The organism is Psychrobacillus sp. NPDC096426 (assembly GCF_044762745.1).
In the GTDB taxonomy this organism is placed as follows: domain Bacteria; phylum Bacillota; class Bacilli; order Bacillales_A; family Planococcaceae; genus Psychrobacillus.
In genome coordinates this window covers 57,672-115,342 of sequence record NZ_JBIWEX010000005.1, presented here as the reverse complement: position 1 = coordinate 115,342, position 57,671 = coordinate 57,672, and the positions used below count along the sequence as shown (strand labels likewise).

The window sequence follows — 57,671 nt, the reverse complement described above, 5'->3', positions numbered from 1 at the left end:
AGTGGACGATGCATTTAGAGAGGGGAGACACACTTTCTTTACTGAGGGATATTATGGAGATCCAATATTAACGGATGCCGCTTTTTTGTCCATGAAGAAGGGTTTTGAACAACTAGCTGAATTATCCATGGAACCTGATCGATTTTTCAATTGTACAGAAGGCGGAGTTAAGATAAACGGATATACTCAACAAACATTTCAGAAGTTTTGCGAAGCAATTGAATCCTCAGAGGAGAAGACTTCAACAAATAATTACCCGTCTTCGACACTGAAAGTATCAGAATGGAAGTCTTTATATGATAAGGTTCAATTAGAAATAAAAGTTTATAATGAAATTCAAAATTACTTAAATAGAGGGTTGCGCTTCTTAAAGAAAAATCCTTCTAGTATAATGTTCACTGAAAATGTGATTAAAGAGTTAGATAAAGTTGATAAAAAATTAAAGAAAATGTTTGAAAGAGTGTCTATGAATTGCATTGTAGAACCGATTTCTATGGATGTAATGACCAAGTTTTTGTCAAAAGATGGTGAAAATAAACAAGAAGAATACAAACGAGTATATGAACAAAACTATCAATTATATGATAGACTTTTGAAAGCAACAAAGCTTTCGAAGCAATACACAGAAGATTTATTAAGCCAAATCAAAATGAAAAAGCTAAAGGGTGAGTAAAATGACAGAGATACTTAATGAAGTTATTGCATCTTATAATGATTATATAAAAAAAATACCAACAGGATGTCAAAAAATTGCGGATGATTTGCGTGATAATCAAGTTAACGATTCGCTTAATAGTATTATAGACTTTACTGATGGAGTAAGGTGGCTTTCAGAAGCAAGTGGTTTGCTTCGAAAAAATGGGCTTACTGTAGACTTGAACATAGATAAAATTAATGGATTTTTAAAAGAAATTAATCATGGTTTAGAGATTCAGGATTATGTGTTAGTTTCAGATATGTTTGAATATGAAATACAACCATTCTTTGAGGAATGTCAGGCTGTTAAAATCTCAGAATTGCAATGATTTTCAAAACCTAATGTTTTAACTAGCTAAGATAGATCTTATCTAGAGATTAGGTTTTGAATTATTGGTTAAATTATTGTAAATACTAAGAATTACAAGTTACCCGAATATACATAATAGATTCCCATGTCGAATTGTTGATATTCAAAATATTTGCTTTGTGGAAATTTTATCTCCTGTAGGTAATTTTTGAAGAAAAAAAAAGAAAGCCAATATTTGCTCATTTAAATATATGTAAAGTAAAGTAAATTCTACTAAAAAGAAAAAAGGTGTTAAAATTGACCAATAAAAAAGTATTAGTCACAGGAGCCGACGGTTTCATCGGCTCTCATTTAACAGAAGAACTTGTTAGGCGGGGGCACGATGTTAGAGCATTTGTCTATTATAATTCATTTAACTCATGGGGATGGTTAGATCAATCTTCCGTGGAAGTGAAAGAATCATTGGATATTTTCTCAGGAGATATTAGAGATCCATTTGGAGTAAAAGAAGCGATGAAAGGGTGTACTCATGTACTTCATCTAGCATCTCTTATTGCAATTCCCTACTCATATCATTCTCCTGCTACTTATATTGATACCAATGTAAATGGAACGCTTAATATAGTGCAAGCTGCTCGTGAATTAGGTGTAGAAAAGGTTGTTCATACGTCTACGAGTGAAGTGTACGGTACAGCGCAATATGTACCAATTGATGAGGGGCATCCATTGCAAGGTCAATCTCCGTATTCGGCTTCTAAAATTGGAGCAGATCAAATGGCGTTATCGTTTTATCGGTCATTTGACACACCTGTAGCGGTCATTCGACCATTCAATACATACGGTCCACGCCAATCAGCCCGTGCAGTAATACCAACTATTATTAGCCAATTAGCAAATGGACAAACTACTATTAAGCTAGGGGCTATTAGTCCCACACGTGATTTCAACTATGTAAAAGACACGGTAGGTGCTTTCATCTCAGTAATGGACTCACCAATGTCGGTTGGTGAAGTGGTCAATGTTGGTTCCAATTATGAAGTATCTATTGGAGAAACAGCAGAAATGATTGCAGATATCATGGGTGTGAATTTAACAATTGAAACGGATGAACAACGTCTTCGTCCCGAGAAAAGTGAAGTTAATCGTTTATGGGCTGAAAATAAAAAAGCAAAAGAATTAATTGGGTGGCAGCCTCAATATGGCGGTAAAGATGGCTTCCGTCGTGGTTTAGAGGAAACAATCGAATGGTTTACTAATCCAAATAACTTATCCCAATATAAGGCAGATGTATATAATATATGAATTCACAATGGTTAGAGTTTACCAGACAAATTAAAGAACATTACAAGAAGGATTTTGTGCCACTGCATGAACCGACTTTTAATAGTAAAGAACTCGAATATGTAACTGATTGCATCGAAACAGGTTGGGTATCTTCGGTTGGCGCATATGTAACACGCTTTGAGGAGGATTTAGCACGTTTTACAGGAGTTAAGCGTGCTGTTGCTGTTATGAATGGTACTGCTGCATTACATATTGCATTAAAGGTAGCAGGAGTTCAGGCAAATGAAGAAGTTTTCATGCCTGCATTGACGTTTATTGCAACAGCGAATGCTACTTCTTACATAGGCGCAGTTCCACATTTTGTGGATGTATCCAAAAAAACATTAGGTCTTGATCCCCAAAAGCTAGAAGCGCATATTTTGGCAATTGGTGATGTGAAAGGCAATCAATTAATCAATAAAGAAACAGGTCGTGTTATTCGCGCAGTTGTGCCTATGCATACCTTTGGACACCCAGTTAAATTAGAAGAACTACAAATTATTTGCAAAAAATATCATTTAGTATTAGTAGAAGATGCTGCTGAATCATTAGGTTCTTATTATAAAGGGAAGCACACAGGAAGCTTTGGTAAAGTAAGTGCTCTAAGCTTTAATGGCAATAAAATCATTACTACGGGTGGTGGTGGTGCCATTTTAACTGATGATGAAGAACTTGCAAATTATGCGAAGCATATTACGACTACAGCAAAAGTGCCACATCGTTGGAAATATGACCATGATGAAATCGGATATAACTATCGTTTACCGAATATAAACGCAGCATTAGGGTGCGCCCAACTTGAAAAAATGTCAGAGTTTATCGAGCAAAAACGTTTGTTAACAGCTTTTTATGAAGAATTAGTAGCACCATTGGAAGGTGTAACGCTTTTTAAAGAGCAAGAGCATACGACTAGCAACTATTGGCTACAAACATTGATTTTAGAAGATGCTTTAGACAGAGATGAAGTACTAGCATTTTTAAATGAAAATGGAGTTATGAGTCGTCCGATTTGGACACCAATACATGAATTGAAGCTGTATGCGCAAATGCCAAAAGCCGATTTATCGGCTACTGAAAGACTTAACCAAAAAATTATTAATATTCCTAGTACGCCTGTAAGAGAGGTGTAAGCATTGAAACGAAAAATCTGTGTTGTAACTGGAACAAGAGCAGAATATGGGTTATTATCCAACTTAATAAGAGCTATCCATCAATCAACTGATTTTGAACTTCAACTTACTGTAACTGGTATGCATTTGTCGGCAGAATTCGGTTTAACATATAAACAAATTGAAGCAGACGGATTTGTTATTAATGAAAAGGTTGAAATGTTACTTTCTTCAGACACATCTACGGGTGTTGCCAAATCGATTGGACTAGCAACCATTGGATTTTCAGATGCATTTCAGCGATTAAATCCTGATTTGCTAATCCTCTTAGGTGACCGTTTTGAGATACTTGCAGCAGCTCAAACTGCACTTGTCATGCAAATTCCAATAGCACATGTTCATGGGGGAGAGTGTACTTTTGGTGCTTACGACGATGCGATTCGTCATTCTATTACGAAAATGGCTACATGGCATTTTACAAGTAATGAGTCTCACCGAAATCGAGTTATTCAGCTAGGTGAAAATCCAGAAAGAGTTTGGAACGTAGGGGCAATTGGTATAGAAAATATATTAAATCTTCCATTGATGACAAAGGAAGAGCTGTATGCGAACTTACAGTTAAATGAAGATAAACCTATGTTCTTAATTACTTATCATCCTGAGACAAATCTTCAAACAGACGGTATTTATCCCCTGTTGAAAGCATTGGACTCGTATCAACATGTGAATTTGGTGTTTACGAAGGCAAATGCGGATAATGGAGGACGTCAAATTAATGAAATCCTAGAAAACTATACATCAAAACACGACAATACATATTTATTTGATTCTTTAGGGCAATTGAGGTATTTAAGTGCAGTGAAAGAAGCAACCGTAGTTATAGGTAACTCTTCAAGTGGTTTGATCGAAGTCCCTTATTTAGAAACACCGACGGTTAATTGTGGAGAACGACAAGCGGGACGTGAGAAACCGAGTTCAGTATTTGATTGTACATTAGAAGTTCAATCTATTGAGAATGCTATAAAAAGTGCTTTAATGTATAAAGGTCCTTATGATCAAATTTTTGGTGATGGACATGTGGTAGAAAAAATCATGACCGAATTAAAGCAAATTCTATCATTTGCGATACAAAAGGAGTTTTATGATATATGAGCCAATCAACGTATATAATTGCTGAAGCAGGAGTCAATCATAATGGCTCCTTTGAAATGGCAAAAAAACTAGTAGATGTTGCAAAAGAGGCTGGAGCAGACGCAGTCAAATTTCAAACGTTTCGTGCGGAAAATTTAGTAACAAAAGAAGCCCAACAAGCAAATTATCAAATAGAAAATTTGGGTGAAGTGACTTCTCAATACGAAATGTTGAAGAAGCTAGAATTATCATTTAAAGAATTTAAATCTCTAAAAAACTATTGTGATGAAATAGGAATTGAGTTTTTATCTACGCCATTTGACTACGATAGCGTGGATTTTTTAGTTGATGACCTACAAATGCAGACTGTTAAAATCCCATCAGGTGAGTTAACAAATTCACCATTTATTCACTACATTGCGACAAAGCAAAAGAAAATGATTATTTCAACAGGTATGGCTACTATGGAGGAAATACACGAAGCATTGTCCTTTATTGCATATGGCTTAGCAAGGCCGCTGGCTGATGTTTCAGTTGATACCGTGTACACTTTTTATAAAACAAATGAAGCGAAAGAAATTTTACGAAAATATGTAACAGTTCTTCATTGTACAACGGAATATCCAGCACCCTTTAAAACAATTAATTTAAAAGCAATAAATCAGTTAGAAAAAGAACTTGAGCTACCTATTGGTTTTTCAGATCATTCACAAGGAATCGTAGCTTCAATCGCAGCGACTGGTATGGGGGCTACTGTCATTGAAAAGCATTTCACATTAGACAGAGAGTTACCAGGACCAGATCATGTAGCGTCATTGGAACCATCAGAGCTAAAGATGATGATCAAATGTATCCGCCAAATTGAGAGCGCTCTAGGAACTGGTGTAAAAGAACCAACAACAACGGAGATGAAAAATCGAGTCGCAGCAAGAAAAAGTATAGTAGCAAGTGTGGAGATCAAACAAGGAGAAACATTAGATATATCCAATATGGGTATAAAAAGACCTGGTAATGGGATATCACCTTCGCGGTATTGGTCTCTTCTAGGGAAAGAGGCTACTAAGTTTTATCAAGAGGATGAACTAATTGATGAATAAGCCGATAATTATAATAGGAAATGGCGGCCATGCATCAGTTTTAACAGAGATATTGTTACTTCAACATAGAGATATTCTTGGTTTTACTGCACTCAAAGAAGAAATAAATTCATATGGTTTAAAGTATCTGGGACCGGATGATATAGTTGGGAAATACAGTCCAGAGGAAGTGGAGCTTGTTTTAGGATTAGGTACTGTACGTATTTCTAATGTCCGTCATAACATTTTTGAAGAAATGAAAAGCCAAGGATATACATTTTCGACATGTATCCATCCAAAGTCAATCATCTCTCTAACTGCTATACTAGCTGAGGGAACACAAATAATGGCTGGTGCTATTATACAACCGCATGCACAAATCGGAGAAAATACGATTATTAATACAGGGGTAATTATTGAACACGATTGTTTAATAGGTGCCCATGTTCATATAGCACCAGGTACGACCCTTTCAGGGGGCGTTATTATAGGTAGCGATTCACATGTAGGTACGGGTAGCTCTATTATTCAAGGCATTGAAATTGGAAAGAACACGCTTATTGGTGCAGGTTCTGTTGTTGTTTCAAATATAGGTACGAGCAAAAAAGCTTTTGGAGTACCTGCAAAGGAAGTGTAGTCGATGAAAAACTGGAGAAGTATCTTAGTCAATGAAAATAACACCCTTTTAGAAACGATGAAAATCATCGATGTCTCCTCCATGCAATTTGCAGCAGTTGTAGATGGAGATTTGAATTTACTTGGTACTGTCACTGATGGAGATATTCGTAGAAGTATATTAAGAGGAGAAGGATTAGATGTTCCGATTAAACAAGTCATGAATCCTTCCCCTATTTGTGCTACCATCGAAAATACATATAGCGATTGCTTAAATCTACTAAAAAGACATAAATTAAAGCAGATACCGATTATTAGTGAAGGTAATAAAATTATTGATATTATTTTTGCAGATGAAGATCCAATTACTAAAAATAATGAAAATACGGTAATTTTAATGGCAGGTGGTCTTGGCACACGCTTGCGTCCATTAACAGAAAATATTCCAAAGCCAATGCTAAATGTAGGTAATAAGCCGATATTAGAAACAATTATTGAAGGTTTTAAGCAATATGGCTTTACTAATTTTATAATATCCGTCAATTACAAAAAGGAGGTTATTCAAGATTATTTTCAAGATGGAACAGCTTTTGGTGTGTCAATATCGTATATAGAAGAAAATAAAAGAATGGGAACGGCAGGAGCTTTGTCATTGTTAAAAGAAAAACCTACTAGCCCTATTTTTGTTATGAATGGTGATTTACTAACACAGGTTAATTTCGAGCAACTTTTACACTTTCATGAAGATACAGATGCGGTAGCAACCATGTGTGTGCGAGAATATGAATATCAAATTCCATATGGCGTTATTGAAACAGATGGACAGCAATTAGTTTCCATAAAAGAGAAACCTATGCAACGTAGTTTTGTAAATGCGGGGATATATGTACTTAGTCCGGAGGTATTTGACTATATCCCTCAAGGGGAATTTTACGATATGCCAGATTTGTATAAACAATTAATTGAAAAACAAAATAATGTTTCTGCATTTCCCGTACGAGAATATTGGTTAGATATAGGTCATATGTCAGACTTTGAGCGAGCTAATTCTGATTATGAGGAGGAATTAAAATGAAACCTACCTTTTTAGCCATTATTCCTGCGAGAGGTGGATCAAAAGGTGTTCCTCGTAAAAACATTAAAGAATTAGCAGGGAAACCACTTATTGCTTGGACAATTGAAGAAGCAAAAAAATCTAAATTTATTGATCGAGTAATATTGTCATCAGAAGATCATGAAATTATTGAAATAGCAAAACAATATGGGTGTGAAGTACCCTTTACTAGACCAGTTGATCTAGCACAAGATGAAACACCAGGAATTGCTCCAGTATTACATGCAATGAAAGAATGTCCTGGCTATGATTTCGTTGTGTTGTTACAGCCAACCTCTCCACTCCGGACAGTTGAAGATATAGATGGAGCAATTGAGACACTCTTTGAAAAAGAAGCTGATTTTTGTGTTAGTGTAACAGAGCCTAACCAATCACCTTATTGGATGTACAGTCTAAATGTTAACGGGACGATGAAACCTTTAATAAAACAAGAAAATTTTGCTCTTCGTAGACAAGACTTGCCAAAAGCATATTCACTTAATGGAGCCTTCTATATGGCAAAAACGGAACAATTGAAAGTGACAAAGTCATTTTTAACTGATGACACTGTAGGATACGTGATGCCGAGAAAGAGATCATTTGATATAGATACAGAAGAAGATTTTTTTCTCTGCCAGCAAGTGCTTAGAGATATGTAACCCCCAAAAAATAGATTGCTATTTACATATAAGTTTGGTCATAGCAATCTACAGTATTTAATTATTAAGGAGCTAAACAATGTTTAAAATAGGTGATATCTTTAAGTTAGACAATGAAGTACAAGTAATTGTAGAATGTAACCAAAAAACCATTGTAACAATGGGATATAACGAACATACTATTATTTCAAATCAAATAGAAGAATTCACATTTGTAGAATTAGCAGATAAATCAATTAACGTTATAGATTCTATTACACATGAACTACTTGAAGAAGCTAAACGTAAAATGATTTTTAATAAGGTAGAAGAATTTTATGACTTATTTCATAAAAAGAAAGAATTTGTTTCTGGTGAAAGTCAATTAAGTTATGCAGGGAAGATTTATGATAAAAATGAAATGATAGCTTTAACTGATGCATCTTTAGATTTTTGGTTAACTTCAGGACGTTTTTGTAACCAATTTGAAAAAGACTTTGCAAAATATTTAGGTGTAAAATATTCACTCCTAACGAATTCAGGATCTTCAGCTAACTTATTAGCAGTCTCAGCACTAACTTCACCTAAATTAGGTGAAAAACGTTTATTGCCCGGTGATGAAGTAATTACAGTTGCAGCAGGGTTTCCTACTACAGTAGCACCAATTATACAAAATAAATTAATCCCCGTTTTTGTTGATGTAGACTTAGGTACATATAATATTTCAAAAGATCAAATAGAACAAGCGATATCGGAGAAAACTAAAGCTATAGTTATTGCCCATACAATGGGGAACCCATTTAATTTAGATGCTGTCATAGAAGTCGCTAATAAGTATGATCTATGGGTAGTTGAGGACAATTGCGATGCACTTGGTGCAAAATATAACGGTAAATTAACAGGTACTCATGGTCATATTGGTACGTCTAGTTTCTATCCTCCACATCATATGACAATGGGGGAAGGTGGAGCGGTTTATACAAATAATCCAAAACTAAAATTAGCAATCGAGTCATTTAGAGACTGGGGACGTGATTGTTGGTGTCCATCTGGATGTGATAACACATGCAACAAGCGCTTTGATTGGCAACTAGGACAATTACCTCAGGGTTACGATCATAAATACACATATTCACATATAGGTTATAACTTAAAGGTTACGGACATGCAAGCTGCAATAGGTTTAGAGCAATTAAAGAAACTTCCTGGTTTTATTGAAAAAAGAATTCATAATTTTAATCGCCTTAAGTCAAACCTAATGGCTATCCAAGATGATTTAATATTACCAGAAGCTACACCCAATAGTGAGCCAAGTTGGTTTGGATTTATTTTGACAGTAAAAGACGGTAGTAAAATTTCACGCAATAAAATGACACAATATCTTGAAAAAAATAAAGTTCAAACAAGGATGCTTTTTGCGGGTAATATAACAAAGCAACCAGCATTTGTTGGTGTTGAGTATCGACTTGCAAGTGATTTGAAAAATACAGATAAAATTATGAATGATACATTTTTGGTTGGCGTATATCCTGGCTTAACAGATGAAATGATCGATTATATGAGTGATAAAATCATAGAAGCTGTTGAATTCGCAAAACAAAAATGAATTAAGTTTTGTTCATAAGTTCAGGAATATAGAAATTGGAGTGATTAAATGAAAGTTGTAATTTTAGCAGGTGGATTTGGTACACGCATTAGTGAAGAATCTCATCTAAAACCAAAGCCAATGATTGAAATTGGAGGAAAGCCAATTCTTTGGCATATTATGAAAATGTATTCACATTATGGTTTTAATGATTTTGTCATCTGCTTAGGATATAAATCTTTTTATATAAAAGAATATTTCGCACATTACTTTTTACATGAATCAGATGTGACCTTTGATTTTCAAAATGGAAACAAACAAATTATACATAATGTTTCGGCTGAACCTTGGAAAGTCACACTTGTAGATACTGGATTAGAAACCATGACAGGTGGGCGCTTAAAGAGAGTGAAAGAGTATCTTGAAAATGAAACATTTATGCTCACATATGGTGATGGAGTTTCTAATGTAGATATTAAAGAACTGGTTAGTTTCCACCAAACACATGGAAAACTGGCTACTGTAACAACTACTCAACCAGGCGGTCGTTTTGGCGCTTTGGATCTTGGAGAAAACAATGAAGTATTCGGTTTTAAAGAAAAGCCACAAGGAGACGGTGGTTGGATAAATGCGGGCTTTTTTGTTATGGAGCCGGAAGTAATTGATTATATTGATGGAGATCAAACAATTCTTGAAAAAGCACCTCTTGAAAATTTAGCACTTGTTGGACAACTCAACGCTTTTAAACATTATGGTTTTTGGCAACCAATGGATACGTTAAGAGATAAAAATTATCTGGAATCTCTTTGGTCAAAAGACGAAGCAGAATGGAAGTTGTGGGGAAATACAATGGGTGTGGTGAATAAGTCTTGATTGATCGATCATTTTGGAAAAATAAAAAAGTCTTTTTAACTGGACATACAGGTTTTAAAGGATCGTGGATGTCCATTTGGCTACATTCGATGGGGGCAAAAGTAACGGGTTATGCGCTAATGCCGCCTACTAGCCCTTCTTTATTTGAAGCAGCGGGCGTAGAACAATTGGTCCATTCGATAATCGGGGATATACGAGATGTGGCTACACTCGAAAAAGCGATACTAGAAACAGACCCTGAAATCGTGATTCATATGGCAGCCCAGCCTTTAGTTAGAGAATCGTATAAGAATCCAGTGGAGACTTATTCTACAAACGTTATGGGAACGGTTCATTTATTCGAAAGTGTTAGAAAATGCGCTTCAGTTAAAGCAGTTATTAATGTTACAACGGATAAATGTTATGAAAACAAAGAATGGGTATGGGGCTACCGTGAGAATGAACCAATGGGAGGATATGATCCATATTCCAATAGTAAAGCGTGTTCGGAGCTGGTAACATCATCCTACCGGAGCTCGTTTTTTAATCCAGCTGATTATAGCATTCATGGTGTAGCCATTGCTTCTGCAAGGGCTGGTAATGTAATTGGTGGTGGTGATTGGGCGGAAGACCGCCTTATCCCTGATTGTATCAATTCGCTAGTAAGCGATGAACCAATCATCATACGTAATCCAAACGCTATTCGTCCCTGGCAGCATGTACTTGAACCATTAAGCGGTTACCTGCTTCTTGCAGAGAAATTATTCAACCACGGTCCAGAGTATGCAGAAGCATGGAATTTTGGTCCGAATGATGAAGATGCAAAGCCGGTTGAATGGATAGTACAAAAGATGATTGAAAAGTGGAATGGTGAGGCATCTTATAAATTAGATGGTGGAAAACATCCACATGAAGCAGGATATTTGAAATTGGATTGTTCCAAAGCGAAGATTAAGCTTGGATGGCAGCCACAATGGAATTTAGAAACTACGATTGAAAAGATAGTGGAATGGAATACTCAATATCAATTGAATGAGGATATCCAAGATGTATGTAGAAAACAACTGAATTCATATAGTAAAAATACTAAAATGAATTGAAGGGAAATCCATGAAAAAAGTATTAATAACAGGAGCTACTGGATTTATAGGAGCAGCTCTTACGCGGAAACTGGTTGAATTAGAGATAGAAGTTCATGTATTGATTCGTCAACAATCTGATATATGGAGAATAAAAGATCTAGATAAGGTTATTAATTTACACAGTGTAGATTTACGCGATTTAACCACGTTAAAAAAAGTAGTGAAATATATAAATCCAGATGTCATCTATCACTGTGCTACTCATGGTGGATACCATTTCCAACAGAAAACGATAGAAATTATTGAATCGAATTTTATGGGAACAGTAAATTTATTAATAGCATGTCAAGAAATCGAATTTGATTATTTTGTAAATACAGGAAGTTCATCAGAGTATGGATCAAAAAATCATGCGTTAAGAGAAACAGATTTACCCGTACCGATGGGAGACTATGCTGTTTCTAAAGTTGCAGCTACTCTATTCTGCCAATCTGTGCGTTTGCAGAAACAATTACCAATTATTACATTGCGCTTATTTTCTCCTTATGGTCCATGGGATGCTCCATCAAGATTCATTCCTTATGTGGTTAAATCATTCTTAAAAGGTGAATCCCCTCAAATTTCCACTCCTCAATCTGTGAGAGACTATATTTATATTGAGGATGTAGTGAATGCTTATTTGAAATTTTTAAATCTAAATTATTTAAACTGTGACATTATCAATATTGGTTCGGGTAATCAAACAAAATTACAGGAAGTAGTCGAAATTGTTCAGCGTAAAACAAATAGTAGCATAAATGCATCATGGGGAAGTATTGAACGAGTAAGAAATGAACCAGAAATATGGAAAGCTGATGTTATACAAGCTGAAAAACTGTTAAATTGGTCACCCAAAGTAACAATGGAAGATGGGCTTCAAAATACAATCGATTGGCTAAATGAACATTTAGCTGACTATTGAAAAAAGGTGTGTAAATCATGAAATTATCTGATTATGTCATAGATTTTTTAGTGCAACAGAACATAAAGCATATATTTGAAATGACAGGTGGAGGGATTACACACCTGTTAGATTCCACGTATAGCAGAGATGATATTGATTGTGTTTCTATTCATCATGAACAGGCAGGAGCTTTTGCAGCCGAAGCCTATGCTCGAATAAATGGAAAACTAGGGGTTGCGATGGCTACTAGTGGTCCAGGAGCACTGAATCTACTTACCGGAATTGGAAGTTGTTATTTTGATTCTGTACCATGCTTGTTTATTACGGGTCAAGTAAACACTTATGAATATAAATATGATAAGAAAGTACGACAAATTGGTTTTCAAGAAACGGATATTGTTAGTGTAGTTAAACCGTTGACTAAGTTTGCTAAACTAGTAATTGGACCTGAGAAGATTCGCTACTATTTAGAAAAAGCTGTGTATATTGCTCAAACTGGAAGACCAGGACCTGTGTTATTGGACTTACCAATGGATCTTCAACGTGCGGAAATAGATCCTATTCAACAAGAAAGCTTTTTTGAAAGTGAAGAGTATCAACAATTAGTGCAAGAAGAGACTTATGATGAATTTCAATTAGATGAAATCATAGATTTAATGAAACACTCGAAGCGTCCCTTGATTTTGGTTGGCGGTGGAGTAAGAACTGCTAATGCTACAAAAGAATTGCTAGAATTAGTTCGAATGACGAATTTTCCTGTGGTGTCATCATTAATGGGGATTGATTCGTTTAATCATGAGTTCCAAGAGTACATAGGAATGATTGGCTCATACGGTAATCGATATAGTAACTTGGCTCTTGCCAATAGTGATTTGATACTGATTTTAGGCTCAAGGCTAGACACAAGACAAACTGGTACGAGACCCGATACGTTTGGTAGAGCTGCGAAAAAGATTCATATTGATATTGATGCGCTAGAATTAAATGAAAAAGTAAAAGTTGATATCGCTATTCGAGCCTCTTTAAAATCATTTCTTCAAAAATTGAATGAAGAACTAACAGAAAATTGGTCTATAACAAACATCTCCGGATGGTATTCTACTTTAAATTTGTATAAAACAACCTATCCCACAGCGATTTATCAAGAAGAGTCGATTAATCCGAATTGGTTTATGGAACGTTTATCAGAGTATATGGAGTCGGAAGATATCATAAGTTTAGATGTTGGGCAACATCAGATGTGGGCGAGCCAATCGCTTAAGTTAAAAGATGGGCAGAGACTCTTAAACTCTGGTGGTATGGGGGCAATGGGATTTGCCCTACCTGCAGCGATTGGTGCTTATATGGCGAAAAAGCAAGGTCATGCCATTGTCATTGCTGGTGACGGAGGAATACAAGTGAATATTCAAGAGTTAGATACAATTGTTTATAACGAACTTCCTATCAAGGTTATTATCATGAATAATCAAAGTTTAGGAATGGTAAGACAATTTCAAGACTTATATTTTGAAAAACGACGACAATCAACCGTTATCAGTAAACCGAACTTCCCGGAAATTGCTAAAGCTTACGGTTTGAAGACATTTGTCATTAATAATGTTGAATCAGTAGATAAGGTTTTGGAAAAGGTGTTTTTAGAAGAAGGTCCTGTATTAGTAGATGTCTCAATTGATTCAGATGTCATTGTAAATCCTAAGCTAGTAGTGAATAAACCAATTGAAGATATGTCTCCTCACTTAGATCGGGATGAATTGAAGAACCTAATGTTAATTGACATGGTTGAGGAGATGGATATCCCTAAATGATATTCTGTGTTAGGTACATCAAGAATACTCTAAGTTTAATAAAGAACTATAAGTGAACGGTAAGAACCTTCTCTAAGGTATAAAAAAATTCAATACATATTAGCGGTATGAGACATTATATGTACAAAAGGTGATGAAAAACACATGGAAAATGAAGCAACTCAAGAATTTAATCGTTTCTTACAGGAAATAGATGAGCTGTTAGATAACAATTTAATTCTTGAAGCAAATCAAAAATATATTGAATACATTAAGAAAATGGAAAGCCAAAATGAAAGCAATAGTAATAATAAATTGAAGGCTGATATTTACGCAGGGTATGCATTTTTTCTTTTTTCACAACAAAACTATGAATCTTTTTTAAAAGTACTTAATAAAGCACAAAATAATGGGTACTCAAAAGATTTAATAGAAAAGATTTTAATGGAGGCTTTTATTGAGCCTAATATAGATGAATTTAAATTCATCTATATTAAAAACAAAGAATACTTACTATCAAATGGGTATCTCCATGCAAAGTCAGTTTTAGATTTCGAGGATTTACCATATTGGTTGTTACCTATTGAAACAGAAAATGAATACTATTTGTTTGATAAAGAAAAGAGACTGTTAGTTGAAAAAGTTTCTTTAAATATCAATCATAAAGTAGAGACATTACCTACAGAAGAAATATTTTCGGATTATTTATTAATGGAAAATGGTAATTGGGAAAATACTTTAGCATATACAGCTAAAATTAAAAACAGTAATAAAAAAGCTTATATTGTAATAGACAATATTGGAAAGTTCTTTTCTTGTTTACAAGGTGTTTTACTAAATGAAGATACTATTTCAAACGTATTGATATTCGATAATCTATTTAATATGGAGAATTATTTTAAGAGCTCCAGTGACTATCTCCCAAGAAACATAATAAACTTACTTGATAATAGTAATTACACTCAAAATTATATTAATGTAATTCATAACTATAGAATTAATAAAAAAGAAAGAGCACGAAATAATATACTTCTTAGTATCTGTATTCCAAGTTTTAATAGAGGGAAAAGGGCGTATGAAAATATTATTCATCTTTTACAATCTAGGTACGACGAAGAAATCGAGTTTATTGTATCTAACAATGGCACGCAGAATGATACACAAAAGTATTATGAAAAAATTAGAGATATTGACGATGCTAGAGTTAAATATTTTTCATTTGAAGAAAATAAAGGATTTGCATTAAACTGCTGTAAAGCTTGTGAATTAGCAAAAGGTGAGTATATTTTATTATTAAGTGATGAAGATATAGTGGACTTTAATGTTCTAGATAAAATTATGAATGAGTTAATGCAATACAAAGATACATTAGCTATTATGAGAACATCTACTACCACTCAAAGTAAACTTACTGTTAAAAATGCAGTACCAGGAAAAGATGCTATATTAACTTTTATGTTAACCTCAAATTATATGTCAGGTATTATTTTGAATAATAGCCTGCTAAAAAAACACAAAGGAATAGAGTATATTAAAGAAAATTTAGATAATAAAGTTTGTTACAATTATCCTCACATGTTTTGGGAGTTATTATTAAGTCAATATGGAAATGTACAAAGTACAGATCTTGTATTAATACATGAAGGCAAAGCAGAAAAAACAGAGGTAGAATATATTAAATTAAGTAGTGATAAAATTGAAATACCCTCTTATGCTACTATCGAAGGTAGGCTAGATCAACATAAAGGTTTTTTTACTATTTTTAAGTATCTAGAGGTTTGTAAAAAAGACTCAGATCTTTTTAGAGAAATGTATATTAGACTGTGTGCTAAAACATTATTCTTAGTTGATGTGAGCATATTAGTTTATTATAAAAAAAACGATGTAAATACTTCAGCAATGCTTGATGAAGTTTATGAATTTTGCATTAGTGAAGAATTTCTAGATAATAAGAGCAAGTTCTACAAAGAAGATATAAGAACTATTAAAAGCTTATTATGACCAGTATAAAAAGTATATAGAGTAAAATACTAAGATGCTAATTACTTATACTGCGTATAGCCTACCAGTGAAAAGCTAAATTTTTGTTAAGTTGGAAGGAATGTAAGCGTCAAATAATGCCCACCTAGTTTTTCAGGTGGGCATTAGTGTATTCTTTATTTAACTTTAGCGGGGATGCGGCATTCTTTTGAAATGGTCTTTGACCACGGAAGGAACTGATCGAGTCTTCCTGATCATCTAAGTAAATTTTTGGTAAGTGTTCAAAGAGATAGGTTAAATAGTTCAATGGATTTAATTGATTCTCTTTGGCGGTTTCGACAATGCTATAGATGATGGCACTGGTAGTTGCACCCTTCATTGATTGGGCAAATAGCCATGCTTTTCTACCCATCACGGATGGTTTAATGGAGCGCTCTGCTCTGTTATTATCGAGTTCAAGTCGCCCGTCTTCCATAAAGGCAATGAGCTTTGTCCATTGGTTTAAACTATAATTGATGGCGTCACCTAATTTGCTTTTAGGTGGAACTTGAGGACGTTTGGATTTTAGCTATGCTAAATAAGCATCCAACACGGGCTGACTGCGTTTTTGACGTTGTTCTTTCCTTTGTTCTGGGCTACAATTTTCATATTCCTCTTCTATCTGTTTTTTAATTTTAAATAATTGCGTACAGAATTGAAGACCTTCAGCCGCGAGAGTCGTAGATTTTTCTATATTGGTAGGTAACGATTTAAGCATTTCGTCATTTTTTCTTCTAGCATGTGCCCAACAACCAACCAACTCTACGTCCTTCAAATCATGGTATCCCGCATAGCTTCGGGTGCTTACTGTGGCGCAAAGTTTGATAATCATAAAAGCAATCGGCGCTACATCTCGACTAGAACGGTACAACCACATATAGGATTTGAAATTTACTGCTTTTCCGGGTTCTGCTAAAACTTGAACAGTTGTTTACTCTGCGTGCAGACGATCAAGTTGAAGTAGTAACTCGTTCAAGCGATTGTAAAGCGGTGAGAGCCACTTCGTTGCACCATATATTACAGTTGGCAATTGTTTGGCGTGATAGAAAGACACCAAGCCGTTCAAATTGTTTTTCAATTCGGTACAATGGCATCCCTTCTACGTATTTTTGATTCATTATATATGCCATTGAAGAAGGCGAAGCGAGACTTTTTGGAAAAACTGCCGCAGGCATTTTAGCTGTAATAATTGGCGTTTCTATACCTTCCTTTTCACATTGACGGCAACTGTAAATATGTTGAACATGTTCAATGACTGTCACTTGAGCGGAAACGATTTATAATTCGCGTCTTGTTTCTGTCTCATTTGATGAACGGTTTCACCGCAACACAAACAAACCTGTGCTTCATTGGATAAACGATAATGGATCGTTTCCGTAGGCAAGTTTTCAAGTTTAGCATTTCGTTGTCCGACATACTTTTTTCGTTGGTAAGTAATCGATTCAAGTGTGGGTTCTTCGACCTTTTCATTCACTGATAGTTCAGCTTCATTAAAAAAGGAGAAGTTCGAGTTGATTTGGATTTGATTTTTCACTGGGAGCCCCAGATTTCTTGTTGGCTAAGTCGGAACTGTTCTTCCAACCATTTAATTTTTGCCTCTAGGACTTCTTTTTGTTTTTCTAATCCGCATTTTTCGCTGCGAGTTCTTCAATTGTTTCTTGTAGTTGAGTCGTATTTTTTTCCATGAGATTAAAGTACCATAAAAAGAGAAGACATGGGATGTCAACTCTCTCTATATGAGAACGCATTTGATGGTTGGGATCAAACAAATCCAGATTATCGAGTAAAAGCGTAAAAAATATTAGTATTTATTATAGATATTTGGAGTCATTTATTTCAGTTTCAAAGTTCGTAATAATAAAAAACCGTTTTGACTTTACAATTAGGCAGGACTATTTTTAGAAAAATAAAAACACCAGTCCACTAATGAACTGACCTAGCGATATGAGACACATATAAAACACCTATTTAGGCTGCCGCAATGCCAAATTCTTTTGGCGTTAGGTAGCCTAATTTTTCTTGGATACGCTCTTCATTGTAATGATGAATATACTCATGAATTCTTTGCACAACACTGACGTTGCTTAATGAATTAAACTTGGTTAAATCAAATTCTTCTGCTTTTAAACTAGAATGAAAGGATTCAATAACCGCATTATCCCAACAGTTTCCACGTCTGGACATACTACGAACTAAATGATTTCCCTTTAAGGCATCTTGATACGCATACGATGTATAGACACTTCCTTGATCAGAATGGACAATTACTCCTTGGGGATTCCCGCGAGCTATTAACGCATCACGCAACGTATCCATGACTAAGGGAGTCTGTTGATGGTTATAAAGCTTATAAGTGACAATTTCATTGTTATACAAATCCATGATCGTCGAAAGATATAAAGTGACACTACCATATTGAATATATGTAATATCTGTTACCCACTTTTCGTTCGGTTTACTAGCTGTAAAGTTACGATCAATACATTAGGGGCAATTACTACTGACTCACCTTGAGATTTCCATTTTCTTTTTTGTTTTACTTTGCATTGTAACCGTCAAGTAGAATTAAACAGTTTTTCACAAATAAGTTTCAACAGTTTTCACCAATTAAGATTCAACAGTTAGATTTTGAAACAAAGCCTTTCTATATTTCATTCGAATACTATCAGCCTCCTTATCAAAGGTGATAATTTCACTACGATGGAGTAATCGATCTAATATTGCGGTTGTGAGAGTGGGGTCTCCTAAAAACTTTTCCCACTCTCCTGGTCCTTTATTTGAAGTTAAAATAAATGCTGCTTTATCGTATAAATCATAGATAAACTGAAAGAATAAGTTAGCTTCCTGAGCTTCATACGCCATGTACATCACATCATCTATAATAATTAAATCAGATGTGGCGATACGCTTATAACGTGTCTTTGACTTACTGGTATATTCTTTTGTTTTTAAGATATACATGAGCTGGCTCATGGAGATGAAGGATACTTGATATCCTTTTTCTACCGCATGTATTCCTAAGGCTATTGACAGATGCGTTTTACCCGCGCCCGTCGGGCCCATCATTATTAAAGTGAAATACTCCTCAATCCAATTCAACTCTTTCAATACATTGAGTTGCTTTTCTCCAATTGCCGATTGTTCTTTCAAATCATATTCTTCAAATGTCAGCTTCTCAGGAAACTCAGCCCATTTCATCAATCTTTCGTTGTTCTTTTGCTCCCTACAACTCATTTCGTAGCTTAAAATTTCATGAATGAATTCATGGTAAGTCCAGTTTTTGGCTTCGGCTTCTCGCATTAAGTTTGGTAATTCTTTGGCCGTCTCAGCGAGACGTAAGGCTCGACATTTGTCTTGTAGGATTTCAAATGGATGTGTCATAATTAACTTCTCCCTCCAGATAAGATTTTTAAATAAATATCTTGGGATCGTTCTGGCGCAATCAAATCTCTGTATTTTGGATTCGGTTGGATCGCTGCTGGGGAGTCTTTTTGACTTCGTATTGACAGTGAATGTGCAATATCGCGAAAATCATTTGCACTTGTCATTTTAAGCTTTCTTATTTCTTTTAGTGCCTGTTCACAATGATTCGGATAAGTCTTTATCGTTTGTAGAAGTACTTTTAATTGGTCATTTAAATGGCGAGGGTATCGCTCCTTTAATGCTTCTATTAACCACTGAATATTTTCCCTTTCCAGAAATACATCCTCGAGCTGTTGGATTAATAATTCTCGTTTTGATGTACTTGTCTCTCGATGAACAGGGTCGGAAATAACCAGACCTCTTTCACTCGAAATTCTATGTTTTGCTAATATGGAGCCAGTTTGCTTCAATCGAATGATTAACCATCCCTCATCCTCTTGAACGTATGCTATATTTGGTGCGTCTGATCTGAATGTACCTTTTGGTACACTATAACGATTTCCGTTGTAACGTATGACGTTGTCCTTTTGAATACTTCTTGTTATACTAGATACGAGGATCAGATCACCTGCATTCTCACTTACCGCCAGTAAAGCATCTTGGTCATAAACGATTTCTTCGGGCATTCCCTCAAAATAATGAAATGCGTTCTCATGCATTCGTATAACATCTGCTGTCCGAAATGGGCGTTCTAACCACTCTACATATTTAAACCTTGAATGTGAAAGTATAACAGCAATGAAGTATAGCCGCTTATTTTGACCATCTATATTCTTCACAATGGTTTGACCAAAGTCGACTTGAGCTTGTTTCCCCATTGGAAGCTCTGGCACAGTAGCATATGTACGTTGAGTTATTACTTTTGGAATTTGATAGCGATCCCTCATTTCATTCAGGTAATTACGAACTGTATTTTCTGCAACCTCTTTAAAGTTGAATTTTTCCTCCAACCAATCATAAATTTGTGCCGCTGATAAATCAGGATGTTCACGTAACCATTCAAGTATTTGATCTTGAAATCGATCTAATTTCTTCTCTCTAGTTCGTAAAGAACTAAGAAGCTCTTCAAATTCTTCCGTTGTCATATTCAAATAATCAATAACCATATTCCGTGATACTTTTAATTTTTTAGCAATTGCACTTTTTGAGAATCCCTCATTATATAATCGATGGATTTCGACATAATTCATGAATCTGTTCACTCCTAATTCCTCACCTGCAATAGACTACTATTAGTATATTGAAAGTGAATAGATTATTGGGGAACTGTTTAATCTTATTTGTGGAATTCTGTTGATTTCTAGTTGTGGAAAACTGTTAACTCTAGTTTAGCGTTTACAGCATTGAAGATGAAACTTTTGCATGGTTTTCTGAACGGTATTCCGGTCTAATTTAATTCCATAATCTCTTTTCAATAACGCCTTTATTTTACGATGACCATTGCGGTATTTCGTTTTCTTACATAGGTCGATGATTGCTTCTTCTGCTAAAGTTAGAACCTTCTCAACACCTTCAGCTAACCAACGATAAAAGTTAGAACGGGGTACTTCCAAAGCTGATAAAATGGCACTTACTGTATACTTTTTCCGAAATTTATCCACGATTTGGAGAACTACTTGTTTTTCAACTCCTTTACCATTTCCAAATACTTTTTTAGAATCTCATTCTCCATTTGTAAATGGTTCATCTGCATATCTTTCTTCTCTTCTTCACTCTTAAAATCAGGTCCATGCCCAAACGTATATTGTTTCCCAATCGGTTGGTCAAAACGATGAATTTCATTCGCTCTATACCATCTCATCCATGTTTCAATTTGAGATTTATTCTTAATTCCGTATTTCTCCATAATTTCTTTCGTCGTTAACTGACCAATCATTTTTTCTTTCACGACTGCCCATTTAATCTCACTTGTATACACGTTTTTGCCCATGCAAAAACACCTCCGATTTAAGTACTTGTTTTAAGTGTACCATTACCGAAGGTGTTTTATATTGTCTCACTATTTTAGGTTAGTCCACTAAGGCCTTTTAGTAAACTGGTGTTTTATATATTACTGAAACAACTTCAGTACATCACTAACATTCTGATTCGTCTGCTTTATCAGCAACTCATCACCTTTCTGACGAATACCTTGCTTCACAAACTCCATCATTTCAACCGCCATATCAGGATCACGAATAAGGGATTCTGATTTTTGAAGGCTAATTTCAATATTAGAAACATTATCTTTATGGTGTGATAATGCTTCATAATCGGAACCGGTATTTGCTAAATGTTTGGAGATAATTAATTGGGCATTATCTACCTTTGTAATAAGGTCTTCGGCTTCTTCTCTAGTGGATAGTTTAGCAATCTCAATTCCTAGAGAGGCAGTGCTCACATTAACAGTATCGATTCGAAGCGTTTGTCCAGCGTTTGCTCCTACATGTATGTATAGTGGTCGCACGTCACCTAGAACATTTTGCGTGTTAAATTCCATTTTATCCGCTGTGTCATCGATGGATTGTAATAACTGATCTAATTCTTTTTGTGCTGCTTCGCGATCTTCATTTGTAACTGTGTCTGTTGAAGTTTGAACCGCTAGTTCACGAACTCGTTGTAGAACGCCGCTCACATGTTGGAGACCCGCATCTGTAGTTTCTAAAACGGATAGTCCATCCTGCATGTTTTGCTGTGCCCGAGCGAGTCCACGAATTTGTCCGCGCATTGTTTCTGAAATAGATAATCCGGCTGCATTATCTGCTGCACGAGTTAACTTGTCTCCACCAGAAAGTTTTTCAAGTGTTTTTGTAATTGCTGACTCATTTTTTTGATATCGATTCGTAGAAAAGGCTATCCATGCCTGGTTTTGTATTTTCAATTCATTCACCTCCATGTGAATATTTTCGCTTACATTTTTATTATCGACCGATTAGATGAAAATTTTGCTAGAAACTGAAAACTTCTAAAAAAATGCCGATAGTGTTAGTAAGGACATTGTGAGAATAGGGGGATGCCTAAGATGCGTATTTCGACTCAGGCACAATCAAATGATATTGCAGTTGCTTCTCAGCCAAGAAAAGAAGCAGTTGAAGAAGTAGCAAACGCAAGTATGACAGAGAATTCTCTAAATCAAATAATGCAAGCTGAACAACAAGCAAATATAACTGAAGCTATTCCTAAAGAAAAAGTACAAAAAGCAGTAGACGCTTTAAATGAATTTATGACGGTTCAAAATAGAAATTCTAAATTTATCATGCACGATGGTTTGGAGCGTTATTATGTGGAAGTTGTAGATGCAGAAACAGAAGAGGTTATTCGTGAGGTACCGCCACGTAAATTATTAGATGCTTTTTACACTATGCAAAAGTTTTTAGGAATGATTATAGACGAAAAAATCTAGGAGGTAATATAGATGGCAGGATTAAGAGTAGGTGGATTGGCATCTGGTATGGATATCGATTCCATCGTTGCAGATTTGATGAAAGCTGAGCGAATTCCGCTTGATAAATTAACAGCAAAGAAAACAACATACGAATGGCAGCGCGATGCATTTCGTTCGGTGAATACGAAGTTAAAAACTTTTGATGATTACTTATTTAATAATTTTTCTTTGTCTAGTAATTTTAATAAAAAGACAGTATCAAATACCAATTCAGATTTACTGAGTGCTACTGCAAACTCAAGCGCGACAGGTACTTTATCTATTGAAAAAGTTACACAATTGGCTACTGCTGCAAGAGCTGTTGGTAGTGAAGTTAAAACAACAGCTAATACTACTGCCACGGGTAGTTCGAAAATGAGTGAACTTGGAATAGCTGCTGATACTTCTATTTCACTGAAATCTATTAAAGCTGACGGTACTATGTCGGATGCTGTAAAAATTGATATCAAATCGACTGATACGATTGACCAAGTAGTATCTCGAATTAATAGTAGTAATGCAGGTGTTACAGCTTTATTTGAAGGCGGTAAGATTTCTATCACTGCTAAAAACACAGGTGATAACAAAGATGGTGCAGAAATTCAAGTTACAGAGGATACAAATGGTGTGTTTGCAAAACTGGGGGTTAATTTCAATAACTTAACTGCTGGTCAAAATGCAAAATTTAGTGTAAATGGGCTTGAAACAGAACGTCCTTCCAATACTTTCGCAATTTCAGGATACAGTGTTACACTTAAATCAACATTTAATATAGATAGCAATAGCAATACCGTTGCACCTGTTCAATTAAAAGCAGATACAGACATCGATTCGATGGTGGACAAAGTAAAAGAATTCGTTGAAAAATATAACGAACTAATCTCTGGTATGAATGATTCGTTAAAAGAAAAGAAATACCGAGATTTTCCCCCTTTAACAGATGAACAGCGTAAAGATATGTCTGAAAAAGAGCAAGAACTTTGGGATGAAAAAGCGAAAAGTGGTCTGCTGAAAAATGATGCGATTATTAGTAGTGGCCTTGGGCATATGCGGAATGCTATTTATGGCAAAGTCGGTAACGGAGCTAACATCATTGACACATTAGCTGAAATGGGGATTACTACATCCAGCATTTATTCAGATGGTGGTAAATTAGTAATTGATGAAGATAAATTGAAAAAAGCTTTAACTGAAAATCCAGATCAAGTCGTAAAAACGTTAACTAATTCGGGAACTAAAACCACTGGGGAAGACACTCGTGGTATAGTACAAAGACTTCGTGATTCTATCAAAGATTTTACTGGAAAAATTGAAAAGAAAGCCGGAAAAGCGACTTTTACTGATCAACAATATACAATTGGTAAAAGTTTAATAGATATGAATAATCGTATAACCAATTTCCAACGACGTCTAGAGGATATAGAATCTCGCTATTGGAGACAATTTACTGCCATGGAAAAAGCAATCTCTCAAGCTAACCAGCAGTCCTCATTCTTAATGGGACAATTTAATGGCGGTTAATGATTAGTTTATTTGGATTTAATAAAGAAGGAGTTGTATCAGATTGTCAGCACAATCGGTCCACCAAGCATATAAAAATAATAGTGTGAGTACAGCATCGCCTGGGGAATTAACGTTAATGCTTTATAATGGATGTTTGAAATTTTTAGGAAAAGCAAAAATCGCGATCACCGATAAAAACATTCAAGAAAAGAACGTTAATCTACAAAAGGCCCAGAAAATTATTCAAGAACTTATGGTCACACTTAACATGAATATTGAAATTTCTAAATCTATGATGCAAATGTATGAGTATATGAATCATCGTCTAATAGAAGCTAATATACAAAACGATGTAAAAATCATTGAAGAAGTAGAAAGCTACGCGCTTGAATTTCGAGATACATGGAAACAAGTCATTCAGCTTAATCGCCAAAAGCAATTCACTGGAGATCAAGCATAATGGGAGAAGTAGAGAACTTCCTCACTGCTTCTGAAAAACTTTATAACCATCTGATCAATACCCCGACAGAAGATAAGCGAGATGAATTTATTGAACAAATAAATATACTATTAGATGTTAGAGAACAATGTATCGAAGAAATAAATGTTAAGTCACCATTGAGTTTAAAGGAATATGATTTATATGAAACTCTTTTAAAGTTGGATCAAGGTATAATAAAAGAATTAGAAAAAGTTATGACTTTAATAAAAACCGATATTAAGTCACTTCAACAGAAGAAACGACATGAGAGTTCCTATACGAATCCTTATGCTGCAACCCAAACGATGGATGGTATGTATTTTGACAATAAGAAATGAAAAACACCGACTTTTGAACTGACCTAGCGATATGAGACACATATAAAACACCTATTTAGGCTGCCGCAATGCCAAATTCTTTTGGCGTTAGGTAGCCTAATTTTTCTTGGATACGCTCTCCATTGTAATGACGAATATACTCATGAATTCTTTGCACAACACTGACGTTGCTTAATGAATTAAACTTGGTTAAATCAAATTCTTCTGCTTTTAAACTAGAATGAAAGGATTCAATAACCGCATTATCCCAACAGTTTCCACGTCTGGACATACTACGAACTAAATGATTTCCCTTTAAGGCATCTTGATACGCATACGATGTATAGACACTTCCTTGATCAGAATGGACAATTACTCCTTGGGGATTCCCGCGAGCTATTAACGCATCACGCAACGTATCCATGACTAAGGGAGTCTGTTGATGGTTATAAAGCTTATAAGTGACAATTTCATTGTTATACAAATCCATAATCGTCGAAAGATATAAAGTGACACTACCATATTGAATATATGTAATATCTGTTACCCACTTTTCGTTCGGTTTACTAGCTGTAAAGTTACGATCAATACATTAGGGGCAATTACTACTGACTCACCTTGAGATGTCCATTTTCTTTTTTGCTTTACTTTGCATTGAAGATGAAACTTTTGCATGGTTTTCTGAACGGTATTCCGGTCTAATTTAATTCCATAATCTCTTTTCAATAACGCCTTTATTTTACGATGACCATTGCGGTATTTCGTTTTCTTACATAGGTCGATGATTGCTTCTTCTGCTAAAGTTAGAACCTTCTCAACACCTTCAGCTAACCAACGATAAAAGTTAGAACGGGGTACTTCCAAAGCTGATAAAATGGCACTTACTGTATACTTTTTCCGAAATTTATCCACGATTTGGAGAACTACTTGTTTTTCAACTCCTTTACCATTTCCAAATACTTTTTTAGAATCTCATTCTCCATTTGTAAATGGTTCATCTGCGTATCTTTCTTCTCTTCTTCACTCTTAAAATCAGGTCCATGCCCAAACGTATATTGTTTCCCAATCGGTTGGTCAAAACGATGAATTTCATTCGCTCTATACTATCTCATCCATGTTTCAATTTGAGATTTATTCTTAATTCCGTATTTCTCCATAATTTCTTTCATCGTTAACTGACCAATCATTTTTTCTTTCACGACTGCCCATTTAATCTCACTTGTATACACGTTTTTGCCCATGCAAAAACACCTCCGATTTAAGTACTTGTTTTAAGTGTACCATTACCGAAGGTGTTTTATATTGTCTCACTATTTTAGGTTAGTCCATTTCTCCTCAATGAAAGTCGGTGTTTTATTATGCTAATAACTGTAATACTCCCTGTGGCTGTTGATTTGCTTGTAAAAGCATAGATTGTGCGGCCTGCATAAGAATATTGGATTTGGTGAATTCCATCATCTCTTTAGCCATGTCTGTATCACGAATTATTGACTCTGCAGCTCGGAGATTTTCAGAGGTATTCATGGTCATCTCATATGCATGCTCTAATTGATTTTGTATTGCTCCTAGTTTGGAACGTTCTGTTGAAAGGGTTTTAATCCCATTATCAAATGAAGAAATGGCAGAGTTAGCATTCATATTAGATGTTATATTTACTGAACCGACACGACACCGAGCGAATCTGCTGTAATGAGATAAATTCAGTTTTACATTTTGGTTACTATTTGCGCTAACCTGTATAATTACTTCACCATCGAAGTAGTCAACCTCTTCATTATACAAATAGTTAAAAAGTAGATTAGTAGAGTCATTAATTTCATTTGCATTGTTAGCAAGGATTGAATTGATACTACTACCTAAAATACTACCTTGACCTGCTAGACCTAATGTCATTGAATTGATGAAACTAGACCCGTTCAAGCGGAAATCAGCTTCAAAGGATGCGAGATCTATACTATTTCCTGTAACATTTTCAATGATTGGTTTAAATTTTTTGTACTTTGAAGATCTGTCATTAAAGATTTCATATTGGTACCATTATCGGCAAGCGTCTTATCTAAATATTTTGTAGCGGCATAGCTGGCGGAATAGAAATCAGAACCACTAGAATGTAATTGATTTACCACATTCTGAGGATTACCAAGTCTACTTAAACTAGATTGAAGTCTTTCATCTCCACCGGCTAAATACTCTGCAGTTCCTTCCATAAACCAACTGGGAACACCATTTCCAAAGCCGATTTGAGGTGTAAACATAGCTGCATGGACCATTTCATGTGCAATGATCCGATCTTGAGAAATCCATAAATCATTTTTTAAGTCATCTTGGTCAATAGTAAGGGATAAGCCTACATCAATTCCATTTGTGCTACCGGTAACCCAAGCAACTCGTCCTCCTTGTCCATCGTATGTAAATTGAAAAGTTACATCTTGTATGGATGGAGTAGCGAGTCCATATCCTTGGAGTACCACTTGCTCAGCATTTTCTAGCATATAATTGAAAAGTTTTTCGGCAGTCTCCTCAATTGTATATTTAGTTGGTACTGCAACTCCGGAACCAAGCGTACCCCCACCTATTAACACTTTTAATGTATTAAATTCTGTACGATTGGAAATACCATTAATCTCATATATTATTTGGTTAACTTCGGATTGTAGTTGGATTCGATCCTCATTTGTATTCGTATCATTTGAAGCTTGTACGGATAATTCACGTCCACGTTGTAAAAGAGAATGAATTTCATTCATAGCACCTTCCTCTGTTTGAATAAGTGAAATCCCATTTTGTATATTCTTTCCAGCCATATTTAATCCGCTAATTTGACCACGCATCTTCTCGAAATAGCAAGTCCTGCGGCATCATCGCCAGTACGATTGATTTTAAGAGTTTATTTCGCGCTGTTTGTTTAGTTTATTAGCTGTATTTAGTGCAGCGATATTATGTCGAATTCTCAAGTTTTTCACCTTCTATAAATAAACTAAGTAAACAATATTTTTTATTATTATCGGATGAAAGTGAAAAAAATTAATACATAGAAGTAAAAATTCATAAATTCTATTTCCCAGGCAATAAATTCACAAAATTAATAGTGTGAAAATATCAAATAAATGCTATAGTAAAATTACTAGTCTAATAGAAGGAGTGTTTATATGTTTAAAAAGGTGCTATTAGTAACAGTTTTATTGTTTTCATTCGTATCAACCGCAGCTGCAAGCACGAGTGCCTTGTACGAAGTAAAAAAAGGGGATACTTTATCGAAGATTGCAAAAGCATATAAAGTTTCCGTGAAAGATCTGCAAACGTGGAATAAGCTCACAAAGGATAATATTTATGTGAAGCAGAAGTTGGTTGTACAAAAACCAGCAACAGCGACAACACCTACGAGAGTAACACAACCTGTAGCAACAACAAAACCTGCTACACAGGAAAAAATAGAAAAAGTTGTGCAAACAGTGCAAGTGAAGGCAGAAACACTCATAACTTCTCCTGCACCTGTAGAACTAGAAGCGAGAGCCCTTTCAGCAAGCGGACAAGCTGTTTACAGTACGCTAGTAGATCTTGCGAAACTATTAGAAGGTACGCCGTATTTATATGCAGGAAATACGATAGCTGGTTTTGATTGTAGTGGATTTATTCATTTTGTACATATGCAAGCTGGTTTGAATATGACGCGTCAAAGTAGTGAAAGTTATTTTACACAAAGTGCTACTGTTTCTAATCCGGTTATTGGAGATTTAGTATTTTTCGAGAATACATATAAAGAAGGCATTTCTCATATGGGGATTTACATAGGTGATGATCAATTTATCCATGCAGGATCAAAAGGTGTGGAAATCGCTAGTTTGGATTCTGTTTATTGGAAAGAACATTTTGTGTCGTTTAAACGATTTCATGCAGTGAGTGTGGAAAAATAATAAAGTGAGAAGGTTTATTATGAAAATTACGATTGCGAAGAAAATGTGGCTAGGTTTTTCAGCAGTATTACTATTATTAATCGTATCTTCCGTTGTCGCATTTATGACACTTTCGAATAATAGTGATAAGTATCGGTTTTTGTTGGATGATCGAGTTGTAAAGCTTGATCTATTGAAACAAATTGAGATTGCCCAAAAAGACGCGGGACGTAGTTTATTAGATTATTTATTGCTCAATACAGATACTTCACGTCAAAGTGTAAGTGCTAATCTGGAATTGGAAAGTAGCTTAAGAGAAGAGTTGCATAGTAAATTATTCTCTCCAGAAACATTAGCGATAATGGAAAACCTAAATAGAAAAAGTGTAGTTTATCAAGCGAAGGTGGAAGAGGTAATTGCTGCTAAACAGGGTAAAGATACATCTGTTAATAAACTTACTTCTGAAGCAAAAACAATGAATGTGGATATGCTAAAAATCTTACAAGATATAGAGCAATTTCTAATAAATGATATGGAAAAGACAAGAGCGGAAGTTAATCATGCCGAAGCTAATGCAAAATTGCTTATTTTAATAATAGAGGTAGCAAGTATTCTTCTAGGATTAGCTGTAGCGTATTTTATCAGTAAAAGTATTGCAAATCCAGTTAAAAAGGTTACTGCAGGGCTATCAGAAATAGCTGCGGGGAACTTAGCGGTTGAGCCTCTTCGTATTAAAAATAAAGATGAGGTTGGGGCAATGGCAACTGCGTTTAATACGATGTCAGCGGATCTCAAACAGATTGTTTCTGGCGTACGTGAGTCCTCCATGCAGCTTGCAGCGAATGCGGAAGAACTTTCTGCTAGTTCAGAGGAAAGCCTTGCTTCTTCTCAAATGGTAGCTAAATCTGCGGAAGAGCAAATGGCTACTAGTGAACAACAAGTTCGTCATATGGACGCTTCTGTGAATTCGATGGGTGAACTTTCGCAAGGAATCGAGCAAATTTCTGTTGATAATGAAGAAATGTTACATGCTGCGGACGATGTAACGAAACTCGTGAAAAAAGGTTCGACTGTTGTGTCGGATGTTGCAGGTCAAATGAATACGATTCATACAACATTTAAAGATACAACGGCTATTATGCAAAATATGGCGAAGCATTCAGACGAAATTCAAGCGGTTACTGCCCTCATTACGGATATTTCGGAGCAAACGAATTTGCTTGCGTTAAATGCGGCAATTGAAGCAGCACGAGCTGGAGAGTATGGGAAAGGTTTCGCTGTTGTAGCAGAAGAAGTACGGAAACTTGCAGAGCAATCGAAAAACTCCGCATCTGAGATTGAAAAAATGGTACAAATGATACAAACAGCTTCAGGTGATGCAGTAAAAGCGATCACGGTCGGTGGCGATAAAGTAGAAGCTGGTTTGGCGAAAACGACTGAATCGCTTCATGTCTTTACGGAAATCGAATCAGCAGTGGGGGTCGTAGGTTCCAAAATTGAATCTGTTTCTGCAGCAATTGAACAAATTCAAGCGATGGCTGAATCTGTTTCTGAAGGTGCGCTTGAAGTGCAACGGTTAGCTACTCATACTGCAGCTGGTGCAAATGATACTAGTGCCGCTACCGAAGAACAGCTTGCTGCAAATGAAGAAATTACATCCAATGCTCAGGTCTTAGCAGATCTTGCTGAAAAGCTTCAAAACAATGTAAGTCATTTTAAACTTTCTAAATGACCTAATTAAGGCTTTGAATCGTTCTATGCGATTTAAAGCTATTTTTATGTATATAATGTGACAAAATACCTTTCGAAATGTATAATTAAATAGCTACTATAGAATTATCGAATTTAAGAAATTATTAGGAAAAAGGAGCTATAACATGAAATTTACAATTAGTAGGAAAATGTGGGCTGGATTTGCATCCGTATTAATTTTATTAATACTTGCAAGTGGTTTATCTATTTTTGCAACAGCTGACATTGCAAATAAATACAAATCCATCATTGAAGATGACATCGAAAATGTGAATCTTGTTACAGAGATTGAGATTATTCAAAAAGATATGTCAACCGCGGTATTAGAATATGTAATGTTCGGAAAAGAAAGCTCGATTGACAAATTAGAAAGTGAAATAGAAAGAGGTTCCGTTTCCGCAAAAGCCCTTATCGAAAAAATATCTGATCCAGCGTCTTTAAAGTTAATGGAAGACCTTCGAACGCAAACTGTAAAACTATTTGAATCAAATAATAAAGTAATCGAAGTGAAACGAAAAAATGGGAACTTTGCTCAATACTCTGCCGCATCTTATGCGCTTAACACAGAAATTCTAGGTATTTTAGCGGAATTAAAAGATGTACAACAGCAGAATGCGAATCAGACAAAAACAGATTTAGATGCTTATGTACACCTAGCAAATATTGTTACTATTATCCTGACTATATTAAGTGTAATTATTGGTGTGCTTGTTTCTTATTTTATAAGTAAAAGTATTTCCAAACCAATTCAAAAAATGACTGCTGGTCTTACAGAAATTGCAGATGGTAACTTAGCAGTGAAATTAATTAAGATTAAAAACAAAGATGAAGTAGGCGCAATGGCAACTGCTTTTAATAAGATGGCTTCAGATCTTCGAAATATTGTCTCGAATGTGCGAGACTCTTCCATGCAACTTGCTGCGAATGCGGAAGAACTTTCTGCGAGTTCTGAGGAAAGTTTAGCATCTACTCAAATGGTCGCAAAATCAGCAGAAGGTCAAATGCTCGCAAGTGAAGAACAAATGAGACATATGGAATCTTCTGTGAAATCTATCGTAGAACTACAACAAGGTATCGGACAAATTTCGCAAAACAACGAAGAGATGCTGCAATCTACGGATGGTGTGCAAAACCTTATAACTAAGGGATCGTCAGTTGTATCGGACGTTGCAAGCCAAATGGATACAATACATACGACGTTTAATGAAACAACCGAAATTATGAAAAGTATGGCGAAGCATTCCGATGAAATCCAATCCATCACGTCACTTATTACCGATATTTCGGAGCAAACGAATTTACTTGCCTTAAATGCGGCAATTGAAGCAGCGCGTGCTGGAGAATACGGAAAAGGCTTCGCAGTAGTAGCAGAAGAAGTGCGTAAACTGGCGGAGCAATCGAAAAACTCTGCGTCCGAAATTGGATCGATGGTTCAATTAATCCAATCTGCATCCGGTGAGGCTGTGAAAGCCATTTCGGCTGGTGGAGCAAAAGTAGAAGAAGGTCTATCGAAAACAACGGAGTCCATCCAAGTGTTCAAAGAAATTGAAAATGGTGTGGGCGAAGTAGTATTTAAGGTGGAATCTGTTTCCGCTGCAATTGAGCAAATTCATGCGATGACTGATTCTGTAACAGAAAGTGTCCAACAAGTTCAAAATCTAGCTTCTATCGCTACAGACGGTGCTAACGACACAAGTGCAGCTACTGAAGAACAACTTGCGGCTAATGAAGAAATTACGGCCAATGCGCAAACTCTAGCAGATTTAGCAGAAACACTCCAATCAGAAGTAAGTCATTTTAAAATTTAATAGATAGTGTAGAAGCGACTCCAATTTCTGAAACAGGAATTGGAGTCTTTTTATTTTTGGGGGGTAGGGAATTTGCGATTTAGAGAGGGTATTTTGCAATTCTAGATTACGATCTTGCAATTCAGAGAGTATAGCTTGCGATTCATGATAAAAGTTAGAGTCTCAAAAATGTTTTGATAATGGGTTGCTACCTTGCAATTCTCGTCTCTTAGAAGATCCAAGGTTTCCACACAATTCTAATAACTTAAGCCGCGACGATGAAATCTTTAGGGCGTCTATCGCTCTTTCGAAGTGTCCGGTCCTTACAAGTCCCACTTGAGGGTGAAAATATAGTCTATACTATGATCGGAAGACATAGCGGCAATCCAACCTACCAACAACTACAAGGCGTACTTCAATTATTACGTTAATCTGGTTAATAAAACGCGGTCATGGAAATCTGAGAACCGCGTTTTGTGATTATAGTTGTCCAAAAAATTGCTAGTTCACCACATTTTATTAATATTACTGTGAACTCAAAACCAACTCTTTACTCTCTTTCTCAAATACATCGCTCAAATGTTCGATGACCGTCAAATAAACGAGCCCGTTACCTTCAAGCTTGGGCGAGAATCCTAGTGGGATGGTCCTTTTAATTAGCTGGGCATAGAGCTCAGGCTCTGAAAGTTCTCGACCAAAATTGTTGTTCACCAAACTTTTTATGAGAGCAAGTGCTCCAGAGGCATGAGGTGCAGCCATTGAAGTTCCGCTTAACGTTGCATACTTCCCTTTTAAATACGTAGAGAGGATCTTTTCTCCGGGAGCAACTAAATCGATTTCATTGTGAGAATTGGTAAAATCGGAAGAGCGGCGCTCAAGATTTATTGCACCTACACAAATGACTTCGTTATAACAGCCTGGAAAGGCGAATTCATCGGTTGAATCGTCACCGTCACCCTCATTTCCAGCGGCACAAACTACAAGAATATTGTTACTGATGGCCATTTTAATCGCTTCATGAAGTTCAGGCATATCATTTGGACCGCCTAGCGACATGGAGATAATATCCGCTTTTTGTTCGATGGCATAATTGATTCCATTTATAATCCACTCATATTGTCCCGAGCCTTTTTTATTCAATACCTTTACGATAAGTAGACTTGCTTCAGGAGCTACTCCGACTACGCCATTATCGTTTTGCTGTGCAGCAATCGTTCCAGCAACATGAGTGCCATGTCCATTGTAATCGAGGAATATATCAGGATTGCTTTCATCATCGTCCGTAAAGTTCCGACCGCCTATAATCCGTTCTTGTAAATCGGGATGTATACTATCGCATCCTGTATCCAGGACAGCTACCGTAACACCTTTTCCTTTTGTTTTGTTCCAGATCTTAGGTGCTTGAATTAATTCTACACCTGGAGGAACTTTATTGACCTCCGTCATTTGTACAATCACTTCATGTGGAATTACACGAGCAAAATTTTCCATTTTATACCTCCTAAAGGTAATATAAACTTAATAAAAATTTTGTTATCATTAAGTCACTGTAATGGGGAATCTACTAATAGATTTATTTTTATTAGAAGTGCTAGTTCCAGTTACATACTAATGGAAAGTTAATTACATAGTGAGTTGTAATAAGCCCTATATGCGCAAGCCTGTCCATCATTCAATGACAAAGAGTTGTACTTCCGACGGCAATTTATCATATTATAAAAACGGGACATAGAATAACAAAGGATTAGACGTTTGAGCACACAGTCCTACAATAGTAAACTGTAAGACAAAATCATGACCACTTTTGCACATTGTGTGACGGTGTAAACGGTTGGGAAGAAAAAGCACTAGGCTGTGAAGAAAGACGGTTACTCCTTTTGCAATAAGAAAAAGATAACTGACAACGATTCCGAAATAAAAACAATCCATCTATCCACCAGATAGTGTAATGAGTAAGCTTAGTATTTCGTAAGTTGCCACTGGTTTTCACCTCCTTTCGTTTGGAAATGATCAACAATCCGTCACACATTCTTCGCAAATGAACAAAATTCAAGGTGCATTTTTATTAAGTTAAAATATTATATAGATAGCTCTTTTATTAATGTGTATGTGCAATCATTATTCACACTCCCTAAGAAGCAATCGTTCCAGAAACATGTGCAACATATCCATTGTGGTCCAGGAAAGAATCTAGATATCTTCCGTATAATAAATCGTATCATTATCTGATTATTCGGTCAATTCAATATTGAATAGATTGAATAATCGATTCAGAAGGCATATTTAAGAGATATCCTATTTAGCACTTATTCACTATTACGGTGATGATATTTAATCAAATATTTCAATTAGTAGTACATGCTACATGTTAGGAGTAACCGTTACTTAACTATTGAGTTGTAAGAAAATGAGTTTCATTAAGATATCTTTAATCATAAAGAAAGAGAAAATAAAAATCGTTCTGGATCAAAAGTGTCCAGAGCGATTTTTTTAATTTCTCAAACCTTAAGCCAAACTGCATCATTTGTATACAGATAATCCCCGTCTTCATTCAATGGACTAGTAGGAATGAATAGGGAAGGAGTGGCTGGAATTTATTCAGAAAAATCTACGTTCTTATCACTCAAAAGGATCAGATAAAGAGTAATGAAGACAGGTTTCAAATGACTAAAGTAATATTTGATTTATTTTTGGAATAAAAATATATCAAATTACCCCTTAAAAAGTAACTTTTAATAAAATGACTGAAATGTTAGAATAATCAGAACGAAACGAATCTACATCTATTTTATAAGGAGGATAAACATGTCTATTAAACGACTTGATAAGTTTCAAAACCTTAATATGGATCTCGTAGAATTGCAGCAACAACAAGCATTAAAGCGCTATATTGCACGTTCTAGTGAACGGGAACGAATTGCTAGTGAACTACAAACTAAAAATCCTTTGGAAGTAGATACGCCTGAGCGAGTTACACTTCGTAAAGCGATTATTGATCCACGTGATGGACTTGCTATAGAGCGTATTATTGGACGAAATGATTTATTTCCTATTTCTTATCTTGAAGCAGGTCTTCAAGCAGCCAATCCGGTTTGTAGAATTGAAATTCGAGATCGTATAGGCAGAGTTCTTGGACATGCTACAGGTTTTCTTGTCTCACCTTCCGTCTTGCTTACAAATAATCATGTTTTGGAGAACTACGAGACGGCTCAGTTTAGTGTCGCACAATTCAACTATGAAGTTGATCTTGACTTAAACGAACGTCCGATGAAAACCTTCCGTTTAACACCCGAGCGTTTATTTATAACGGATCAGAAGCTTGATTTCACATTAGTCGCGATAAAGGAAGTATCTGCTGATGGTACAGAAGTAAGTGATTTTGGGTTTTTGCCCCTCATTCCGCAAACAGGCAAAGGGTTGGTTGATGAATATGTATCAATTATTCAACATCCTTCAGGGGCACCTAAAGCTGTAGCGATTAGAGAAAATAAAATTTTGGATGTATTTGACGATTATGTTCACTACTCGACAGATACTATGCCCGGTTCCTCCGGTTCACCTGTATATAATGACGAATGGATTGTAATCTGCCTCCACCATGCAGGCGTTCCAGATCCAAAGAACCATACTGAATTCATTGCCAATGAAGGGATTCGTATAAGTAGTATTATCCAGTTTGTCGTGGAGCAAACCGCCAACTTGAGTGATGAGCAACACTCATTAATAAATGACATTGTGAAGGGGTGGGAAGTCCAAGGTCGTACTTCTGAAGAGATGGTAGTTGAGGAATTAAGCGATTCATGGTACGAAGGTTCGGCTGGTTATGACACTCGATTTCTTGGTGAAGATTATGAAGTTCCTCATCCGTTATTCCGGTCTGATCTGGAAAAGGATATTGTCCAGTTAAAAGACGGAAGCAATGTGCTCCATTATACGCATTTTTCAATTGTCATGAGCAAATCACGCCGTTTAGCATATTATACGGTGGTAAATATTGACGGAAATCAGTTGATGAAGATTGGTCGTAATGACAAGTGGTATCTCGATTCCCGCATTGAAAAAGAGTACCAATGCGGTCCTGAATTATATAAAAATAATACGCTTGATCGGGGACATCTTGTCCGACGGCTCGATCCAATTTGGGGAGATTCGGCGGAAAAGGCGAATAAGGATACGTTCCATTTTACAAATTGTGCTCCCCAGCAAAGTAAGTTGAATCAAAAAAGCTGGCTAGATCTGGAGAATTATATTTTAGACAATGCCGAAAACTCGAATCTTAAAGTAACAGTTTTTACTGGACCGGTTTTTCGGGTAGATGACATTATTTATAGAGGCGTACAAATACCGGCAGAATTTTGGAAAGTAGCTGTCATTGTTAAAAAGGATGGGAACCTATCTGCAACGGCTTATTTGCAGACTCAAAAAAATCTTATTGATGATTTAGAATTTGCTTACGGTGAATATAAAACGTATCAAGTGCCCGTTTCAAAAATCGAAGCGATCACAGGACTTGATTTTGAAGATTTACGTAATTACGATCCAATCAATCAATTAGAATCGACAATTGGATATGTAATTGATGCACCAGGGGATATAAAACTCTGAAATTTAATGAGCATGTAGAAGATGACGGTATCAGGAAAAGTATAATGGAGAAATGTATGTAGCTCGACATGATGTAGTTGATGGTTCTGATTTCGGTAAAGAAAAAATAAAATACACATCAAGGTATACCAATGAAATGAAAATCGGTTATTCAGGTGGTTATCTGTGTTTTTTTGTGTATTCATTAATACTTCATACATCAAACTACTATTAGATATCTAAATAAAAATACTTTTTTGGGCGCTTATTTCCTGACTCTAGGAAAATACTAAAAGTATTGTTTCTATTAGTAGTGTTTGTTGCATACTATAGATAAAAGTTACTGACATCGTACTACACTTCAAACAGCAATTTATCATATAATTTAAAACTCGACATACAATAAAAAGGACTGAGTGTTTGAGCACTCAGTCATAGAATAGTAGACTGTAAGACAAAATCATGGTCGATTGTGTGCATCGTACGACGACGTAATTAGTTGGGCAGCAAAAGCTTTTGACTGATGAGAAAGAAGTAATTGTCCACACTCCTGCCGATTGGGGCGGTTACTTCTTTCTTGATAAGAAAAAGATAACTGACAACGCCACCGACATAAAAGCAATCCAACCGCCAGATAGTTGAATGAGTAAGCTTAGCAATTCGTATGTTGTCATTGGTTTTCACCTCTATTCATAGTGCAGTTTTGAAGGGCGAAAAATTGATAGAGATAGCCCTTTTATTATGTATATGTGCAATCAAATACGTATATGTTTAATTTCTATAGGGAAAAATAGGTGTTTTCATTTCACTGATTAGTCTTTTATCTCTAAAAACTGTAGATCCATCTCCTATAGGATAGTAAAATATTAATAGTTCTGTGCACTTATGTGTCTAGAACCAAAAATCAACCTTCTATAAAACACAGGTTGGTTTTTTCTAATTCCTTGAGTATCTGGTCACTACGTAGACATACATGACCTTTTTTATTTCCTCCTTCAGCTCTACTTCCATCTTCCACTTTGACTTCGCTAAGTATTCTCACAATTCTCTGGTTTGAACGACCGTCATAGACACGCTCCCTTTATTTTTTTTACATGTCCATTTTTATACCAACTCCAATTACTGCTAATATTTGAGTAAAATGTTGTAAGAAAGCGGTCCTATGTTGCTAATAAACACTATGATATTGCGAGAAACGCACCTTAAGTTGCGCGTAAGCGAGTCTCCCCCTCGAATCAAACTGCTCACCATAAAAATCTTCCTTATCTAGACACAACCTTCTCCCATACAATATCGTATACTCTACATAGGTGATGATTCTATGTACGCATTAATAATATTTACACACGTATTCAGCGCGATTTTGTCGATTGGTCCGTTCTTCGTGCTTTTCCCCCTATTAAATAGGATGAAAGTCAAAAATAGAGAATTGATAAACTCGCATTGTAAAGCATGCTGGGCATGTGCTTGTTGTTTCGGGTATTTTACTTATGTGGCAAGGAAATTGGCCTTGGTCGACGTCGTGGGTCATTATGACGATTGTTGTAATGGTAAGTTCGATTGTTTTCCTAGCACGTGCGTTTAAGCCGAATATTCGATTGTACCGAAATGAAAAGATCAATTTAGAAACACTCATTCGAAAACTTCGTCGCTCTGTTTGGATGTATATTTTATTGCTACTTATCATGCTTTGGTTTATGGTAGCAAAGCCAGATTTATGGTGACAAAAAACTTTCTCGTATGCCGAGAAGGTTTTTTTGTCTCCAGTTTTTGTAAATAAGACTCTTTCTCACACGTCAATTGAGGAGGGGTTTTATTTTTTTAAAAAAATTCACAATTATTTTTAAAGTGTGTAAAGTGTGATATATAGCAAATGTAAACGATTACATTAAAAACGAATATTCCGAACTGACAGACTATTTTAAAAAAGGGTGTTGACGCGGCTTTTTAAAGGCGATATGATAACTACAATATATTAAATATTGTGAGAAAATTCACAAACTAAAGAAGACTATAAATAGTCTGAGCTACAAAGCTAAACGCTGGATAAGCGGTAAGTATAGGAGCGATTGAATTTGAGAAGTGACATGATAAAAAAAGGCGTGGACCGTGCCCCACATAGAAGTTTACTTTACGCAACTGGGGTCAAAACAAAAGATTTAGATAAACCGTTTATTGGCGTTTGTAACTCCTATATTGATATTATTCCAGGCCATATGCATTTGAACAAATTTGCAGAGGTCGTTAAAGAAGCAATTCGTGAAGCCGGTGGAATTCCATTCGAATTTAACACGATTGGGGTAGATGATGGAATTGCTATGGGTCATATCGGGATGAGATATTCACTTCCGAGTCGTGAACTTATTGCAGACTCAGCAGAAACAGTTATTAATGCTCACTGGTTTGACGGTGTGTTTTACATTCCAAACTGTGACAAAATCACACCAGGAATGTTAATGGCAGCTGTAAGGACGAATGTCCCATCTGTTTTTGTATCAGGTGGTCCAATGGAAGCTGGAACTTCAGCTGACGGCAAACAACTTTCACTTACTTCTGTTTTTGAAGGTGTTGGTTCTTATAAATCGGGATCAATGACAGCGGAACAATTACTAGACATAGAACAAAATGCATGTCCAACATGTGGTTCCTGTTCTGGAATGTTCACAGCGAACTCGATGAACTCTTTAATGGAAATGCTTGGGGTAACACCTCCAGGTAACGGGACGATTGTTGCAACTTCCGAGGAACGTCACCGGCTGATTAAAGAAGCGGCAAAACATCTAGTAAGAATGGTAAAAGAAGATATTAAACCTCGTGATCTTATTACAAAAGAAACAATCGATGATGCATTTGCGCTAGACATGGCAATGGGTGGTTCTACAAACACTGTATTACATACTTTAGCAATCGCACATGAAGCAGAAATCGAATATGACGTGAAAGAGATTAACGAAGTAGCGAAGCGTGTTCCATATTTATCGAAAATTATGCCAGCTTCTGATTACTCTATGCATGATGTACATCTTGCTGGAGGGGTTAGTGCCATTATAAAAGAACTTTGCGAAATTCCTGGGGCTGTTCATCCAGATCGTATGACGATTACGGGTAAAACACTCTATGAAAATGTAAAAGATTATGAGATTAAAAATGATCAAGTCATACGTCGAAAAGAAAATCCATATAGTCCTGTAGGTGGCTTATCCGTCTTATTCGGAAATATTGCCCCAGAAGGCGGAGTTATTAAAGTCGGCGCAGTGGATCCTTCTATCAAAGAGTTTACTGGGAAAGCAATTGTGTTTGATTCACAAGAAGCATCTCAAGAAGCAATTGACAACGGTACAGTTAAAGAAGGGCATGTAGTAGTCATTCGCTACGAAGGCCCAAGAGGCGGACCAGGAATGCCGGAAATGCTCGCTCCAACTTCTGCGATTCAAGGTCGCGGGTTAGGAACAAAAGTAGCACTTATTACAGACGGAAGATTCTCAGGAGCATCTAGAGGAATTTCTATTGGACATATTTCTCCAGAAGCTGCAGATGGTGGACCAATCGCTTTAGTGGAAGATGATGATATTATCGTTATCGATTTAACGAATAGAACGATAGAGTTGCAAGTTAGTGAAGAAGAATTGGCGGTTAGAAGATCTAAACTTCAACCATTTGAACCAAAGATTAAAAAAGGTTATTTAGCAAGATATTCGAAACTCGTAACATCTGCAAGCACAGGTGGAGTCATGAAAATCTAATACTATAAATCATTGATGAGGCAAAAGTTAAAGGAATCTTGTATTTACAGAGAGCTGGTAGCGCTGGGAACCGGCAATACAACCTTTAGCGACATCCCCTCGGAGTGAAGTGTTGAATGGGAAACCTATTAGATACTTCCGGGTGTAGTACTACTTAGCTACTCTCGTTAAAAATGGACGGTCGGCTTTTTGTCGGTTGTCTGCGAGGTAGCGGTTGCGCTACGAACTAGGGTGGTACCATGAAAAGAATTTCATCCCTATACAAAAGAACGATAGTTTTTTTGTATGGGGTGAAATTCTTTTCTTTTTCTATAACAAACATGTAAGTAAGTATTACTTGTCTATTCAGTTACTGTCTAGACTCCAGGCGCCTGCCGCTCGAGGTCGAATATCAATTTGCTCCTGCGCGGGCTCGTCGCAGAAGAGCGTTCCTGCGGTGACTGAGGAGCTGCCTCCTCGGAAATCGCCATTCGCTTGCTCCTGCGCGAGCTCGTCGCAGAAGAACTCTGTCGCGGCAAAGCGGGCGCCTTACGCTTTTCTTTATTTCTGGACGATTTGATCAAAAGGAGGAAATTATGATGAAGATGACTGTTGAAGAAACAGAACAAATGTATGAAGAACCCGAAACCTCGGTAGCTCCGAAACAGTTGGATGGTGCAGATGTTTTAATTGAAACATTAAAAAAGCACCAAGTTGAGGTAGTTTTTGGTTATCCAGGTGGAGCCGTTTTACCGATTTATGATGCGTTACATAAAAACCCTATTAGACATATTTTAGCGCGTCATGAGCAAGGAGCTATTCACGCAGCAGAAGGGTATGCACGAGTTTCTGGGAAAGTGGGGGTTGTCATTGCAACGAGTGGTCCGGGGGCAACAAATGTAGTCACAGGAATTGCAGATGCAATGATGGATTCGATTCCACTCGTTGTTTTCACAGGGCAAGTTGCAACGACGGTTATCGGAACAGATGCTTTTCAAGAAGCAGACATCATCGGTATTACACAACCAATAACAAAACATAATTACCAAGTAAAAGATGTAGCGGATTTACCAAGAATTATTAACGAAGCTTTTCATATTGCTTCCACAGGTCGTCCAGGACCAGTCGTCGTAGATATTCCAAAAAATATGGCAACAGGGATTTTTAGCCCAACTGATGAGACATCAGATGAGGTAAATCTTCCAGGATATCAACCGACGACAACACCGAACTTTTTACAAATTCAAAAAGCAACACAAGCCATTTCAACGGCAAAACAACCGCTCATTTTAGCCGGTGCGGGTGTATTATTTGCTAAAGCATCCGATCAATTAGTGGAGCTTGCAGAGAAATATCAAATTCCTGTGACAAATACCTTACTCGGTTTAGGAACGATTGAAGGGGACCATCCACTGTTTATCGGAATGGCAGGAATGCATGGGACGTATACAGCAAATATGGCGATTCAAACTTGCGATTTACTCATCAACGTTGGGGCAAGATTTGATGACCGTTTAACAGGGAACTTAGCTCACTTTGCACCTAACGCCAAAGTGATTCATATCGATATAGATCCGGCAGAAATCGGAAAAAATGTACCAACGGAAATTCCGATTGTAGCGGACGCAAAAGAAGCTTTAACCGCTTTATTAGAACAAAATGCTCCGAATGGCAACACGGCAGCATGGTTAGAAAGCTTACAAATCAATCAAGAGGAATACCCTTTATTTTATGAAGCAAGTGAAGAAAAAGGACTGCTCCCACAGCAAGTAGTAGAACTCATTCACGAATATACAAATGGAGATGCAGTTGTCACAACAGATGTAGGGCAGCACCAAATGTGGGCAGCACAGTACTACAAGTTCAATCACCCACATAACTGGGTAACATCTGGTGGACTTGGAACAATGGGCTTCGGCTTCCCGGCAGCAATTGGTGCTCAGCTTGCAAAGCCAGAAGCGAAGGTAGTATCCATCGTTGGAGATGCAGGGTTCCAAATGACATTACAAGAACTGTCGCTACTACAAGAAATGCGCATTCCAGTGAAAATCGTTATTTTGAACAATCAAGCACTTGGAATGGTGCGTCAGTGGCAAGAAACGTTCCACGGTGAGCGTTATTCGCATTCATTAATCCCTGTTCAACCGGATTTTGTGAAACTTGCAGCAGCTTACGATTTAAAAGGATACAAAATCGAAACGTACGAGGATGCCAAAGTTCAATTAAAAGAAGCATTAGCATCCGATGAACCAGTATTAATAGATTGCAGAGTAGTTCAAAAAGAAAAAGTATACCCAATGGTTGTACCAGGTACGGCACTACACGAAATGATTGGAGTGAAACCAGAATGAAACGCATCATTACTGTAACCGTGATGAACCAAAGCGGCGTTTTAAACCGCGTAACTGGCCTTCTCATGAAACGTCAGTTCAATATCGAAAGCATCACAGTAGGTCATACAGAACAACCGCAAATTTCCAAAATGACGTTCGTCGTAAATGTAGAAGATGAACAAAAACTGGAGCAACTATTAAAGCAACTTCAAAAGCAAGTAGATGTGCTGAAAGTTAACGATATTACTGAAAAGTCGATTGTCGTTCGGGAGCTCGCACTTGTGAAAGTGGTCGCACCACCAACCGTAAGAGCAGAGATTAATAGTATTGTTGAACCATTCCGAGCAGCGACGATCGACACTGGCAAAAATGTCGTGACATACCAAGTGACAGGTAATCCAGAAAAAATCGATGCATTTATCGATTTGCTCAAACCATACGGCATTAAAGACTTAACAAGAACAGGCGTAACAGCATTTGTTCGCGAGACCCAAAAGGTCCATACACCACAGCTGTCTATTTTATAAGCTAGTCATTCATTTAGTAACACAGTTTTAACTTATATATTTAAAAACCCAAATTCTGAGGAGGAAATAACAATGGCTAAAATGTATTATAACGGAGATATCAACGAAGGACTTTTAAAGGACAAAACAATCGCAATCATCGGGTACGGATCACAAGGCCACGCACACGCACAAAACTTGAAAGACTCAGGTTTTAACGTAGTAGTAGGTATTCGTGCAGGTAAATCATTCGACCAAGCAAAAGAAGATGGATTAGAAGTTTATTCGGTAAAAGAAGCGGCTGAAAAAGCGGACGTTATTATGATTTTATTACCAGATGAAAGACAAAAAGCAGTATACGAGGCAGAAATCGCACCAGCATTAACTGCAGGGAAATCATTAGTATTCGCACACGGATTTAACGTTCATTTCGATCAAATCGTACCACCAGCAGACGTGGATGTATTCTTAGTAGCGCCAAAAGGACCAGGACACTTAGTACGTAGAACATTTGAAGCAGGAGCAGGAGTACCAGGATTATTCGCTGTACATCAAGATGCAACTGGTAACGCAAAAGACCTAGCTTTAGCTTATGCAAAAGGAATCGGAGCAGCTCGTGCTGGAGTTCTTGAAACAACATTTAAAGAAGAAACAGAAACAGATCTATTCGGAGAGCAAGCAGTACTTTGCGGTAGTACAACTGCAATCGTAAAAGCCGGTTTTGAAACACTTGTAGAAGCAGGATACCAACCAGAACTTGCATACTTTGAAACATTACATGAATTAAAACTGATCGTTGACTTAATGTACGAAGGTGGAATGGCTACAATGCGTTCTTCTATCTCGGATACAGCTGAGTGGGGAGACTTCGTATCAGGACCACGAATCATCGATGCTTCTGTAAAAGATCGTATGAAAGACGTATTAACAGATATTCAAAGCGGTAAGTTTGCGAAAGAATGGATCGAAGAAAACGAAACAGATCGTCCAAAATATAACGCAATTAAAAAAGCAGAATCGGAACATCAAATCGAAGTTGTTGGTGCAAAACTTCGTGAAATGATGCCATTTATCAATGAAGGGAAAAAACAAGTGAAGAAAGAAGTGGTGACGAGTGCACAAAATTGACATTTTTGACACAACGCTTCGTGACGGTGAACAATCCGCAGGGATCAATCTAAACACGCAAGAAAAGTTAGAAATCGCTCGTCAGCTTGAAAAGTACGGAGTTTCCATTATTGAAGCAGGTTTTCCTGCTTCATCCCCTGGAGACTTTGAAGCAGTTAAACTGATTGCTGATACGGTGAAAAACTCAGTTGTTACAGGTTTAGCTCGTACGAATAAAGATGATATTGAAACTGCTTGGGAGGCATTAAAAGGTGGAGTGCAGCCTCATCTTCACACATTTATTGCAACATCCCCAATTCATATGCAAACTAAGTTGAATAAAACACCAGAACAAGTGATTGAACTTGCTGTTGAATCAGTGAAACTGGCAAGAAAATATTTTCCACTCGTACAATGGTCTGCAGAAGATGCAACTCGCTCGGATAAAGACTTTCTTGTTCGAATTATTAATGAAGTGATTAAAGCAGGGGCTACGACTATTAATGTACCAGATACTGTAGGGTATGCAACTCCTATCGAATACGGTGCTTTATTCAAATATTTAACTGAAAATGTGAATGGCATTGAACGAGTAAAGCTTTCCGCACATTGTCATGATGATTTAGGTTTAGCAACAGCAAATACACTTGCAGCAATTGAAAATGGTGCAACGCAAGTAGAAGGTACCATTAACGGAATCGGAGAACGTGCTGGTAACGTAGCGCTAGAAGAAATTGCAGTTGCACTACATATTCGCAAAGACTACTATCAAACGGATTCTGGCATCGTGTTAAAAGAAACAAAACGCACAAGTCAGCTTGTAAGTAAGTTAACAGGAGTGGCTATTCAACCAAACAAAGCGGTAGTTGGGAAAAATGCTTTCGCACACGAATCTGGTATTCACCAAGATGGTATGCTGAAAAACCCTGAAACATATGAAATTATTACACCAGAACTAATCGGTGATGCATCTACCGAACTTGTACTTGGAAAACACTCTGGTCGCCATGCATTTACTAACCGCGCGGAGGAAATGGGCTTCCATTTAAGTGATGAAAAACTAAAGGCAGCATTTGTAGCATTCAAGAAATTAGCGGATTCTAAGAAAGAAATCACAGAGGATGATTTATTTGTTTTATTAACAGATCAACAAGTAAACACGCCTGAAGTGGATGTATATGAATTAGAGAGCGTGCAAGTGCAGTACGGCACATCAAATATTCCAACTGCTACGGTTCAAGCGAAAACGCCATCTGGTCAAGTGGAAGTCGTATCGTCTACTGGCGCTGGTTCAGTAGAAGCGATATTCAATACGCTAGAAAAGCTTGTGAATGGGGAAGTTCATATTATTGATTATCGTGTGTCTTCTGTTTCTAAAGGCAGAGACGCACTTGGCGAAGCTATTATTAACTTAACATTTAACGACGTCGTTTCCGTTGGACGTAATGCTTCACAAGACGTATTAGAAGCTTCTGCAAAAGCGTATTTAAATGCGATCAATAGACAGTTAATAAAAGCACATTATCAAGAAAGAGTGCCAGTTACACAATAACTGAGAAAAGCGAAAGGCGCCCGTTTAGCCGTGACAACGTTCTTCTGCGACGAGCTTTGCACAGGAGCAGCAATTTCACATTTGACCTAGAGCGGCTGGCGCCTGAAGTCTAGACAAACTAACAGGAGTGAATGAGATGGAAAAAACGATAACAGTATTACCAGGAGATGGAATCGGTCCTGAAGTAACAGGAGCTGCTGTCCAGGTGCTTCAGGCGATTGAAAAACGATATAACCATACCTTTAACTTGCAATACGCTTTGATCGGTGGAGCGGCAATTGATGCTTGCGAAAATCCACTTCCTGAAGAGACGATTAACTTATGTAGCGGAAGTGATGCCATTCTCTTAGGTGCAGTTGGTGGGCCAAAATGGGATCAAAATCCATCTCATTTACGCCCCGAAAAAGGATTACTAGCAATTCGCAAACATTTCGGACTATATGCAAATATTCGTCCAGTAAAAGCGATTCCTGCATTATTAGAAGCATCACCGCTTAAAAAGGAGATCGCAGAATCGGTTGATTTAGTCATCGTTCGTGAATTAACAGGAGGTTTATACTTCGCTGAGCCACGAAAAAAGACAAAGGATTACGCATTGGACTCACTTGTATACACACGTGAAGAAATCGAGCGAATCGTCGATACTGCTTTCCAACTTGCGAGAAGCCGCAGAGGGAAACTTGCTTCTGTAGATAAAGCGAATGTACTAGACTCTAGTAAACTATGGCGTGAAATTGTTGAAGAGAAAAAACAAGGATACCCAGATGTAGAAGTGGAACATATGCTGGTTGATTCGACGGCGATGAAATTGATTACGAAGCCGGATGCATTCGACGTTATTGTCACAGAAAATATGTTCGGTGATATTTTAAGTGATGAAGCTTCTGTTATTACAGGCTCACTAGGAATGCTACCATCAGCAAGTACAAGAGAAGACGGTTTTGGTTTATACGAACCAGTCCACGGATCTGCTCCTGACATCGCGGGACAAAATAAAGCAAACCCAGCAGCGACTATTCTCTCTGCAGCAATGATGTTACGCGAAGCTTTCCAAATGGAAACAGAAGCAGCGGCAATTGAAGAAGCAGTATTTAATGTGCTAAATGATGGTAATTTCACAATTGATTTACAAGTAGAAGGCAAACGCGTTCTTTCGACAACCGAATGGACAGCAAAAGTATTAGAAGAACTAGATTCAGAATTTGTATCTGACAGTATTATGTTTACGTATGTCTAACCAAAAGGAGAGGGACTAAAATGGCAAAAACGATAATTGAGAAAATTTGGGATGAACATGTAGTATATGAGGAAGAAGGGAAACCAGACCTTCTCTATATCGATTTACACTTACTCCATGAAGTGACATCTCCACAAGCTTTTGAAGGGTTACGACTAAACAATCGCAAAGTTCGTCGGCCGGATCTTTGCTATGCAACGATGGATCACAACGTCCCAACTCGTAATAGAGAACAAATTAAAGACGAAATTGCACGTAAGCAAATTAATACACTGCAAGAAAACTGCGAAGAATTCGGAGTTCCACTTGCAAATATGGGCCATCCAGATCAAGGAATCGTCCATATTATCGGTCCAGAGCTAGGTTTAACGCAACCTGGTAAAACGATCGTATGTGGAGATAGCCACACATCTACACATGGTGCATTCGGCGCGATTGCTTTTGGTATTGGTACGAGTGAAGTAGAGCATGTCCTTTCTACTCAAACACTTTGGCAAGCAAAACCGAAAACAATGGAAATTAAAGTTACTGGAGAACTTGGTTACGGAGTTGCAGCAAAAGATATTATTTTAGCGATTATTTCGAAGTTTGGTATCGATATGGGTACTGGATATATTGTGGAGTACACAGGCGAAGCAATTCGCAATCTATCGATGGAAGAACGTATGACAATTTGTAATATGTCCATCGAAGCTGGAGCTCGTGCAGGTTTAATCAGCCCAGATGCAACGACAGTTGAATTTTTAAGAGGTCGCGAACATGTTCCAACTGGTGAAGCTTTTGAAAAAGAAGCAGCTTGTTGGTTGACACTCGCTTCAGACGAAGGAGCAGTTTACGATAAAACAGTTGAAATTTCTGCTGACGAAATCGAACCTTTCGTTACTTGGGGTACAAATCCATCTATGGGTTCAGGTGTTTCAAACAATATCCCACTTACAACAGACTTCACAGAAGCAAGCGACAGATCAGCACATGAAAAAGCACTTACTTATATGGGTCTTGAAGAAGGAATGCCTTTAACGGATATTGCGATTACGAATGTATTTATCGGTTCTTGTACGAATGCCCGCCTAAGCGATTTACGCACTGCAGCAGGCGTAATTGAAGGGCGTAAAGTGCATCCAAGCGTAAAAGCAATTGTTGTTCCAGGATCACAAACCGTGAAAAAACAAGCAGAACAAGAAGGCATCGACCAAATTTTCCTTGATGCGGGATTTGAATGGCGTGAATCTGGCTGCAGTATGTGCCTAGCGATGAATGACGATGTCGTTCCAGCTGGCGAGCATTGTGCATCTACATCCAACCGCAACTTCGAAGGTCGACAAGGTGCAGGATCTAGAACACATTTGATGAGTCCAGCAATGGCAGCCGCCGCCGCAATCGAAGGTCATATTGTAGATATTCGCAAATTTCAACTAGATTCAGTAGGAGTTTGAGACCCCTGCTGAATCTAGTTGAGCCCCCGGCGGATGTCACAGATTTTGTAAAGGAGTTCATCGAACAAGTTCGATGCAAAATCTGGACGCAATTACGCCAAGGCGAAATTGATTTAGTAAACGCGTAAGGAGGAAAAACGATGGAGCCTATTAATGAAATAAAAAGCGTCATTACCCCATTAAATCAAAAAAATGTCGATACAGACCAAATTATTTCAAAGGAATTTCTAAAAAGAATTGAGCGCACAGGATTCGGCAAGTACTTGTTTTACCACTGGCGCTTTGATGCAGAAGGAAATCCAATTCAAGATTTTGTATTAAACGATGATCGCTATAAAAATTCCACTATATTAGTAGCGCATGATAACTTCGGATGTGGATCATCGCGTGAGCACGCTCCGTGGGCAATACTGGATTATGGATTCCGTGTAGTCATCGCTCCGAGTTTCGCCGATATTTTTTATAATAACTGCATGAAAAATGGAATTCTTCCTATTATATTGTCTGTCGACGAAGTGGAAGCGATTTTAAGTAAAGAAGAATATAAAGTAGAAGTAAATCTAGAAAAACAAACGGTAACAGGAGCGGATGGTTCGGTTTATTCATTTGACATCGACCAGTACCAAAAGAAAATGCTTTTAAATGGATGGGATGAAATTTCATTGACTTTCCAATACGAAGATCATATTCAAGCATTTGAAAACAAAAAATTAGCTAAATAGGAGATGGTTTTGTTGGGAATTCATACGACACTGTAGGTTTATTTGAAGCATCAGAAAAAGTAGCGGAGTTCGTGCATCGTACACCGTGTAAAATGTCGACTACATTTAACGCAATGACGGGAAAGAAAGTGTACTTGAAATTGGAGAACCTACAAAAAACGGGTTCATTTAAAATAAGAGGTGCAATGAATAAAGTATCACAGCTATCAGAAGCGGAGTGCGAGAAAGGATTAATAGCTGCTTCTGCAGGAAATCACGCCCAAGGAGTTGCTTATGCTGGAAAAGCACGCAATGTGCCAGTAACCATTTTCATGCCAATTGGAACACCTGAAACGAAAGTAAACGCAACAAAAGGATACGGCGCTATGGTGAAGCTAGTCGGACAAAATTTCGACGAAGCCTATGTTGCAGCAAGAGAAGAACAGCTTCGAACAGGTGCCACATTCATCCATCCCTTCGACGATTTAGCCGTCATCGAAGGTCAGGCAACCGTTGCAATGGAAATGCTGCAGCAAAGTCCCGAAATCGATACAATCGTCGTTCCAGCAGGTGGCGGAGGCTTATTAGCAGGCACCTTACTTGCCGTGAAATCGACTCGTCCAGATATCCGAGTTATTGGCGTTCAATCCGCAAATGCTTCTGCCATTGCGACTGCTTTTAAAGGAAAAAATGGAGGGCTCGTCCCATTCCAAGGCAAAACAATTGCAGAAGGCATTAACGTGAAAGTACCAGGAAAGCTGACAATGAATATCATTCATTCCCTCGTAGACGACATTATCACCGTATCCGAAGCAGAAATTGCAACCGCAATTCTCTTTATGCTCGAACGTGAAAAAACACTTATTGAAGGTGCTGGAGCCGCAGCAGTAGCGGCAGTGTTGAACCACCACATGCCATCCGCATCACGAAATGTAGGAATCATCGTAAGCGGAGGTAACTTCGACATCTGCAAACTAGCAGAATGCCAAAGCATGTCGATCCAAGTTCCATTAGCAAAATAAAGGGTTGTAAGAAACCACTAGCCAAACGAGGCTAGTGGTTTTTGCGTGGAGTGTATCATTGTGATTACGAGGAAAGTTGCGGAGATGGGAGAGAATGTTGCGCGTATGGAATGCAATGTTGCGAGAACGAGAGAGGATGTTGTGAGTAGAGGAAATATTATTACGCCAATCCGTGGGGTTGTACAAATAAGAGGAAATGATACAAGTTAAATAAAAAGATCTTGCGATTCGAAGAAACAAGTCCTGCATTTTCCAAATTAATGAGTTACTAACTTGACTTTATTAAGTAACTAAAATATAATTACTTACGAAAAGTAACTTAAAAAGAGGAGAAACTCAAATGAAATATCAAAATAAACCATATACATTCGTAGAACTAGTAGAACTAAAAGTAATGAACTTAGAAGAATCACTTACGTTTTATCAAGAAGTAGTAGGATTCAAAGTACTTGAAAAACAAGACAACAAAGCCTTACTAACTGCAGATGGAAAAACTGCACTACTTTCCATTGAACAACGATCAGACTTCGAACCAAAAACACAAAAAACAACTGGTCTCTACCATTTCGCATTATTACTTCCTACTCGTGCAGATCTTGGTGCGGTATTAAAACACTTTATCGAAATTAATATCCGCGTTGGAGCAGGAGATCACTTAGTAAGTGAAGCACTATATTTAAATGATCCAGATGGTAACGGCATCGAAATTTATACCGACCGCCCTGATACAGAGTGGAAATGGAACGGTGAACATGTTGCAATGGACACACTTCAAATCGATGCACAAAGTATTTTGGCAGAAGGTGCAAATACCAAATGGACTGGCCTACCAGAAGGCACTGCAATGGGACATATTCATTTACATGTTGCAGACCTATCGGCAGCGGAAAAATTTTATAATGCATTAGGATTTGAAGTTGTAACTCCTTATCCAGGCGCATTGTTTATGGCAACAGGAAAATACCATCACCATATCGGTATGAACACTTGGGCTGGAGTAGGTGCACCAGCAGCAGCGGAAAATATCGTAGGTCTAGAAGCGTATACTTTAGTTTATCCAAGTAATGAAGTATTAAATACTGCAATTGAAAACTTAAAAACAATCGATGCACCACTTACAGAAGAAAATGATATCTACATCACGAAAGATCCATCGCAAAATAAAATCAAATTAATCGTTAAATAAATTGCAAAAACGAGTGTCTCCGAATTCGGAGACACTCGTTTTTAATCGAACAATATCCAATAAATGGCTTAGAACGACTAAACTTTAGACGAACACGACAAAACTCACCTCGAACACGACAAACTACCCCGCGAATGCGATAAACCACTCCGTCCTTCTCCCTCTATAGTGCCTTCAATGTTCCGCCATCTACAACCAAATTTTGACCAGTCATATACGAATTGGCTTCTGAACATAGAAATACAATGATTTTCGCAAATTCTTCTGGTTCGCCGTATCTTCCAACTGGAATCACTTTTTCAAATCCTTCTTTAATTTCGTCAATCGACAAATTTTGCTTTTGAGCAGCAATTTGGTCGAGTTCTGTCACGCGATCTGTTTGAATTCGACCAGGTCCGACTGTATTTATCAATATATTTCGGTTTCCATACTCGCGAGCGATACTTTTTGATAGACCGACCATCCCTAAACGGAATGTATTCGACAAGATTAGACCGTCTAATACCTCTTTTGTAGAAGAAGAAGAAATGTTGACGATTCGTCCGAAATTTTGTTCTTTCATGTATGGGAGTGCTAATCGAATCGAGCGGATGTAGCTTAATAGATTTTTCTCAAATGCTCCTTGCCAATCTTCATCAGATACTTGTGCAAACCCACCAGGTGTAGGGCCGCCTGCATTGTTGACGAGAATATCGACTCCGCCAAATTTAGCGATTGCTGTTTCGAAAAGTCGGTCTATGTCGCTTTCTTTTGTCACATCACATACAGAAAAATAGACATGCTCATTGTTGCTTACTGCTTTTATTTCCTCGGCAGTTTGCTTCAACTCTTCTTCGTTTCTACTTGATATGAGAACTTTAGCGCCTTCTTTTGCAAACTGGAGGGCTGTTGCTTTTCCGAGACCTTTACTCGATGCTGTTACGATCACGCGTTTATGTTGTAAACCTAAATCCATAGTCAACTTCCTTTCACTTATATATAGCTCTATCGTACACGGAATGTTCTGATTTGTCTTTGTAAAGTTAATGTTAAGTTTAAAAAAACGCACTCTTTTTTTCGAGGATATATGCTATATTTCCTGGTAGGAGGTCTCAATACCTATGAAAAAATGGTCTAGCATTCCACTGAGAACGAAGTATTTAATTGCAATTTTTAGTTCTTTTCTCTTATTCGGTGTTATGACTGTGTTATTAATTGTTCAAGTGATCCACAATCAAAATCTATCGGATAAATTAGAGATATCATCAGAAAATGTCGAGAACGCAGATATTATGCGGGCAGAGATAGCTAGTTTATACATATCAATTTCCCTTTTTGCGGGCGATCCATTAGAGGAATTCGACAAAGATTATGAAATAAAGAAAACAAATTTGGCCCAGCTAGTACCAACTGTGAGTTCGCGAATGGCACATATAGATTGGGATACGTTCACACAAACATTAAATAGCATCCAAACAACTTATGAAAACAATCTAAAAAAATCAGTTGTCAATAAAGAAAATGTCTCCAAACGCCGCCAACTTCAATCGATTAACGAAAAATATAATGTATTAATAGAAATGCTCAATGCTACTCGAGAGCAAGAGACGAATAATCGACAACTTATCATAGATGAGATGAAAGCTAGCCAACAAAATACGATTGTAATAGTGGTTGCTTCATTCTTAATAGCTGGGTTGTTCTCCCTCATTTTATTGTTACTGACAAATCGCCAAATTAGAAATCAATTAACGAATGTTGCATCATCTGCAAAAGAAATTTCAAAAGGAAATCTACTTGTAAAACCGATACATATTTCGACAAAGGATGAAATTGGCGAAGTATCCATTGCTATGAATGAAATGAAAAACAATTTAACCGACATGGTTCAAATGATTAAACTAACTGCAGAAAAGTTAAGTATAGATAGTACTACATTAAAAGCGTACTCTGCCGAAACGGTTGCAAGCTCCAATTCTGTACAAATGGCTATCAATGAAGCTAGCGTAAGTATGATCGAGCAAAAAGATGCGTCTGTTGGAATTCGAGCATTTCTAGAGGAATTTTCACGAACGTTTGAGAGTGTATCCGAAAAGGCAGTTGCATTAAATAATCACGCATCAGTTGCGGTGGAAGTTGCAGATGCAAGTGCAGATGCGATGAAAAAAGCGGCGGCTGAAGCGGCACATTTGCGATCTTTATTTAAAGCAGCAGATAAAGAAAGAAAATTATTACAAGAGCGTACAGAAGAAATAGCAAGAATGACATCTATTGTACAATCAATCGCTAAACAAACAAATTTACTTGCGTTAAACGCAGGTATCGAAGCCGCAAGATCAGGTGTGCACGGAAAAGGGTTTGCGGTCGTTGCAGAGGAAGTAAAAAAACTGGCAGATGAAGTATCGGTCACTGCAAATACGATCAACAACATTTCTACATCTATTTCACATCAAGGGCATGAAATGGAAATCGTTTTTGCTGAAGGGCTTTCTACTTCCAAAAATAATGCATCATCCTTCCAGTTACTACATGAAAAATTTGATACAATTGTTTCGTTTATTCGAGAGTCCAAAAATCAAAATGATCATATGACAGATTCTATTATGACAATAGAACAAGAAAAGAATATGTCCGAAAAACTAATTTTTGAGCTAACGGAATCCATCGAATCTAATACAACCCAAATGGAACAGACGGTGGAATTACTTGTAGCAAATGTACAAACAATTGAATCATTATCAGCGTTAATAAGTGATATTAGCGATCAAGCAACTATTCTAGAAGCATCAACTGCACGTTTCGTAATTTAAAAATAGGACACTACTTGCTCATTCTTAAGCAAGAAGTGTCCTATTTTTTGTTTACTCTTACGTACTGAAGAAGCGTCGCCTATACTTTGACGCGTTAAGTTTTGGAATAAAAATGAAGCCGACAACATGATGCACTAAAATGGTACCCGCTTTTTCTATTCTCGACGCTTTTGTAATGTAATTGTTACACAATTGTAAAATTAGAAGGTTCTAAATCATGGTAAGATGAATACAAGAAAATTTTCTGAATACTTTAGCCGCTTGGAGGATCACAATGAATTTCAAATCTATGTCGCAAAAAGTCATTGCTATATGCATCTTATCTATAATTTTAGTTACAGCGCCATTCGCTGGAAATACTGAAGCAGCAAGTTCAGTAGACTCAAAAGAATTAGTAGCAACAGCTAAAAACTTAATAGGGACTAAGTATCGCAGCGGTGGAACTACGAAAGCAGGATTTGATTGTTCAGGATTTGTAGGATATGTATACGAAGGGCTAGGGATTAGTTTACCTCGCAGTTCATCAGGTATGCATGCAACAGGTTCGAATGTGGAAAAGGCTGATTTAATATCAGGAGATTTGGTTTTCTTCAATACATCGGGTAAAGGTGTTTCACATGTTGGTATATACATAGGCGACGGTAAGTTTATCCATTCATCGACTTCCAAAGGCGTGAAAATTGATAAATTGAACGATCCAAATTATTGGGGAAAACGCTATGTTGGAGCTAAACGAGTGACGGATGTAACAGTAGCCATGAACAAATAAACATATACATGAACGCTCTATCGTATAATTTACGGTAGGGCGTTTTTAACATAACTCAGCAGCAGAGACCCCACTTCGCTGCGTAACGCGGGCAAAAGCGCTATACCTAAAAAGTAATTGAAATAAATGATGTACTTCGGCATAATGGAGTAAAAACGACTCATAGTAAAGAGGAGATAAAAAAATGCACTATAAAAGAAAAGAATCCTTCCGCTATACCTATACTGAACCATGCAAAGCAACTTTTCGATTAATAAAAGATGCAGTTGGACTTACAGAACCAGAAAAATCGAAAAAGGGAAGTTGCGATATTATCGATATAAGTCCACATGGTTTGAAAATTTTTACCGAGTTTTCCATTGCAATCGAAAAACATATTCATGTAGAACTAAATTTTACAATAGACGAATCACCGATTGATCTGATTGGCGAATTTGTCTGGTCCCATCGGAAAATTAATGGATATGAGTATGGTATTAACTTCCCCGAGGATACTTATACTGAGCAATTAATTGTAAATGAATTAAAAAATCTTCGCAAAAAATCGATGAACATAAAAAAGTAAAGATTATTACATCATTCGACAAAAAATAAATAAAATCTTAAAAGTAAGAAGGATATTTCGGGTGGGATGTTGAATCCTATATGTAGAGTTAAATTTAAAGGAGGAGTTTTCATGCTAAACTTTAACATTCGTGGGGAAAATATTGAGGTAACTCCTGCAATTCGAGAACATGTTGAAGGGAAAATTGAGAAAGTAGACCGTTACTTCAACGAAGAAATCGAAGCGACAGCTAATGTCAATCTAAAGGTGTATAATGACAAGCAAACGAAAGTAGAAGTAACGATTCCTATGAAAAATTTAACACTACGAGCAGAAGAACGCCATTCAGATATGTATGCTGCAGTAGATCTCATCGTAGACAAGCTAGAACGACAAATACGTAAATATAAAACAAAAGTGAATCGTAAATTCCGTGAACGAGAAGGCGTAGCTACTTTTTTTGCCACAGTGGAAGCATCAGACGCACCAGTAGAGCAGTCGGACGATGAAGCTTATAATATCGTACGTACAAAACAATTCGATCTAAAACCAATGGATCAAGAAGAAGCAGTATTACAAATGAATATGCTTGGGCATAATTTCTTCATCTTCACTGATGCAGAATCCAATGGCACAAACATCGTCTACAAACGAAAAGACGGTAAATACGGCCTAATCGAAACAAACTAACTAAACCAACTCTCCTCAAAATTGAGGGGAGTTTTTTTACGATTTCGGATATATAATAACTTTCTCCAATGAATGTAAGGTTAGCCACTATTTTATAAAGATAATGCGCACTAAAAAGCTGGATTAAGCGTCCGCCCTGATTTCCGCTCCAGGCGGACGCTTTCGCGGGCATGGCTTCAGCCGCTTCCCTCGCTATGCTCAGTCCAGTGTCTTCAGCTCATGCACCTGATGCTTAGCTTTCGGTGCAAAAAAAACATCTGTTATTCCCGCTGGAGTTGCCGCCTTCCGCTTCAATCAATGGTAATTTCTTGCTAATTTGGCGTCTGTATTAATCAGAGGTTTAAATGGAAGGGCGCGACTCCTGCCGGATGAGTGAGAAGATGAGACATCGCAGGCGAACGCGTAGCGTCGGCGATGGCTCATCGCTCACCCGGCGGAAAGCGTCCGCCCAGCAGCGGAAATCCTAGCGGTAACTTCTTTAGGATACACATTATTTCTATTTAAGCGAGCTTCAAAAAAACGAAATGCACAACAATTTTAACTTGGAGATTTTCAATTGTAAATTTGCTTATTTGCGTGAGATTCTATCGAATGGTAAAATGGGGAGTAAGACTAAATGGGAAGTGAAAATAGATGCTTGGTGTATTAAATAAAGTATTCGATTTAAATAAACGTGAA

Annotated in this window: 55 protein-coding genes, 2 pseudogenes and 1 other annotated feature (2 of these 58 cut by a window edge); of the genes and pseudogenes, 40 read left to right on the top strand and 17 right to left on the bottom strand. The window is 37.0% G+C overall.

All coding sequences use genetic code 11. The annotated features are described in order from the left end of the window. The 15 genes from ACIQYS_RS06125 to ACIQYS_RS06055 form a co-directional block, all read left to right on the top strand. Positions 1-673 carry the final stretch of a motility associated factor glycosyltransferase family protein gene (locus ACIQYS_RS06125; protein ID WP_402976211.1) on the top strand. The gene continues 1,046 nt to the left of window position 1, outside the view, so 673 of the gene's 1,719 nt are visible here — the last part of the coding sequence; its start codon lies off the left edge, out of view; the stop codon is at positions 671-673. 1 nt (position 674) lies between these two features. Then, positions 675-1,025, top strand: coding sequence for a DUF8042 domain-containing protein (locus ACIQYS_RS06120; protein WP_402976209.1), 351 nt, complete (start codon positions 675-677; stop codon positions 1,023-1,025). A 278-nt stretch (positions 1,026-1,303) separates the two neighbouring features. Then, positions 1,304-2,308 carry an NAD-dependent 4,6-dehydratase LegB gene (locus tag ACIQYS_RS06115; RefSeq protein ID WP_402976207.1) on the top strand — a complete coding sequence of 335 codons (1,005 nt, stop codon included), beginning with the start codon at positions 1,304-1,306 and terminating at the stop codon, positions 2,306-2,308. Next, a complete protein-coding gene (locus tag ACIQYS_RS06110) occupies positions 2,305-3,459 on the top strand; it encodes a LegC family aminotransferase (RefSeq protein WP_402976204.1) in 1,155 nt (384 codons plus the stop codon). Before ACIQYS_RS06115 ends, ACIQYS_RS06110 begins: the two co-directional genes overlap by 4 nt. Positions 3,460-3,462: 3 nt before the next feature. Next, complete coding sequence (neuC, locus tag ACIQYS_RS06105; RefSeq protein ID WP_402976202.1) at positions 3,463-4,590, top strand: UDP-N-acetylglucosamine 2-epimerase; 1,128 nt, start codon at positions 3,463-3,465, stop codon at positions 4,588-4,590. Beyond that, entirely contained in the window at positions 4,587-5,666 is a 1,080-nt protein-coding gene (neuB, locus tag ACIQYS_RS06100) for an N-acetylneuraminate synthase (protein WP_402976200.1), read from the top strand. Before neuC ends, neuB begins: the two co-directional genes overlap by 4 nt. Further along, complete coding sequence (locus ACIQYS_RS06095; RefSeq protein ID WP_402976198.1) at positions 5,659-6,282, top strand: acetyltransferase; 624 nt, start codon at positions 5,659-5,661, stop codon at positions 6,280-6,282. Before neuB ends, ACIQYS_RS06095 begins: the two co-directional genes overlap by 8 nt. A gap of 3 nt (positions 6,283-6,285) precedes the next feature. After that, on the top strand, positions 6,286-7,335 hold the full coding sequence (locus ACIQYS_RS06090) for a nucleotidyltransferase family protein (RefSeq protein ID WP_402976196.1): 1,050 nt from the start codon (positions 6,286-6,288) through the stop codon (positions 7,333-7,335). Then, positions 7,332-8,012, top strand: coding sequence for an acylneuraminate cytidylyltransferase family protein (locus tag ACIQYS_RS06085; protein WP_402976194.1), 681 nt, complete (start codon positions 7,332-7,334; stop codon positions 8,010-8,012). Before ACIQYS_RS06090 ends, ACIQYS_RS06085 begins: the two co-directional genes overlap by 4 nt. A 79-nt stretch (positions 8,013-8,091) precedes the next feature. Further along, positions 8,092-9,597 carry a lipopolysaccharide biosynthesis protein RfbH gene (gene rfbH / locus ACIQYS_RS06080; RefSeq protein ID WP_402976192.1) on the top strand — a complete coding sequence of 502 codons (1,506 nt, stop codon included), beginning with the start codon at positions 8,092-8,094 and terminating at the stop codon, positions 9,595-9,597. Between the two features lie 48 nt (positions 9,598-9,645). Continuing rightward, on the top strand, positions 9,646-10,449 hold the full coding sequence (rfbF, locus tag ACIQYS_RS06075) for a glucose-1-phosphate cytidylyltransferase (RefSeq protein ID WP_402976190.1): 804 nt from the start codon (positions 9,646-9,648) through the stop codon (positions 10,447-10,449). Then, complete coding sequence (gene rfbG / locus ACIQYS_RS06070) at positions 10,446-11,528, top strand: CDP-glucose 4,6-dehydratase (RefSeq protein ID WP_402976188.1); 1,083 nt, start codon at positions 10,446-10,448, stop codon at positions 11,526-11,528. Before rfbF ends, rfbG begins: the two co-directional genes overlap by 4 nt. 10 nt (positions 11,529-11,538) lie before the next feature. Next, positions 11,539-12,471: an NAD-dependent epimerase/dehydratase family protein gene (locus ACIQYS_RS06065; protein WP_402976186.1), complete on the top strand. Its 933-nt coding sequence runs from the start codon at positions 11,539-11,541 to the stop codon at positions 12,469-12,471. Positions 12,472-12,488: 17 nt separating this feature from the next. Next, on the top strand, positions 12,489-14,258 hold the full coding sequence (locus ACIQYS_RS06060; protein WP_402976184.1) for a thiamine pyrophosphate-binding protein: 1,770 nt from the start codon (positions 12,489-12,491) through the stop codon (positions 14,256-14,258). A 144-nt stretch (positions 14,259-14,402) separates the two neighbouring features. Then, positions 14,403-16,238: a glycosyltransferase family 2 protein gene (locus tag ACIQYS_RS06055; protein WP_402976182.1), complete on the top strand. Its 1,836-nt coding sequence runs from the start codon at positions 14,403-14,405 to the stop codon at positions 16,236-16,238. 124 nt (positions 16,239-16,362) lie between these two features. Here ACIQYS_RS06055 and ACIQYS_RS06050 read toward each other — a convergent pair whose 3' ends face one another. The 10 genes and pseudogenes from ACIQYS_RS06050 to ACIQYS_RS06005 all read right to left on the bottom strand — a co-directional run bounded on the left by ACIQYS_RS06050 (position 16,363) and on the right by ACIQYS_RS06005 (position 22,548). Next, positions 16,363-16,596: a transposase domain-containing protein gene (locus tag ACIQYS_RS06050; RefSeq protein WP_402976402.1), complete on the bottom strand. Its 234-nt coding sequence runs from the start codon at positions 16,594-16,596 to the stop codon at positions 16,363-16,365. Between the two features lie 45 nt (positions 16,597-16,641). Next, a pseudogene (locus tag ACIQYS_RS06045) lies at positions 16,642-17,133 on the bottom strand (IS66 family transposase); the annotation flags it as partial. Positions 17,134-17,206: 73 nt separating this feature from the next. Beyond that, positions 17,207-17,518 carry an IS66 family transposase gene (locus ACIQYS_RS06040; RefSeq protein ID WP_402976180.1) on the bottom strand — a complete coding sequence of 104 codons (312 nt, stop codon included), beginning with the start codon at positions 17,516-17,518 and terminating at the stop codon, positions 17,207-17,209. After that, positions 17,515-17,790, bottom strand: a complete 276-nt coding sequence (locus ACIQYS_RS06035; protein ID WP_402976178.1) for a hypothetical protein — start codon at positions 17,788-17,790, stop codon at positions 17,515-17,517. The genes ACIQYS_RS06040 and ACIQYS_RS06035 overlap by 4 nt, the downstream gene beginning before the upstream one ends. A 434-nt stretch (positions 17,791-18,224) precedes the next feature. Next, the gene (locus ACIQYS_RS06030; protein WP_402976399.1) at positions 18,225-18,737 is read right to left on the bottom strand and encodes an IS3 family transposase; all 513 of its coding nucleotides are present in this window, start codon (positions 18,735-18,737) and stop codon (positions 18,225-18,227) included. A 126-nt stretch (positions 18,738-18,863) separates the two neighbouring features. Continuing rightward, positions 18,864-19,637, bottom strand: a complete 774-nt coding sequence (istB, locus tag ACIQYS_RS06025) for an IS21-like element helper ATPase IstB (RefSeq protein ID WP_402976176.1) — start codon at positions 19,635-19,637, stop codon at positions 18,864-18,866. A 2-nt stretch (positions 19,638-19,639) separates the two neighbouring features. Then, positions 19,640-20,869, bottom strand: coding sequence for an IS21 family transposase (locus ACIQYS_RS06020; RefSeq protein WP_402976174.1), 1,230 nt, complete (start codon positions 20,867-20,869; stop codon positions 19,640-19,642). Positions 20,870-21,007: 138 nt separating this feature from the next. Continuing rightward, positions 21,008-21,280 carry a helix-turn-helix domain-containing protein gene (locus tag ACIQYS_RS06015; RefSeq protein ID WP_402976172.1) on the bottom strand — a complete coding sequence of 91 codons (273 nt, stop codon included), beginning with the start codon at positions 21,278-21,280 and terminating at the stop codon, positions 21,008-21,010. Between the two features lie 11 nt (positions 21,281-21,291). Continuing rightward, on the bottom strand, positions 21,292-21,609 hold the full coding sequence (locus ACIQYS_RS06010) for a transposase (protein ID WP_402976170.1): 318 nt from the start codon (positions 21,607-21,609) through the stop codon (positions 21,292-21,294). A gap of 120 nt (positions 21,610-21,729) precedes the next feature. Next, positions 21,730-22,548 (bottom strand): flagellin N-terminal helical domain-containing protein, encoded by an 819-nt coding sequence (locus ACIQYS_RS06005; protein WP_402976396.1) that lies wholly within the window; start codon positions 22,546-22,548, stop codon positions 21,730-21,732. Positions 22,549-22,680: 132 nt separating this feature from the next. Here ACIQYS_RS06005 and ACIQYS_RS06000 point away from each other — a divergent pair, with 132 nt between their 5' ends. Genes ACIQYS_RS06000 through fliT form a run of 4 tightly spaced genes read left to right on the top strand, consistent with a single transcriptional unit; the run spans position 22,681 to position 25,404 of the window. Next, positions 22,681-23,061 (top strand): flagellar protein FlaG, encoded by a 381-nt coding sequence (locus ACIQYS_RS06000; protein ID WP_402976168.1) that lies wholly within the window; start codon positions 22,681-22,683, stop codon positions 23,059-23,061. Positions 23,062-23,073: 12 nt separating this feature from the next. After that, on the top strand, positions 23,074-24,603 hold the full coding sequence (locus ACIQYS_RS05995; protein WP_402976166.1) for a flagellar hook-associated protein 2: 1,530 nt from the start codon (positions 23,074-23,076) through the stop codon (positions 24,601-24,603). Between the two features lie 43 nt (positions 24,604-24,646). Then, complete coding sequence (gene fliS / locus ACIQYS_RS05990) at positions 24,647-25,045, top strand: flagellar export chaperone FliS (protein ID WP_402976164.1); 399 nt, start codon at positions 24,647-24,649, stop codon at positions 25,043-25,045. Continuing rightward, positions 25,045-25,404, top strand: a complete 360-nt coding sequence (gene fliT, locus ACIQYS_RS05985; RefSeq protein WP_402976162.1) for a flagellar protein FliT — start codon at positions 25,045-25,047, stop codon at positions 25,402-25,404. Before fliS ends, fliT begins: the two co-directional genes overlap by 1 nt. 55 nt (positions 25,405-25,459) lie before the next feature. Here the strand turns inward: fliT and ACIQYS_RS05980 are convergent, their stop codons facing one another. The 5 genes from ACIQYS_RS05980 to ACIQYS_RS05960 form a co-directional block, all read right to left on the bottom strand. After that, positions 25,460-25,912 (bottom strand): IS3 family transposase, encoded by a 453-nt coding sequence (locus ACIQYS_RS05980; RefSeq protein WP_402976393.1) that lies wholly within the window; start codon positions 25,910-25,912, stop codon positions 25,460-25,462. 14 nt (positions 25,913-25,926) lie between these two features. Further along, entirely contained in the window at positions 25,927-26,295 is a 369-nt protein-coding gene (locus ACIQYS_RS05975; protein WP_402976160.1) for a helix-turn-helix domain-containing protein, read from the bottom strand. A 191-nt stretch (positions 26,296-26,486) separates the two neighbouring features. Then, positions 26,487-26,624 carry a hypothetical protein gene (locus ACIQYS_RS05970; protein ID WP_402976158.1) on the bottom strand — a complete coding sequence of 46 codons (138 nt, stop codon included), beginning with the start codon at positions 26,622-26,624 and terminating at the stop codon, positions 26,487-26,489. 115 nt (positions 26,625-26,739) lie between these two features. After that, complete coding sequence (locus ACIQYS_RS05965; RefSeq protein ID WP_402976156.1) at positions 26,740-27,303, bottom strand: flagellin; 564 nt, start codon at positions 27,301-27,303, stop codon at positions 26,740-26,742. A 29-nt stretch (positions 27,304-27,332) separates the two neighbouring features. Next, positions 27,333-28,187, bottom strand: a complete 855-nt coding sequence (locus tag ACIQYS_RS05960) for a flagellin N-terminal helical domain-containing protein (protein ID WP_402976154.1) — start codon at positions 28,185-28,187, stop codon at positions 27,333-27,335. A 345-nt stretch (positions 28,188-28,532) separates the two neighbouring features. Here ACIQYS_RS05960 and ACIQYS_RS05955 point away from each other — a divergent pair, with 345 nt between their 5' ends. The 3 genes from ACIQYS_RS05955 (at position 28,533) to ACIQYS_RS05945 (ending at position 32,836) form a co-directional block, all read left to right on the top strand. Beyond that, complete coding sequence (locus ACIQYS_RS05955; RefSeq protein WP_402976151.1) at positions 28,533-29,297, top strand: C40 family peptidase; 765 nt, start codon at positions 28,533-28,535, stop codon at positions 29,295-29,297. Between the two features lie 19 nt (positions 29,298-29,316). Continuing rightward, positions 29,317-31,008 (top strand): methyl-accepting chemotaxis protein, encoded by a 1,692-nt coding sequence (locus tag ACIQYS_RS05950; protein ID WP_402976147.1) that lies wholly within the window; start codon positions 29,317-29,319, stop codon positions 31,006-31,008. Between the two features lie 145 nt (positions 31,009-31,153). Continuing rightward, entirely contained in the window at positions 31,154-32,836 is a 1,683-nt protein-coding gene (locus tag ACIQYS_RS05945) for a methyl-accepting chemotaxis protein (RefSeq protein WP_402976145.1), read from the top strand. A gap of 504 nt (positions 32,837-33,340) precedes the next feature. Here the strand turns inward: ACIQYS_RS05945 and ACIQYS_RS05940 are convergent. Continuing rightward, positions 33,341-34,306, bottom strand: coding sequence for a S8 family peptidase (locus ACIQYS_RS05940; RefSeq protein ID WP_402976143.1), 966 nt, complete (start codon positions 34,304-34,306; stop codon positions 33,341-33,343). A 1,314-nt stretch (positions 34,307-35,620) separates the two neighbouring features. Here ACIQYS_RS05940 and ACIQYS_RS05935 point away from each other — a divergent pair. The 13 genes and pseudogenes from ACIQYS_RS05935 to ACIQYS_RS05875 all read left to right on the top strand — a co-directional run bounded on the left by ACIQYS_RS05935 (position 35,621) and on the right by ACIQYS_RS05875 (position 52,201). Continuing rightward, entirely contained in the window at positions 35,621-37,420 is a 1,800-nt protein-coding gene (locus ACIQYS_RS05935; protein WP_402976141.1) for a DNA/RNA non-specific endonuclease, read from the top strand. A gap of 1,300 nt (positions 37,421-38,720) precedes the next feature. Further along, positions 38,721-39,123: pseudogene (locus ACIQYS_RS05930) on the top strand (SirB2 family protein). 351 nt (positions 39,124-39,474) lie between these two features. Then, entirely contained in the window at positions 39,475-41,142 is a 1,668-nt protein-coding gene (gene ilvD / locus ACIQYS_RS05925) for a dihydroxy-acid dehydratase (protein ID WP_402976139.1), read from the top strand. 3 nt (positions 41,143-41,145) lie between these two features. Beyond that, positions 41,146-41,404, top strand: a binding site (T-box leader). A 346-nt stretch (positions 41,405-41,750) separates the two neighbouring features. Continuing rightward, on the top strand, positions 41,751-43,472 hold the full coding sequence (gene ilvB / locus ACIQYS_RS05920; RefSeq protein ID WP_402976390.1) for an acetolactate synthase large subunit: 1,722 nt from the start codon (positions 41,751-41,753) through the stop codon (positions 43,470-43,472). Next, positions 43,469-43,981, top strand: a complete 513-nt coding sequence (gene ilvN / locus ACIQYS_RS05915) for an acetolactate synthase small subunit (protein WP_402976137.1) — start codon at positions 43,469-43,471, stop codon at positions 43,979-43,981. Before ilvB ends, ilvN begins: the two co-directional genes overlap by 4 nt. 72 nt (positions 43,982-44,053) lie before the next feature. After that, positions 44,054-45,088, top strand: a complete 1,035-nt coding sequence (ilvC, locus tag ACIQYS_RS05910; RefSeq protein ID WP_402976135.1) for a ketol-acid reductoisomerase — start codon at positions 44,054-44,056, stop codon at positions 45,086-45,088. Further along, positions 45,075-46,619 carry a 2-isopropylmalate synthase gene (locus ACIQYS_RS05905; RefSeq protein ID WP_402976133.1) on the top strand — a complete coding sequence of 515 codons (1,545 nt, stop codon included), beginning with the start codon at positions 45,075-45,077 and terminating at the stop codon, positions 46,617-46,619. Before ilvC ends, ACIQYS_RS05905 begins: the two co-directional genes overlap by 14 nt. Before the next feature lie 136 nt (positions 46,620-46,755). Further along, the gene (gene leuB / locus ACIQYS_RS05900; RefSeq protein WP_402976131.1) at positions 46,756-47,856 is read left to right on the top strand and encodes a 3-isopropylmalate dehydrogenase; all 1,101 of its coding nucleotides are present in this window, start codon (positions 46,756-46,758) and stop codon (positions 47,854-47,856) included. 20 nt (positions 47,857-47,876) lie between these two features. Further along, positions 47,877-49,292, top strand: a complete 1,416-nt coding sequence (leuC, locus tag ACIQYS_RS05895; RefSeq protein WP_402976129.1) for a 3-isopropylmalate dehydratase large subunit — start codon at positions 47,877-47,879, stop codon at positions 49,290-49,292. A gap of 140 nt (positions 49,293-49,432) precedes the next feature. Continuing rightward, on the top strand, positions 49,433-50,014 hold the full coding sequence (leuD, locus tag ACIQYS_RS05890; RefSeq protein ID WP_402976127.1) for a 3-isopropylmalate dehydratase small subunit: 582 nt from the start codon (positions 49,433-49,435) through the stop codon (positions 50,012-50,014). Between the two features lie 71 nt (positions 50,015-50,085). Then, complete coding sequence (locus ACIQYS_RS05885; protein ID WP_402976125.1) at positions 50,086-51,015, top strand: threonine/serine dehydratase family protein; 930 nt, start codon at positions 50,086-50,088, stop codon at positions 51,013-51,015. 60 nt (positions 51,016-51,075) lie between these two features. Beyond that, on the top strand, positions 51,076-51,225 hold the full coding sequence (locus tag ACIQYS_RS05880; protein WP_402976123.1) for a hypothetical protein: 150 nt from the start codon (positions 51,076-51,078) through the stop codon (positions 51,223-51,225). Positions 51,226-51,355: 130 nt separating this feature from the next. After that, entirely contained in the window at positions 51,356-52,201 is an 846-nt protein-coding gene (locus ACIQYS_RS05875; RefSeq protein WP_402976121.1) for a VOC family protein, read from the top strand. A gap of 163 nt (positions 52,202-52,364) precedes the next feature. Here ACIQYS_RS05875 and ACIQYS_RS05870 read toward each other — a convergent pair whose 3' ends face one another. Next, a complete protein-coding gene (locus ACIQYS_RS05870) occupies positions 52,365-53,156 on the bottom strand; it encodes an SDR family oxidoreductase (protein WP_402976119.1) in 792 nt (263 codons plus the stop codon). 145 nt (positions 53,157-53,301) lie between these two features. Here ACIQYS_RS05870 and ACIQYS_RS05865 point away from each other — a divergent pair, with 145 nt between their 5' ends. From ACIQYS_RS05865 to secA, 5 genes are all read left to right on the top strand, one after another. Beyond that, positions 53,302-54,990 carry a methyl-accepting chemotaxis protein gene (locus ACIQYS_RS05865; protein ID WP_402976117.1) on the top strand — a complete coding sequence of 563 codons (1,689 nt, stop codon included), beginning with the start codon at positions 53,302-53,304 and terminating at the stop codon, positions 54,988-54,990. 274 nt (positions 54,991-55,264) lie between these two features. Next, positions 55,265-55,759, top strand: coding sequence for a C40 family peptidase (locus ACIQYS_RS05860; RefSeq protein WP_402976113.1), 495 nt, complete (start codon positions 55,265-55,267; stop codon positions 55,757-55,759). Positions 55,760-55,943: 184 nt separating this feature from the next. Then, on the top strand, positions 55,944-56,324 hold the full coding sequence (locus ACIQYS_RS05855; RefSeq protein WP_402976110.1) for a PilZ domain-containing protein: 381 nt from the start codon (positions 55,944-55,946) through the stop codon (positions 56,322-56,324). Between the two features lie 111 nt (positions 56,325-56,435). Continuing rightward, a complete protein-coding gene (hpf, locus tag ACIQYS_RS05850) occupies positions 56,436-56,993 on the top strand; it encodes a ribosome hibernation-promoting factor, HPF/YfiA family (protein WP_402976108.1) in 558 nt (185 codons plus the stop codon). A 633-nt stretch (positions 56,994-57,626) separates the two neighbouring features. Next, on the top strand, positions 57,627-57,671 hold the 5' end (the start) of the coding sequence (gene secA, locus ACIQYS_RS05845) for a preprotein translocase subunit SecA (protein ID WP_402976106.1). It continues 2,463 nt past the right edge of the window; 45 of the gene's 2,508 nt are visible here — the first part of the coding sequence; it begins with the start codon at positions 57,627-57,629; its stop codon lies off the right edge, out of view.

Coding starts and splice junctions, on each gene's coding strand:
- ACIQYS_RS06120 (WP_402976209.1), top strand. CDS start 675: ATGACAGAGATACTTAATGAAGTTATTGCATCTTATAATGATTATATA.
- ACIQYS_RS06110 (WP_402976204.1), top strand. CDS start 2,305: ATGAATTCACAATGGTTAGAGTTTACCAGACAAATTAAAGAACATTAC.
- neuB (WP_402976200.1), top strand. CDS start 4,587: ATGAGCCAATCAACGTATATAATTGCTGAAGCAGGAGTCAATCATAAT.
- ACIQYS_RS06095 (WP_402976198.1), top strand. CDS start 5,659: ATGAATAAGCCGATAATTATAATAGGAAATGGCGGCCATGCATCAGTT.
- ACIQYS_RS06090 (WP_402976196.1), top strand. CDS start 6,286: ATGAAAAACTGGAGAAGTATCTTAGTCAATGAAAATAACACCCTTTTA.
- ACIQYS_RS06085 (WP_402976194.1), top strand. CDS start 7,332: ATGAAACCTACCTTTTTAGCCATTATTCCTGCGAGAGGTGGATCAAAA.
- rfbH (WP_402976192.1), top strand. CDS start 8,092: ATGTTTAAAATAGGTGATATCTTTAAGTTAGACAATGAAGTACAAGTA.
- rfbF (WP_402976190.1), top strand. CDS start 9,646: ATGAAAGTTGTAATTTTAGCAGGTGGATTTGGTACACGCATTAGTGAA.
- ACIQYS_RS06065 (WP_402976186.1), top strand. CDS start 11,539: ATGAAAAAAGTATTAATAACAGGAGCTACTGGATTTATAGGAGCAGCT.
- ACIQYS_RS06060 (WP_402976184.1), top strand. CDS start 12,489: ATGAAATTATCTGATTATGTCATAGATTTTTTAGTGCAACAGAACATA.
- ACIQYS_RS06055 (WP_402976182.1), top strand. CDS start 14,403: ATGGAAAATGAAGCAACTCAAGAATTTAATCGTTTCTTACAGGAAATA.
- ACIQYS_RS06050 (WP_402976402.1), bottom strand. CDS start 16,596: ATGAAGGGTGCAACTACCAGTGCCATCATCTATAGCATTGTCGAAACC.
- istB (WP_402976176.1), bottom strand. CDS start 19,637: ATGACACATCCATTTGAAATCCTACAAGACAAATGTCGAGCCTTACGT.
- ACIQYS_RS06020 (WP_402976174.1), bottom strand. CDS start 20,869: ATGAATTATGTCGAAATCCATCGATTATATAATGAGGGATTCTCAAAA.
- ACIQYS_RS06010 (WP_402976170.1), bottom strand. CDS start 21,609: ATGGGCAAAAACGTGTATACAAGTGAGATTAAATGGGCAGTCGTGAAA.
- ACIQYS_RS06000 (WP_402976168.1), top strand. CDS start 22,681: ATGCGTATTTCGACTCAGGCACAATCAAATGATATTGCAGTTGCTTCT.
- ACIQYS_RS05995 (WP_402976166.1), top strand. CDS start 23,074: ATGGCAGGATTAAGAGTAGGTGGATTGGCATCTGGTATGGATATCGAT.
- fliT (WP_402976162.1), top strand. CDS start 25,045: ATGGGAGAAGTAGAGAACTTCCTCACTGCTTCTGAAAAACTTTATAAC.
- ACIQYS_RS05970 (WP_402976158.1), bottom strand. CDS start 26,624: ATGGGCAAAAACGTGTATACAAGTGAGATTAAATGGGCAGTCGTGAAA.
- ACIQYS_RS05960 (WP_402976154.1), bottom strand. CDS start 28,187: ATGGCTGGAAAGAATATACAAAATGGGATTTCACTTATTCAAACAGAG.
- ACIQYS_RS05955 (WP_402976151.1), top strand. CDS start 28,533: ATGTTTAAAAAGGTGCTATTAGTAACAGTTTTATTGTTTTCATTCGTA.
- ACIQYS_RS05950 (WP_402976147.1), top strand. CDS start 29,317: ATGAAAATTACGATTGCGAAGAAAATGTGGCTAGGTTTTTCAGCAGTA.
- ACIQYS_RS05945 (WP_402976145.1), top strand. CDS start 31,154: ATGAAATTTACAATTAGTAGGAAAATGTGGGCTGGATTTGCATCCGTA.
- ACIQYS_RS05940 (WP_402976143.1), bottom strand. CDS start 34,306: ATGGAAAATTTTGCTCGTGTAATTCCACATGAAGTGATTGTACAAATG.
- ACIQYS_RS05935 (WP_402976141.1), top strand. CDS start 35,621: ATGTCTATTAAACGACTTGATAAGTTTCAAAACCTTAATATGGATCTC.
- ilvB (WP_402976390.1), top strand. CDS start 41,751: ATGTATGAAGAACCCGAAACCTCGGTAGCTCCGAAACAGTTGGATGGT.
- ilvN (WP_402976137.1), top strand. CDS start 43,469: ATGAAACGCATCATTACTGTAACCGTGATGAACCAAAGCGGCGTTTTA.
- ilvC (WP_402976135.1), top strand. CDS start 44,054: ATGGCTAAAATGTATTATAACGGAGATATCAACGAAGGACTTTTAAAG.
- leuB (WP_402976131.1), top strand. CDS start 46,756: ATGGAAAAAACGATAACAGTATTACCAGGAGATGGAATCGGTCCTGAA.
- leuC (WP_402976129.1), top strand. CDS start 47,877: ATGGCAAAAACGATAATTGAGAAAATTTGGGATGAACATGTAGTATAT.
- leuD (WP_402976127.1), top strand. CDS start 49,433: ATGGAGCCTATTAATGAAATAAAAAGCGTCATTACCCCATTAAATCAA.
- ACIQYS_RS05875 (WP_402976121.1), top strand. CDS start 51,356: ATGAAATATCAAAATAAACCATATACATTCGTAGAACTAGTAGAACTA.
- ACIQYS_RS05870 (WP_402976119.1), bottom strand. CDS start 53,156: ATGGATTTAGGTTTACAACATAAACGCGTGATCGTAACAGCATCGAGT.
- ACIQYS_RS05865 (WP_402976117.1), top strand. CDS start 53,302: ATGAAAAAATGGTCTAGCATTCCACTGAGAACGAAGTATTTAATTGCA.
- ACIQYS_RS05860 (WP_402976113.1), top strand. CDS start 55,265: ATGAATTTCAAATCTATGTCGCAAAAAGTCATTGCTATATGCATCTTA.
- ACIQYS_RS05855 (WP_402976110.1), top strand. CDS start 55,944: ATGCACTATAAAAGAAAAGAATCCTTCCGCTATACCTATACTGAACCA.
- hpf (WP_402976108.1), top strand. CDS start 56,436: ATGCTAAACTTTAACATTCGTGGGGAAAATATTGAGGTAACTCCTGCA.